Raw genomic sequence first — 48,439 nt, forward strand, 5'->3', positions numbered from 1 at the left:
CCTGCGGGCGCGACCGGCAGCGACTGGTGGCGGGCCGACGATCCGGCGATGTGGGACTGGTCGGCCGATGCCCGTCAGCGCTGGTGGCTGGACGCGATCCGCGACCGCGTCCGCCAGCCGATCTTCGAAGCCTTCTCCAACTCGCCGCCATGGTTCATGACGGTCAGCGGGCGCGTATCGGGCGCGACCAAGGGCACCGACGACAATTTGCTGCCCGGGGCCGAACCGGAGTTCGCGACCTATCTGGCGCGGGTGGTCGACGAACTGCAACGCCGCCACCGCATCACCTTTCGCACGCTGTCGCCGGTGAACGAACCGAACACCGATTACTGGTTCGCGGCCAATACGCAGGAAGGCGCGCATTGGAGCCCGGCGCGGCAGGGCATGATGATCGATGCCGCCGACGCCGCGCTGAAGGCACGCGGGCTGAAGACGGTGATCGCCGCCCCCGACGAAACCAATTCGACCCTGTTCGTTCAGGATTGGGCCGGCTGGCCGGCGTCAACGCGCGCACGGGTCGGCCAGTTGAACGTCCACAGCTATGGCAATCTCCACCAGACCGCCGTCCGCGACATCGCGCGTGCCGCCGATATCCGCCTGTGGATGAGCGAGCACGACATGAGCGCCGACAAGGACGTCGAAAACTTCGAGAGCATGACGACGCCGCTGGCGTTTGCCGAGCATCTGGTCGGCGATTTCCGGCGGCTGGAACCCGCCGCCTGGGTATTCTGGCAGGCGGTCGAGACGCTGAGCGGGCGCAACGGCAAGCCCGGATCGAACTGGGGGCTCATCAAGATGGACCTGACCGCGCCCGCACCGGGTCCGCAGTCGATCCACATCACCCGCAAATATTGGGCGATGGCCAATTTCAGCCGCTATGTCCGGCCCGGATACCGGCTGGTCCCGGTCGACGATATCGACAGCATCGCCGCGCTGTCACCCGATGGCGCAACGCTGGTCGTGGTGCATGTGAATGCGGGGCCGGTCCGTCGCGACCTGTCGCTGACCGGTATCGGCTATCGCCTGGCCGACACCGTAGTGACCGACGCGACGCACAATGCCGCGCCGGTCGCGGGGCGCACGATGGTCGCGCAGCCCCGATCGATCACGACCTTCGTCCTTCGCCGGTAATCGCCGGCGGTGGCGACGATCAGAACGGCACGTCGTCGTCGAGATCGTCGCCGAAGCCGCCGCCGAAATTACCGCCCTTGTTACCGCCCGAATTGAAGCCGCCGCCGCGCGATCCGCCCGAGCCGCCGCCCTGACCGCCGCCGAAATCGTCCCCGCCGCCGAAATCGCTGCCACCGCTGCGACCACCGCCGCCGCCGCCCTGCGCGCCGCCGGGACCGTCGAGCATCGTCAGCACGCTATTGAAGCCCTGCAACACGATTTCGGTGCTGTACTTGTCCTGCCCGTTCTGGTCCTGCCACTTCCGGGTCTGCAACTGGCCTTCGATATAGACCTTCGACCCCTTGCGCAGGAACCGTTCGGCGACGTTGGCGAGCCCTTCGTTGAAGATCGCGACCGAATGCCACTCGGTCTTTTCCTTCTTCTCGCCCGAATTGCGATCCTTCCACGATTCCGACGTGGCAATGCGCAGGTTCACCACCTTGCCGCCATTCTGGAACGAGCGCGACTCCGGGTCGCGGCCCAGATTGCCCACCAGAATTACCTTGTTCACGCTGCCAGCCATGGCAAAATTCCTCGTTCGAAACCTGATCGTCGCTGTTATGCGACTGCGGTCCTCAATGCCAGTGGATAGGTCAGTCGTCGCAGCTGAAGCGGAAGCGGTTGTCGAGCTCGACCGGCAGCACCAACGTGCGCAGCCCCTGCGCCCGCGACGCTGCGCACAACGCATCGCGCGCGCGACCGCTGTTGGTGTGATACGCCGATTTATATTCCGCCACGAATACCGGCTTGCCGGCGGTCAGGAACGAGGTCAGCCGGTCGCATTCGGCATATTCATGGCATTGTTCGTTGACCGCAAAATCGAACGCGGGAGCGAGCACCGCCACCTGATCGAGATCGTTCTTCAACCCGACCGCCAGCCCGCGCTGATGCGCTTCGGCGGAGAGAAACCGGTTATAGTCGAGCTGCTGATCGGCGGTGATGCCCAGACCGTTGCGATTGGCGTAGCCGTCGACATTGTCCGGCTCGACCGCGTCGCAGCCCTTCGCCTTCGCCAGATCGAGGCGGAGCGCCATCACCCGGCGGACGTTGGTCGAGGTGACCGACAGCCAGCGCTCCCCCGCCCAGCCGTCGAGGGTCGCGCCGCGATCGGCGGCGGTGAATTCGCCATCGTCGCTGCGCCAGTTTTCGGACGATCCGGCGGAGAAATAACAGATGACCCGCCGACCGGCGGCATGGAGCGAGGCGATGGTCGCGGTCGGAGCGTCGAACAGGTCGATGTCATAGGCGTCGACGGCGTAGCGGGTGTCGATCGTCCCGCTCAACTGCCACTGCCACGTCGTCGCCGTCGTCGGTCGCCACCAGCCGGCGGCCGTGGTCGGAGCGGGCGTCGGTGTCGGCGAAGCTACCGGCGTGGGCGTTGGGGTGGGGGCGACGACGATGCCGCCCTCCGCCTCACCGCCGCCGCCACAGGCGGTCGCCGATAGCGCCAGCGCCAGCGCCCATGTCCTGCCCGTTCCCGTCCGATACCGCATATGGCCCCTGTTCCGTCGTCCCGCCCGCTACGCCGGTCGGGCCATGGCCGCAAATGCGTTTCGGACTGGTCAATCGCGCGGTGCCACGGCAGATCTCGTCGCAGGAGGAGCAGCCATGGGCGACGTCATCAACCTCAACCGTTTCCGCAAGGCCCGCACCAGGGCGGACCAGGCACAGGAAGCCGATGCCAATCGCGCGAAATTCGGCCGGACCGCTGCCGAAAAGGCGCGCGACGAAGCCGATGCCGCACGACGCAAGGCGTTGCTCGATGGCGCGAAGCGGGAGGAGTAGGGGGCAGCGTATTCGTCCTTCCCGCGAAGGCGGGAATCCATTGCCGCTGACGGTCCTGATAGAGGTACTATCGTTGCGTGTATGGGCTCCCGCCTTCGCGGGAGTGACGATGCGACGAAGCGCCTATCCCAGCCCGAAGGCCACCGCCGTCCAATAGGTCGCACCCGCCGCGATATACGCCAGTGCGAACAGGTAGACGATCATCACCAACGGCCATTTCCAGCCATTGGTCTCGCGCCGCGCCACCGCGATCGTCGACAGGCATTGCGGCGCGAACACGAACCACGCAAGGAAGGCGAGCGCGGTGGCGAGGCTCCAGCGCCCGGCCAGTCGCCCGCCCAGTTCCTGCGCACCCTGTTCCTCATCTGCGGCGTCGATCGCATAGACGGTCTGCAGCGCCGACACCGCGACCTCGCGCGCCGCCATCGCCGGGATCACCGCCAGCGACATTTCGTGATTGAAGCCGATCGGCCGCAACACGACCTCCAGCCCCGATGCGATCCGGCCCGCGATCGAATATTCCGACTGTTTCACGCCCGCCGGCGCGACCGGATAGGAGGTCAGCAACCATAGCGCGACCGTCACCTGCAGGATGATCGTGCCGGCGCGACGCAGGAAGACATAGGCACGCTGCCACAGGCCGATCGCGATGTCGCGGATCGACGGCAGCTGATAGCGCGGCATTTCCATCAGGAATCCGCCACCCACCCCCTTGGTCGCGGTCCGGCGCAGCACGAACGCGGCGATCACCGCGCCGAAGATGCCGGTCAGGTACAGCACCAGCAGCACCAGCCCCTGCAACCCCACGCCCGGCAGCACCTGTCGCGCCGGAATGAACGCGCCGATGACGACCGCATAGACCGGCAGGCGCGCCGAACAGGTCATCAGCGGTGCGATCAGGATTGTGGTCAACCGCTCCTTGGGATCATCGATCGATCGCGTCGCCATGATTCCGGGAATCGCGCAGGCGAACGACGACAGCAGCGGGATGAAGGCCCGCCCCGACAGGCCAACGCCGCTCATCAGCCGGTCCATCAGGAACGCGGCGCGGACCATGTAGCCCGATGCTTCGAGCAGCAGGATGAACACAAACAGGATCAGGATCTGCGGCAGGAACACCACGACCGATCCGACGCCGTTGATGACCCCTTCGACCAGCAGGCTGCGCAGGAAACCGGCGGGCAGGTTCGCCATGGCGGTATCGGCCAGCCAGCCCTGTCCCCCCTCGATCCAGCCGATCGGCGCTTCGGACCAGCTGAACACCGCCTGGAACATGATGAACAGGATGGCGAACAGCAGGATCGGGCCGGCGACCGGGTGTAGCGCGATGCGATCGACGCTGCGGGTGACGGCGCGCGACCGGGGTTGTTCGACCACGGCGGTGCGCGCGATGCGGCGCGCCTCGCGCTGGAAATGGCGAATATCGGCCTCGACCCGGTCGATCGCCGCCGAACGGGGCGCGCGCGACAGCGCATCGGCCAGTGCCGCGCGCAATTCGTCGAGACCGCGTTTGCGCACCGCGACCGTCGCCACCACCGGCAGGTCCAGCTCCGCGGACAGCACGGCCAGATCGATCTTCAGCCCGTCGCGCGCCGCCATGTCGATCATGTTGAGCGCCAGCACCATCGGCCGCCCCAGCGACTTCAGCTGCAGGACGAAGCGCAGGTGATTGTCGAGATTGGTCGCGTCGGCGACGACGATCATCGCATCGGGCACCCGCTCGCCCGCCTGCCGCCCGAGGACCACGTCGCGGGTGACCGCTTCGTCGGGGCTGGACGGGTCGAGGCTGTAGGTGCCGGGCAGGTCGACCAGTTCGATCGGACGCCCGTCGTCGAGCGCGAGGCGACCCGAATGCCGTTCGACGGTGACGCCGGGATAGTTGCCGACCTTTTGCCGGGCACCGGTGAGCGCGTTGAACAGCGCGGTCTTGCCGGCATTGGGATTGCCGACAAGTGCTACCAGAGGTGCGGGGTTCACGTCGGGTCCGGTCGATCAGCCCGCCAGCGGCGCGACACGGATCGCGCCCGCGACATGCGCGCGTAACGCCACGGTCATCCGCCCGATCCGACAGGCCAGCGGCCCACCGGCCAGCATCGCGCGGTGAAGCAGTTCGATATCGACACCCTCATCCAGCCCGAATTCGCGCAGGCGCCGTGCCTCGGTCGGCGACATCCGTTCCCATTCGATCGACGCGACCGTGGCCTGCTGGGTCCGCGGCAACTGGGCGAGATTCAGGTTGGGAGCGAGCATTGCGACTAATTAGCAATAAGCCCGCGCCAATGAAAGCGGATTCTTTGGGGGTTCAGACCGCGGGATATCGTAATCGCCCGATGAAGCGCGACAGACTTAACCGCCGTTCGGGATCGCGCGATGCCAGCATCCGCCCCTTGAACTTTTCGAAGCGCATGATGCCATCGATCCGCCGCGCGAGGAACGCGCGGGTATCGGCATGGCCGCCGCTTTCGTCGTCGAGGAACACGGTGATGGTCGCCGCATAGACCGCGCCGAGCATCGTCCGCTTGGTATAGTGGTTGTAATCGGTCGCGGTATCGCCGGCCAGCCGCCACATCAGGTCGACCGTGCGCCAGCCAAGCTTTGCCGCGCGCGCGACGTTCCGTGGCATGGCGAGGATCGCCAGCGCGCGGCGCAACGCCTCGCGCTCGCCCGCCACCGCCGCCAGCCGCGCCTCGACCAACGCGGTGATGCGCTCGCGGATCTTCATCGCGGACAAGCGATCGGCGGGCAGCGCCTCGATCATCCGCCGGTCGATCTCACCGAACCACGCGTCGATCATGTCGACCGCACCGCCTGCAAAAGCCAGCCGGGCGACATCGCCATCGGCACCGAAGGTCTGCGCCGCGGCTGCCACCGCCTTGTCGTTCCAGCCGTCGAACGCGGCATTGGCCGCGACCAGCGGCGCAAGCGCCGCGCGCAGTTCGTCGAGCGTCAGGTCGGCAGGTGCCAGCGGGGCCATCGCATCCTCCATCATCTGTCCTAGCTAGGAGTTGGCGGCGTAAACGGCAACGGCGGAACCGGCGCATCGTCCGGGCGCTGTGGCGGTGACCGACTATAGCAAAAGGAATGCATCATGGCCGACACGATGAACGCCACTCTCTATCGCATGGTCCTGCCCGACCACACCTGTCCGTTCGGCGTCCATGCCAAGCAGTTGCTGCAATCCGCCGGCTATACCGTTGACGACCACATCCTGCGGTCGCGCGAAGAAGTCGACGCATACAAGGCCGAACAGGGCGTCGACACCACGCCGCAAGTATTCATCGACGGCGAGCGCATCGGCGGCAGCGACGATCTCGAACGCTTTCTGGCCGGGCACCGCGACGAATAGGGCATCGTCCAAAAGCGGTACGCGTTTTTCCTGCCTTCGCCGCATCGATCGGCCTATAGGCGCGGACATTACCGCCAATTCGGGGATGTTCATGCCGTTTCGTTCGCTGGTCGCCCAGCCCGCCGACTCCTTGCTGCGCCTGATCGGTGCGTTCCGGGCCGATCCGCGTGCGCACAAGATCGATCTGGGCGTCGGCGTGTTTCGCGACGATCATGGCCATACCCCGGTGATGCAGGCGGTGAAGCAGGCCGAGATGCGGCTGATCGCGACGCAGGACAGCAAGGCGTATCTGGGGCCGGAAGGCGACAAGGGCTTTGTCGCGCTGCTCGAACCGCTGGTGTTCGGCACGGCCCCCGCCGCCGATCGTCGCTGCGGGTTGCAGACGCCGGGCGGCACCGGTGCGCTTCGGCTGGGCGCGGAACTGCTGGCGAAGGCGGGGGTGCGCCGCATCCTGATCGGGCAGCCTAGCTGGGCCAACCATGCGCCGGTCTTTGCCGCCGCCGGGATCGTCGTCGTGCCGCATGCCATGTTCGACATGACCGCGCAGACCATCGACCTGCCCGCGATCCGCGCCGCGATCGGTCAGGCGGAGGCGGGCGACGCGATCCTGCTGCACGGCTGCTGCCACAATCCGACCGGTATCGATCCGACCGCCGATGATTGGCAGGTGATCGCCGCCGCCATCGCCGACAGCCGGATCGTGCCGTTCATCGACCTCGCCTATCAGGGGCTGGGCGACGACATGACCACCGACGCGGCAGGAACCCGCGCGGTGCTGGACGCGGTGCCGTTCGCGCTGGTCGCCTATTCCTGCGACAAGAATTTCGGGCTGTACCGCGAACGCACCGGTGCGCTGTGGGCGACCGCACCCGACGCGGAAGTACGCGACATCGTCCTGTCGAACCTGCTGGCGCTGGCCCGTGCCAACTGGTCGATGCCGCCCGATCATGGCGCGGCGGCGGTGCGGATCGTGCTGGAGGACGAACATCTCGCCGCCGACTGGCGTCGCGAGCTCGACGCGTTGCGCACCCGGTTGCAGGCGCTGCGCAGCGAACTGGCGGCGATCGGGCAAGCGGGTTCGGTCGATCTCGCCCCGCTGGCACGCGGCAAGGGCATGTTCGCCACGCTGCCGCTGTCGCCGACCCAGATCGAATGGCTGCGCGCGACGCACGGCATCTACATGGCTGGATCGGGCCGGATCAACATCGCCGGTTTCGCGCCGGGCGACATTGCCCGTTTCGGCGAGGCGCTGGTCGATCTGGGCCGGGCGGGGGTTTAAGCGCGCGCCGCTGGCCGCTGCGCGCTGACCACTGCCAGCGCGACGGCGACCAGCACCGCGCCGACCGCGTCGAGCATGGTCAGGCGCTCGCCATAGGCCGCCCAGCCGATCGTCGCGCCGACCAGCGGCTGGACCAGCAGCGCGAGGCCGACGACCAGCGGGCTGAGATGGCCCAGCGCATAGATCATCAGCCCCTGCCCCGCGATCTGGCTGACCAGCGCCAGTGCCAGCAGCGGCCCCCAGTGGGTCGGCAGGATCGTTTCCCCCAATGCCGTCGCCAGCAACAGCAGCGGCAGGACGCTGGCGATGCTCGACAGCGCGAGCGCCGGCACGGGTGCCATCGTCTGGCGCACCCGCCGCATCGCGATGAAATACCCCGCATACAGGATGCCGGCGAGCACACAGAACAGGTCACCGGCCAGATGGCGCGACGACAATTCGGCCGAGCGCCCGAGCAGCAGCACCCCACCGACCGCCGCCAGCAGCAGCGCGGCCCCCTGCCCCCGCGTCGGCCAGCGGCGGATCGCGAAGAAGCCGTAGATCGGGAAGATGAGCACCGCGCAGTTGCCGAACAGCGTCGCATTGGCGAGCGTCGTGCGCAGGATACCGATATGCCACGCGCCCAGATCGACGGCAAAGGCGACGCCTGCGATCAGCAGCGGCACCAGCATCGCCCCTGCCCGCCCGAACGCACGGCGATCGGTCCATAGCGCGGCGATCAGCAGCACCGGCAACGCCAGCGCGATCCGCCAGAACGCGGCCGCGACCGGTCCGGTATCGGCCAGCCGCACGAACCATGGCCCGAACGCCAACGCGACGTTCGCGACGATGACCGCGACCACTGCCCGACGGGGTGTTCTATGGGGCGGCATAATTTTTGTTTCAGGCGGTACCGGCTGCATGGCGCCCCCTACCGCCCTATCTCCGCATCGTCGCCTGAATTACAATATCCCGGAGTTTATTGCATGCCGACCCTGTTCGATCCGATCACGCTGGGCGATATCGAAGCCCCCAACCGGGTGCTGATGGCACCGCTGACCCGCGGTCGCGCGACGCGCGAACACGTCCCCACCGCGATCATGGCCGACTATTATGCGCAGCGTGCGTCGGCGGGACTGTTGATTTCCGAAGGCACCGGGATCAGCCGCGAAGGGCTGGGCTGGCCGTTCGCGCCGGGGCTGTGGACCGACGAACAGGTCGAAGCGTGGAAGCCCGTCACCGCCGCCGTCCATGCCGCCGGCGGCCGGATCGTGACCCAGCTCTGGCATATGGGCCGGGTAGTGCATCCCGATTTTCTGGGCGGTGCCGCGCCGCTGTCGTCGTCGGACACGACCGCGCCGGGACAGGCGCACACCTATGACGGCAAGAAGCCCTATGGCGCCGCGCGCGCCGCGACGCTGGACGATATCGCCCGCGTGCTCGACGATTATTCGCGTGCCGCGCGCAATGCGAAGACCGCCGGGTTCGACGGGGTGCAGCTGCACGCGGCCAATGGTTATCTGATCGACCAGTTCCTGCGCGACGGGGCCAATCACCGCGACGACGCCTATGGCGGTTCGCCCGAAAACCGCATCCGGCTGCTCGGTGAGGTCGTCGACCGGCTGATCGCGGAGGTCGGTGCCAGGCGGACGTCGGTGCGCTTCTCGCCCAATGGCGATACGCAGGGGGTGATCGACAGCGACCCGGCATCGGTGTTCGTGCCAGCCGCGAAGCTGCTGTCGGACAAGCGCATCGCGTTCCTCGAACTGCGCGAACCCGGCCCCGACGGCACCTTCGGCAGCGCGACCCAACCGCGCGTATCGCCCGAGATCCGCAAAGTCTTCGCCGGTCCGCTGGTGCTGAACCAGGATTATCGCGGCGACACTGCGCAGGCCGAACTCGACGCGGGCATCGCCGACGCTATCGCCTTCGGTCGGCCGTTCCTCGCCAATCCGGACCTGCCGCAGCGGTTGCAGGCCGGTGCCGCGCTCAATGCCGACGATATGGCGACATGGTATTCGCGTGGAGCCGAGGGTTATACCGATTATCCGGTGCTGACGCGCGAAACGGCGTGATCTAGCCGCAGCGGATCGTCGCCGTGCCATGGATGCGGCATGGTGACGATCCCACACTGTTCATCACGCCTGTACCGGTCGCGGTCCCATCGGCAGGTTGGCGCTGCCGATCCGGTCAGCCGCAGTCGGCGGTTCCGGTGCCGACCCGGTTCACCACGCAACGCGCGTCTTGGCCCAGCGTCGCCGATCCGGACCCGACCAGCGATACCTCGACCGGGCCATGGATGTCGGCGCTGACATCGCCGGTGCCGGCGATCGAGACGCGCGCCTCGCTCGCCTTGACCTGTCGGGCATCGATATCGCCGGTGCCGGCCACCGATAGCGTCAGGTGCCGCACGGCACCCGCCGCCGCGATCGTGCCGGTGCCGGCAACGGTCAGCGCCGCGCGATCGCCGCGCAACTGGCCGATCGTCATGTCGCCCGACCCGCTCAGCGTCGCGGAAAAGTCTTCGCCGGTCCGATCGATGCTGATATCGCCCGCCCCGGCCAGCACTGCGGTGGCGATCGTCGGCATGGTGATGCGGATGCGCGCGCCGTCGTTACCCCTGCCCCAGAAATTGCCCTGCTTGCGACCGATCTTCAGCATGTCGCCATCGCGGTGGATGTTGAGACCGTCCTGCGCGGCCTTGTCGCCTTCGACCCGCACCGCAAAGGTCGGTCCCTGAACGATCTCGACCCGGTCGTCGCTTGCCAGCGCGACGCCGGTAAAGTCGCGCAGTTCAGCGTCGTTGCCGGGGACGGCAACGGTCTTGTCGACATCGCTTGCACCACACCCCGCCAGACCCAACGTCCATGCCAACATCCACCGCATCTGCGCCTCCCCTGTATTGCTGATACGATACACCAAGGCGCTTCGGAACGCCAGCACGCCGAATGACGAAGGGGCGACCGTTTCCGGCCGCCCCCTCGTTCGATTCGACTGCTGGCTCCGGTCAGGCGGCGGTCTTTTCCTTGTTATAAATCGCAGCGGCCTCGCGCAGGATCTCGATGATCCGCTCGAGCGCCTTCGGCTCGTCGACCTGTTCCATCGCCGCCAGTTCGCGCGCGAGACGGCTGGCCGCCGCTTCGAAGATCTGACGTTCGGAATAGCTCTGCTCGGGCTGATCGTCGGCACGGAACAGGTCGCGGACCACTTCGGCGATCGACACGAGGTCACCCGAGTTGATCTTCGCTTCATATTCTTGCGCGCGGCGCGACCACATGGTCCGCTTGACCTTGGGCTTGCCCTTCAGCGTTTCCATCGCCTCGCGCATCGTCTTGTCCGACGACAGCTTGCGCATACCGACGCTTTCCGCCTTGTTGGTCGGAACGCGCAGAGTCATCCGCTCCTTTTCGAAGCGCAGCACATAGAGTTCGAGTTGCATGCCAGCGATTTCACTACGCTGGAGTTCAATCACACGGCCGACGCCGTGTTTCGGGTAAACGACATAGTCGCCGACATCGAAGGACAATGCCTTGGCAGCCATTGGTAACCTTTCCGTGGTCGTCGTTCCGATACCATCGTCCTCCGCCAATCGCTGTTCGAACGGCGGCTGGCGAGGTGGTCAGGGAACGTTGCTAAGGTGATCTCCGGGCGGGGAGCTAGGTAAATAGCCTCCGTCGCCGCAGCCTATAACATCTTGGTAAGAAAATTACCAGTGCAAAGCCCGACCACCCGGCCGCCCTGCCCGAGCGGCCGTGGTTCCACGTGAAACGATTTGGGACAGCCCCAGCTCGGCCGGGGCACGCCGATCAGTCGCCGGCGCCCGGTTCGGCCGAGAAATGCTCCATCTTGTTCTCGACGCCCTTCCACTTGTCGGCATCGGGTGGGGTCTGGTTGGCGTTGCGCGTGACGTTAGGCCACTGGGCCGAATAGGTATTGTTCAGCTCCAGCCACTGCTCCAACCCGCTTTCGGTGTCGGGCAGGATCGCCTCTGCCGGACACTCCGGTTCGCATACGCCGCAATCGATGCATTCACTGGGGTTGATGACGAGCATGTTCTCGCCTTCATAGAAGCAGTCGACCGGGCACACTTCGACGCAGTCCATGTATTTGCAGCGGATGCAGGCGTCGGTGACGACGTAGGTCATGGGTCGAACAAGCTCCGGGAAAATCGAATCGTACCCGCGTTATGCCGGGTCTCCGCCTCCGTCAACGGGGGCGGCACCCGTCGGTTCCAGCCTGGTATAGTGTGTCATCGCTTCGGCAGGCGGCCCGCGTCGGTGCGGCAGGGCATCGACCCGCAAGATCTGGACGCGTCCGTCGTTCGGAAAGGCGATGACCATGCCGACCCGGACCGGGCAATGGGCACGTTCGATCCGTCGTCCGTCGATGCGCAGCAGCCCGCGGACGGCGATCGCCTGCGCCGCACTGCGCGTTTTCGCCAAGCGCACATACCAGAGGAACAGGTCGATCCGCATCTGCGGGAGCAGTTCGGGCGCACACGCCGCCATCAGCGGCGAAGCGCCAGTTCGGCGAGTGCGGCAAAGGCGTTGCCGGGACGCGGCAGCAGGGGCGCAGGCGTCGGCGGCGGGCCATGGCGGCGCGGCGGCTGCCAGCGCCATTGCGGTGCCTCACCCGCGCCGGTGATCGGTCGAAAACCAAGCTGCGCCATCATCCGCGCGATCGTCTCGACCTTCAGACCGATCGAGGTGGCCAGTGCCGGGTCGGGCGCGAACGGGGCGTTGCCCTGTCGCGCATCATGCGCCGCACGGGCGAGTCGCTCGACCAGATCGACACGTACCGCCTGCGGGCCGAACCGGCGATAGCCCCACGCCCCCTGCCCCGCCGGCAACACCGTCGCAGCGTTGGGGGCCAGCGGTTCGACCGGATGGCCGTCGCGCGCCGCCAGCAGCGCTGCCCGCCACCGCGCCGCTGCCGGCTTGAACAGCCGCGCATCGAACAGGTCGAGCGTACCGATCGCGACCCCCGCCTTGCGCAACCGCCGCCGATCGTCACCGCTCAGCGGCAGCAGCATTGCCTCGAACCCGTCGCGCGGCGCGATGCCGCCGACCTCGGTCAATGCCGCCGCCACCGCCCGCAACGCACCGCCCGCCGCCGGGTCCCGCGCCAGCGCCGCCAGCGCGCCGAGTGTCGGCGCTCGCTTCGTCATCTCGCCCTGCAGCCATGCCGTCAGCCGCTCGCGCACCTGCCCCTGCGCCGCCCGGTCGAGCACGTGCAGGCTGCGGTCGAGCGTCACCACCGGCCGGTCGAGCGTCGTCCCGCCGGTCAGCGTCGCAACCGGTAGCCCGTTCCATGTCAGCGTCGGCACGCTACCCGGATCGGCGACCAGCGCCAGTTCGGCGTCTCCGGCGACCGCCAGTTCGGCCCCCCGCTTGCGCAGTTCGCCCGCCAGTCCCTTTTCGGCGGCGGCGATCAACAGGCGTTTGTCGGCAACCCGCGTGTCGGGTGACACGTCGAACCGGAAACCGGTCAGCCGCCCCAGTGCATGGCCATCGACGCTGACCGCGCCATCGCTGGCGACATCGACCGGCAGGTCCGCCGCGCCTGCCCCGATCCGACGCAGCAACAGCGTCGTCCGCTGATCGACGAAGCGTTGCCGCAACCGGTCGTGCAGCGCGTCGGACAGCTTCTCCTCGACGCCGCGAGTCCGTGCGGCCCAATGTTCGGGATCGAGCAACCAGTCGCTGCGGTGCGCGATATAGGCCCAACTCCGCGCCGCCGCGATCCGGCCGGCGATCGTCTCGACATCGCCGCTCATCTGATCGAGCCGCTGCAATTCGTCGGCGAACCACTGGTGCGGAATATGCCCCGCCCCCTCGCTCAGATAGCTGAAGATCCGCCCGACGAAGCGGCTGTGCGGATCGGGGCCAAGCTTGCGGAAATCGGGCACGCCGCACGCCGCCCACAACCGCCGAACCATCATCGGCGAACGGGTCCGCGCCCGCACCCAATCCTCTTCGGCCAGTCGCTTGAGCACGATCAGGTCGATCGCCTCCGGTGCCGCGGTCAGCACCGGGTCGGTCGGCCGTTCCGACAGGCTGTCGATCAGCGCATCGATGCTGGAGAAATCGGGTTCGCCGCGCCGCCAGTATAGCCGTTCGAGCGTGGGGACATGATGCCCCTCGATCGCCAGCACTTCTTCCGGGGTAAAGGCGTTCGGCCCTTCCTCGACCAGCGCGCCGAACGTCCCGTCACGGTGGTGCCGCCCTGCCCGCCCGGCAATCTGCGCCATTTCCGCGACGGTCAGCCGTCGTTGCCGTCGCCCGTCGAACTTGCGCAGGCTGGCAAAGGCAACATGGGCGACGTCGAGGTTGAGGCCCATGCCAATCGCATCGGTCGCGACCAGATAATCGACCTCGCCCGACTGGAACATCTCGACCTGCGCGTTGCGCGTGCGTGGCGACAGCGCGCCCATGACCACCGCCGCGCCGCCGCGCATCCGGCGGATCGCCTCCGCCACGGCGTAGACCTCTTCGGACGAGAAGGCGACGATCGCCGAGCGGCGCGGCAACCGCGACAATTTGCGCGCGCCGGCATAGCTGAGCGTCGAGAAGCGCGGGCGCGAGATGATCTCGGCATCCTTCACCAACGCCCGCACCATCGGCCGCAGCGAATCGGAGCCGAGGATCATCGTCTCCTCCCGCCCGCGCGCGCGCAGCAACCGGTCGGTGAACACATGGCCGCGTTCGGGATCGGCCCCCAATTGCGCCTCGTCCAGCGCGACGAATGCCGTCTCCCGTTCGAGCGGCATCGATTCGGCAGTACATAGGAACCAGCGCGCCTTGGGCGGGACGATGCGTTCCTCACCGGTGACCAGCGCGACATTCTCGACGCCTTTCAGCGCGACGACCCGGTCGTAATTCTCGCGCGCCAGCAGCCGTAGCGGAAAGCCGATCATCCCCGACGCGTGGCCGCACATCCGCTCGATCGCGAGATAGGTCTTGCCGGTATTGGTCGGTCCCAGCACAGCGGTGACCGGGCTACGCGCGAACTGGCTCATCCTCCACAACATCGGTGCTGTCGGCGCGCGGCGCAACGGCTTTCGGCGGTTCCACGCGCAGCTTTCGTCCCGCCGCTTTCACCCCACGCCCCGGCGCAGCTTCGCCGGCAATATCAGATGGTTCATTTGACTTTAAAACCTTCGCTTCACAGGGGGAGAGAACCGGGCCGGATCGATCGGCCGAAACTGGGGGTTGGGCGTGTTCCTGCGCACCGATGAAGGACTGGAACTGGCCGGCGGCACCAGCGCGCTGCGCTTCGGTCGCGCGCCGATCACTGCCGCTCCCACCGCCGCCGCGTGGCGCGGCCGGATCGAATCCTTCGACTGGACCCCCGACCTGGGTGCCGACATCGGGTCGCGCACCTGGTGGCGCGGCCTCGCCACCTGCACCGCGATGTGCGGCGCGGTGTGGATGCTGTCGCCCGGCTTCGATCGTCCGATCTACAGCGCCGTCCCCGCCGCGCTCGACGGTACCGCCCTTGATGAGGCGCGCAGCCTGTCGTTCGGGGCCAGTGCCCTTGGCGGCACCAGCGGGATGCGCCTTGCCGCGACGTCGCGCGTCCGCCCGCTGGCCAACACCCCCGAACGACCCGTCGTCGAGGCGACGGCGACGCTCGGCAGCGGCGTGGCCGGTGCCCTGCAGCGGACCGGCGTCGGTGCCGACGAAGCGCAGCAGGTCGCGGCGATGATCGCCGGCCGGGTCGATCCGGCCGACCTGACGCCCGGCACCCGGCTCGACATCACGCTCGGCCGGCGCGACGCGCCGACCCGGCCGCGCCCGCTCGAACGCCTCGCCTTCCGCGCTAAATTCGATCTCGCCCTCGAAGTCGTGCGCGAAGGGGGCACGCTGCGCCTCGACGCGCGACCGATCGCGATCGACCATACGCCCTTGCGGATTCGCGGCCGCGTCGGGGCCAGCCTGTACCGCGCCGCGCGCGCCGCCGGTGCCCCGGCCAAGGCGGTCGAATCCTATATCCGCACCGTCTCCGGCCTCGTCCCGATGGGACAGGTCGGGCAGGACGATCGCTTCGACATCATCGTCGAACAGGCCCGCGCCGCCACTGGCGAGGTACAACTCGGCCAGTTGCTGTATGCCGGTCTGGCGGGACGGCGCGACGTCCGCCTCGTGCGGTGGCAGGATGGCAGCCGCACCGAATGGCTCGATCCGGCCGGCGTGGGCGAGCGCAAGGGATCGATGATCTGGCCGGTCGCCGCGCGCATCTCGTCCAATTTCGGCTGGCGCGTGCATCCGGTGCTCGGCTTCCGCCGCTTGCACAAGGGCATGGATTTCGCCGCCGCCTATGGCAGCCCGATCCGGGCGACGACCGATGGTCGCGTCGCGATCGCCGGACGGCATGGCGGCTATGGCAATTTCGTAAAGCTCGATCACGGCGGCGGTCTCGCCACCGGCTATGGCCATATGAGCCGGATTGTCGTCGCGCCCGGTACCCGCGTTTCGCGCGGTCAGGTCATCGGCTATGTCGGGTCGACCGGCCTGTCGACCGGGCCGCACCTCCATTACGAACTGTGGAAGAACGGCGTACCGGTCAATCCGCGCTCTGTCGCCTTTGCGACGGTGCAGCGGTTGCAGGGTCAGGAACTGGGCCGGTTCCGGTCGCTGGTCGGCCGGTTGATGGGCGTTACCGCGCGCTGATCAGCGTCCCAATCGCCAGCGGCGAATGGTCTGCTCGACCAGCGCATCCGCGCCGCCCGGCTCCTGCCACAGCGACGTGAATGACGGCGATCCCGAAGCCGGGCATCGTTCGGGTTCGAGCGGATCGAATGCGACGCGGATTGGCGTCGTCACCCCTTCGCCGACGATGATGCATTCGCGATTGCGCAGCGCCGGGATCGAATCGAGAAATCCGCGCGCATCCTCCGGCATGGCCGCGCGCACGAACGCCTGATCGCGTTCATTGTTGAGCCGCATGGTCAGGATCGTACCGCACTGCGACAGCACCCCTTCGGCAAGGTCCGATGGCCGCTGCGTAATCAGTCCCAGCGACACGCCATATTTGCGGCCCTCCTTGGCGATCCGCCCGAGGATATTCGCCGCCGACGAATTGGCCCCCGACCGCTCGTTCGGAACATAGCGATGCGCCTCTTCGCATACGAGCAGCACCGGCCGCGACGTGCCGCCGCGTGACCATAGCGCGAAGTCGAACACCAGCCGGCTGAGAACCGCGACCACTACTGACGTAATTTCCGACGGCACGCCCGATACGTCGATGATCGAGATCGGCTTGCCCTCCGCCGGCAGGCGGAACACGCGTTTGATGAACGCCGCCATCGTATCGGCGACCAGCATGCCCGAAAACATGAAGCTGTAGCGCGGATCGCTGCGCAATTCCTCGATCCGTGCCTTCAATCGCAGGAACGGGGTATTGTCGTTAGCACGATCGAGCCGGGCCATTTCCGACTGCACGATATTCGACAGGTCGGTCAGCAGATAGGGGATCGGCGTATCGACGGTCAGCCGCGCGACGTCCTGCGCCATGCGGCTTTTCCCCTTGGCGGCAAGCAGGCACCGGGCGAGGATATCCGCTTCCACCTGTCGCGCCGCGCCGCCCGGCGACAACAGGATGTCGCAATGCTCCTGAAAATTCAGCAGCCAGTAGGGTAGCTGGAGGTTCGTCACGTCGAGCAATTCACCGGTGTCGACGAAAGCCGCGCCATATTCGCCGTGCGGATCGATCACGACGATATGTCCGTGCGGACTGGCTTCGCAAATCCGGTGCAGGATCAATGCGGCGCTGGTCGACTTGCCGGTACCGGTCGATCCGACCAGCGCGAAATGCTTGCCGAGCAGCGCGTCGACATACAGGGCCGCCCGCATATCGGGTGCCATATGCACCCGACCGACCGTGATATGCGGTCGATCCTGCTTGGCGTAAATCTGTCGCAGGGCATCGCGCGATACCGGATACACCGGGCTGCCGGGTAACGGATAGCGTGTCACCCCGCGCCGGAACCCCCGCAGTCCCTGCGACGGTTCGGGCTGATACGCTTCCCCCATCAGATCGACATCGGCGACCAGATTGATGCCATCATCGGCAAGCCGGATCGACCGGATGGCCGCGACGATCCACATCCGCCCGACCTGCATCGTCACCAGCGATCCGACCTGCCCCACCTGTCCGGCCGGGTCGTCGGGATCGGTTGTCAATGCCTGCAACGACGGCAGGTCGAGCAACAGCCGGCTCGACGCCCCGGCGATATCCAGAAGAACCCCGATCGGTGCCGCCACATCGTGCGAGGCTGCCGTTTCCGGAACGGGCAGTGGCGGGTGTGTATGAAACGTCATGCCCGCTAACCTACGGGCGACGCGTAAATTTTGGGTGTCAGATCCGCTCGCCGCTCAGCCTTTGGCAGACCATGTCGAGCTGACCGAGCGTAGAATAGCCGATGGTGATCGTTCCGCCCTTTTCGCTGAAGACGATGTCGACGTTCAGTCCCAGCACATCGCCCAGTTGCCGTTCGAGCGCGCGCAGATCGGCATCGCCGGCACCATCGCCCCCTGCGTCGTTCGACGACGGGCGCGGCGCCCGCGCTGGCTTGCCGTTGCGCGGTTCGCGGGCGTTGCGCGCCAGTCGTTCGGCATCGCGCACCGACAGCCCCTTGGCGACGACCTTCTCGGCGATCGTTTCGGCGCCCGGCACGTTGATGAGCGCGCGGGCATGTCCCATGCTCAACCGCTGGTCACCGACCATGTCCTGGATCGGCTTGGGCAGGTCGAGCAGCCGCAACAAATTGGTGACGTGGCTGCGCGACTTCGCGACCAGATGCGCCAGCGCCTCCTGCGTGTGACCGAATTCGTCGATCAGCCGGCGATAGCCTTCCGCCTCCTCAATTGCGGTCAGGTCGCGCCGCTGGATATTTTCGACCAGCGCGATTTCCATCGTCTCGGCATCGGTGAAGTCGCGGACGACCACCGGCACCTCATGCAGATGCGCCCGCTGCGCCGCACGCCAGCGACGCTCACCGGCAACGATCTGAAAGCCCTTGCCATGCGGACGGACGACGATCGGCTGGATGACGCCGCGCGCCGAGATCGATTCCGCCAGCTCGTCGAGCGCCGATTCATCGAAGAAGCGACGCGGCTGTCCGGGCAATGGCGACAGGGCGGTCACCGGCATCTGCCGTACTCCGCTCGGCGGCCCGGCATGACGCGGGGTCGAACTCTCGCCATCGGGTTCACCCAATAGCGAGCTGAGCCCCCGGCCCAGTGCGCCCGACCGTGGGCGGCGCGGAGCTGCCTGTTCGCTCATGCCGCCTCCGCCAGACCGGGCAGCCGGGCAATTACTTCGCGGGCAAGCGCGATATACGCTTCCGACCCGGCGCAACGATAGTCGTAGATGAGCGCCGGCATGCCGTGGCTAGGTGCCTCGGACAGACGGACGTTGCGCGGGATCACCGTATCGAACACTACTTTCCCCAACACCGCGCGCACATCGTCCGATACCTGATCGGTCAGCCGGTTGCGGCGGTCATACATTGTCAGCACCACGCCGAGGATCGCCAGCCCCGGATTGAACCGGCCGCGGATCCGCTCGACGGTCGTCAGCAACTGGCTAAGCCCCTCCAGCGCGAAGAACTCACACTGCAGCGGCACCAGCAGCGCATGGCTCGCCACCATGGCGTTGATCGTCAGCAGGCCCAGCGACGGTGGGCAGTCGATCAGGATCACGTCCCACTTGCCGCCGCTCGCCTCGACCACCCGATCGAGCCGGTGCGTCCGCGCCTCGAACTCGATCAGCTCGATTTCGGCACCTGACAGATCAACCGTCGCCGGGACGATCGACAGGCGCGGTACCCGCGTCGGGATTGCTGCTTCGTGCAGCATCATGTCGCCGACCAGCAGGTCATAGGTCGAATATTCACGATCGTTGCGGCCGATGCCCAACCCGGTCGAGGCATTGCCCTGCGGATCGAGGTCGAGGATCAGCACATCCAACCCGGTCGCGGCCAGCGCCGTACCGACGTTGATCGCCGTGGTGGTCTTGCCGACGCCCCCCTTCTGGTTCGCGATGGCAATGCAAATCATGCTTGGTGCACTCCCCTGGCGACCACGATCGACGATGTCGGATCGGTAATACTGTGTTCCACGTGAAACGTCCCGCGCCACGCGGCGCGCGCTTCGACCAGTTCCTCGGTCGCCGAACGTCCCTTGGGCAACACCCATATCGTATCGCCGTCGCTATGCCGATGGCCGATTGCGAATAAGGCGGCGAGTTTTGCGACGGCGCGCGCACTGATGATCGCCGCCGGACGGGTGGTCGGCAGCTTCTCGATCCTCGCCTGATGAACGACGATATTGGCCAGATCGAGATCGTCGGCGATCGCCGCCAACAACGCGGCGCGTCGTGCGCGCGGTTCGACCAGTACAACCTGCCGATCGGTCAGAATCGCTGCGACAATCCCGGGAAAGCCGGCCCCCGATCCGATATCGATCCAGTCGCCGGCATTTGCCGTTTTCGCCAACGGGATCAGCTGCGCCGAATCCAGCACATGCCGTTGCCAGATACGATCGACCGTCGATGCCGCAATGAGGTTCTGGTTCTCGGTCTCCGCAACAATCCGATCGGCAAAGCGCGCCAGCATGGCCGTCCGCTCCGCCCCGAACCGTTCGTCGATCCACGCCCGCGCTTCGGCTTCGGTCATGCCGCCAGCTTGCCCGAACGATGGTGCAGCAGGATCGCGACCAGTGCCGCCGGGGTCACGCCCTGAATGCGCCCGGCCGCCGCCAACGTATCGGGTGCCGCCGACGTCAGACGCTCCACCATTTCATTGGAAAGGCCGGGCACCGCCCGATAGGCGAAGTCGTCCGGCAGCTGCACATGATCGCCCTTCGCCGCCGCCAGTTCCGCTGCCTGTCGTTCGAGATACGGGGCATAGCGCGCGTCTTCGATCAATTCACCCAACACGTCATCCTGTCCGTCGATCCCGAGATGCTCCGGCCGAACCCCCGACACCAGCAGCCATTCACCGCCGCTGCGGGTATCGGTCCCTGCGACCGGCGCACCGTTGGTGGCCAGCGCGGTTGCCGAATGCCGGGCCGACAGCTGCTCCAGCAACACCGAACGCCGTTCGCTCCGCTTGGCCTGTTGCGTGATCCGCCCGGCCGACAACAGACCCGCAGCAGCACCGATCACGCCAAGCCGGGTCGCCGCATTGTCCGACCGGAGATGCAGCCGATACTCCGCACGCGCGGTCATCATCCGGTACGGCTCCGACACCCCCTGCAACACCAGATCGTCGATCATGACGCCGATATAGCTACTCTCGCGCGACAGGATCAGCGGCTCGAATCCCAGCGCCTCGCCGGCGGCGTTCGCGCCGGCGATCAGCCCCTGCCCGCCCGCCTCTTCATAGCCGGTCGTGCCGTTGATCTGTCCCGCGAAATACAGCCCGCCCAGCGCCCGCAACGCAAGCGTGGCCCCGAGCGCGCGCGGATCGATATAGTCATACTCGACCGCATAACCCGGCGTGACGATGTCGACGCGTTCCAGCCCGGCGACACTGCGCAGCATTGCCAGCTGCACATCGGTCGGCAGCGAGGTCGAGACGCCGTTGGGATAGACCAGATGCGTATCCAGCCCCTCGGGTTCGAGGAAGATCTGATGCCCGTCACGGTCGCCGAACCGATGCACCTTGTCCTCGATCGACGGGCAATAGCGGGGACCACGCCCCTCGATCGAACCGCTGAATAGCGGCGACCGGTCAAGCCCGGCGCGGATGATGTCATGCGTCTCGGCCGTCGTCCGGGCGATCGCGCAGGCAAGTTGCGGCAGTCGCTTCGCCGGATCGGACCGCGGCGACATCGTCCATATATCCGCATCGGACGGCTGTTCAGGAAGTGCCGCCCAATCGATCGTCCGGCCATCCAGCCGCGGCGGTGTCCCCGTCTTCAACCGGGCGATCGGCAACGACAAGTCGCGCAGCTGCCGACCCAGTCGGGTCGCCGCCCGCTCGCCGACCCGGCCCCCGATCGATCGCTCCTCGCCCCGAAACATCGTACCGGCAAGGAACGTACCCGTCGCAAGAACGACTGTCGGCGCTGCGATCCGGGTACCGTCGGCCAGTTCGACCCCGGTGACCCGGCCCGCGTTGGTCGTCAGCGCGGTGATATCGCCCGCCAGGATCGTGAGCTTGGGGTGCGCCAGCAATCCCCGCACCGCCTGCGCATAGCGGACCCGATCGGCCTGGACCCGGGGCCCCTGCACCGCCGATCCCTTCGACCGGTTGAGCATACGGTGATGGATCGCCGCAGCATCGGCGGCGCGTCCCATCAGCCCGTCGAGCGCATCGATCTCGCGAACGATATGCCCCTTGCCCAACCCGCCGATCGCCGGGTTGCACGACATCGCCCCGATCCGCGTCGGATCGAAATCGATCAACAGCGTCGTTGCGCCGCGTCGCGCCGCTGCCGACGCTGCTTCGGTACCGGCATGGCCGCCACCGACGATGATTACATCAAAGGTCATGTACTGGGTTCCACGTGGAACATCATTTGCCGATACAGAAGCGTCCGAACAGATCGTCAAGAACCGCTTCGGTCGCGCGCATTCCGGTCAGCGCCGCGAATGCCTGAACGCCATAGCGCAATTCTTCGGCCAGCAACAGCGGGTCGAGCTGCGTTGCAGCACGTCGCAGCGCCGCCGCCGCTGTCCGGGCGTGGCTTGACTGCCGCTGGTTCAGTGCCAGATCATCGACCTTCGGCAGCATTGTCGACGCTCGCTCCGTCAGCGCCTGCCAAAGTTCGGACAGCCCCTCCCCCGTTTCGGCGGACACCGCGACACGATCCGCCGGAACAGCTTCGCCACGGACGTCGCTGCGTGGATGTAAGGCAAGAACCGATGCGGCTTGCGGCGGCGCGTCGTCGCCCAACCACAGCACGATATCCGCAGTCGCGATCGAGTCCGTCGCACGATCGATTCCGATCCGTTCGACCGGATCGATGGCTTCGTTCCGCAACCCGGCCGTGTCGAGGAACAGCCATGCGATCCCCCCGCGCGTCACCGGAATCTCGATCACATCGCGCGTCGTTCCCGCGAGCGGCGACACGATCGCTGCCTTGCGACCGACCAATGCATTGAGCAACGTCGACTTGCCAGCATTGGGCGGTCCGGCCAGCACGACGCGGATGCCATCGCGCAGACGTTCGACCGGTGGCACTGCCAGCACTGCATCGATCGTATCGGCCAGTGTCGCCGCCTCGCGCCGGACGCCAGCCAGCACGTCGTCGCCGGCATCAACATCATCCTCATCGGCATGGTCGAGCACCGCCTCGACCATCGCCGACAGCCGCGTCGCAATGGCCGTCCAGTCCGCCACCGCGCGCCGCAATCGTCCGTCGCTATTGGCCAAGGCCATCCGCCGCTGCGCATCGGTTTCGGCCGACAATAGATCGCCAAGCCCTTCGGCTTCGGTCAGGTCGATGCGACCATGCGTCAGGGCACGCCGGGTGAACTCGCCGGGCTCGGCCACCCGCAGCCCGTCCATGCCGGACAGCGCCCGCTCGACACCGGCAACGACCGCCCGCCCGCCATGCAGATGCAGTTCGACCAGATCTTCGCCGGTCGCGGTCATTGGTCCCTGGAAGACCAGCACCAGCGCACGATCGAGCAACTGGTTATCCGCAGGGTCGCGTAGCGCACGGACGCCGGCATGCCGTGGTCGCGGGACGTTACCCGCCAACCGGGTGGCCGCACCGATTGCACCGGCACCGGAAATGCGCAGTACGGCGATCGCGGCGGGCGGACGTCCGCTCGACACCGCAAAAATCGTGTCAGCCGCCACGGCCCGCCGTTTCGAACATCTTGCGCCAGAACGTCATACCCGCCTCGCCCATCGGCGCCCAGCTCTGCATCAGCTGGTTCAGCAATTCGGGGCTGGCCCCCTTTTCCATCGTTTCGCCCAGCATGGCGACATAACGTTCGTGGATAGGCGTGAAGTCCGGCAAGCCCATCGCGCGCCGGGCTTCCTCCGGGGTGCACTCGACTTCGACGTTGATCTTCATGGCAGCCCTTCGCGTGGGAGTGATTGCACCACGATAGGCGGAAATTGCCCGGAATGCGACAACGCCCGCATTTCCGGGTGGGAAAGCGGGCGTTGGGTCTGGGGCGGACGCGGGCGTGGCCCGCGTCGTCGGTCGGGGCGTTGCCCCGCCGGCCGGATCGGCGCGTCTTCTGCGACAGCATGTCGCAGGGCGCGCTCGATCACTGATTCATGCTGTCGAAGAAATCTTCGTTGGTCTTCGAATTCTTCATCTTGTCGAGCAGGAACTCCATCGCGTCGATCGTGCCCATCTGCATCAGGATGCGGCGCAGGACCCACATCTTCGACAGCTTGGTCTTGTCGACCAACAGCTCTTCCTTGCGGGTGCCCGACTTGCCAACGTCGAGTGCCGGGAAAATGCGCTTGTCCGCGACCTTGCGGTCGAGGACGATTTCCGAATTGCCGGTGCCCTTGAACTCTTCGAAAATCACTTCGTCCATGCGGCTGCCAGTATCGATCAGCGCGGTGGCGATGATCGACAGCGACCCGCCTTCCTCGATATTGCGCGCCGCACCGAAGAAACGCTTCGGCCGCTGCAGGGCGTTCGCATCGACACCGCCGGTCAGCACCTTGCCCGACGACGGCACGACCGTGTTGTAGGCACGGCCGAGACGCGTGATGCTGTCGAGCAGGATCACGACGTCCTTCTTGTGCTCGACCAGCCGCTTGGCCTTCTCGATCACCATTTCGGCGACCTGGACGTGGCGTTGCGCGGGTTCGTCGAAGGTCGAGGACACCACCTCGCCCTTTACGCTGCGCTGCATGTCGGTGACTTCTTCCGGGCGTTCGTCGATCAGCAGGACGATCAGGAACACTTCGGGATGGTTGTCGGTGATCGCCTTCGCCATGTTCTGCAACATGACGGTCTTGCCGACGCGCGGCGGCGCGACGATCAGCGTGCGCTGGCCCTTGCCCTGTGGCGACACGATGTCGATCACCCGCGCCGACTTGTCCTTGACCGTCGGGTCGAGCTGATCGAGCGTCAGCTTGCTCTCGGGATACAGCGGTGTGAGGTTGTCGAAGTTGACGCGGTGACGGACCGCATCGGGATCGTCGAAATTGACCGACACCAGCTTGCTCAGCGCGAAATAGCGCTCGCCATCCTTCGGCGCGCGAACCTCGCCCTCGACGGTATCGCCGGTGCGCAGGCCATGCTTGCGCACCTGGTTCGGCGAGACATAGATATCGTCCGGCCCGGCCAGATAATTGGCCTCTGGACTGCGCAGAAAGCCGAAGCCGTCCTGCAACACTTCGATCGTGCCGACGCCCATGATTTGCTCGCCATTCTCGGCGCGCGCCTTCAGGATCGCGAACATCAGGTCCTGCTTGCGCATCGTCGACGCGCCTTCGACCCCGAGTTCCTCGGCCATCGAGACCAGTTCGGCGGGGGCGTGTTTCTTTAAATCTTTGAGATGCATCGGGGGGTGGTCCAGATCAGCGATGAGGAGGCAAGGTCGGCAAAGACAAGCGGACGCAAGCGGCTGGGACGGGCGCACCGAGGACCGGGCACCACTGCCGGATGGACTAGGTCGCGGCTCGCTTCAAGTCAAGCGTATCGCCCTGCTAAAACGGCTTCACCACCGCCAGCACCACCGCCGCGATCGCCGCCAGCGCCGGCAGTTCGTTCGCGAGCCGCAACTGCCTAGGCGTCAGCGTCGGCCGCCCCGCCGCCAGCTTGCGCGCATAGCCGACCGCCCAGCCATGATAGGCGCTGAGCAGCACCACTACGAGCAACTTGGCATGGAGCCACCCCAGCCCGGCCCCGCCGTCGAACAGGCCAACGTTGGCGGCGAGCAGCAGCCCGAGCACCCAGACGATCACCATCGCCGGCGTCAGGATCATCCGCCGGAGCAACGCCTCACGCCGGATCCAGCGCGGCGGCTCGGCCGGGTCGGCAAGCCCTTCCTGATGATGCACCAGATAGCGCGGCAGCATGAACAGCCCCGCCATCCAGAAAATGACGAACACGATATGCGCCGCCTTCACCCAGAGATACGCGCTGCCCAGAAACCCGCTCATGCCCGGCGCACCCGCGCCACCAGTCGCTCGACATGCGCGATCGGTGTGTCCTGCTGGATGCCGTGGCCAAGGTTGAAGACATGCGGCCGGTCGGTGAATGCCGCCAGCACCCGGTCGACCCCGGCATCGAGCGCCTCGCCCCCGGCGATCAGCAACAACGGATCGAGATTGCCTTGCACCGGCAGGCCCGCCGGCAATGCCGCGTTCGCCCAGACCGGATCGACGGTCTCGTCGAGGCCAATCGCATCGACCCCCGTCTCGCGCGCATAGGCGGCGAGCTTGCCACCCGCGCCCTTGGGGAAACCGATGATCGGCACGGTACACCGTGCCCGCAGTCCCTCGACGATCGCCACCGTCGGCGCGATCACCCAGCGTTCGAACTCGGCCGGCGCAAGACTGCCCGACCAGCTGTCGAACAGCTGTACCACCTCGACCCCGGCCGCGACCTGCCCCGCCAGATAGTCGATGGTCATCGAGACGATCCGGTCGATCAGCGTCTGCACCGCTGCCGGATCGCCATAGGCCATACGCCGGGCCTCGGCCTGTTCCCGGCTACCCTTGCCTGCGATCATGTACGTGGCGACCGTCCACGGCGATCCTGCGAAGCCGAGGAAGGTCGTCGTCGCTGGCAGGGAAGTCGCCACACCGCGAACCGTCGCATAGACCGGGTCTAGGATCGTCGTATCGGGCACCAGCGCGTCGATCCCCGCCCGCGTCCGCAATTCGGGCGCCAGTCGCGGCCCCTCGCCCGCCTCGAACCACAGCTTTTGCCCCAGCGCGTTCGGCACCATCAGAATGTCACTGAACAGGATCGCCCCGTCGAACGCGAAGCGGCGCAGCGGCTGCAACGTCACTTCGGTCGCGGCGGCCGGGTCGTTCACCAGATCGAGGAAGCCGCCCTTCTCGGCACGGAGCGCGCGATATTCGGGCAGATACCGCCCCGCCTGCCGCATGAGCCACAGCGGCGGCACGGACGGCTTTTCCCCGGCCAGCACCTGGAGAAGCGGTTTCGGGGATGCAGGACCGGTCAGCGTCGTCGCTCCTCTACCAAGAAGTAGAATCTAATAGGGTTGTTGGAAGTAGTTGGGCGGTGGGTAACGGGGCTTATGGTGGATTACCCGAAATGCCAACAGATTGACGGGACGAAACCCACGCGAGTCCGCCGATTCCCCGAATGTCATCCCCGTTATCCACAGGCTGTGGATAAAATTGCGGCCTGTGTCGGGATTGTGGATAACTCGGGATCGATATCGGGCTTTTCCACAGCTTGGCGGCGGGGGCGAGTTACGCTAGCCCCTGCCCCCGAGTTATCCACAGCCTTGTGCAGAAAGGCCCCGTATGCGGCTGCACCTCCACCTTCTGTCCGACTCCACCGGCGAGACGCTGGAGAATATCGCCAAGGCGGCGCTGGCGCAGTTCGACGATGTCGATACGATGCGCCATTTCTGGCCGATGGTGCGATCCGAAGCGCATCTCGAACGCATTCTGACCGAAATCGCGGTCAATCCCGGACTGGTCCTCTACACGCTGGTCAATCCGGCGATCCGGCGGATGCTGGAGGCACGCTGCGCCGCGCTGGGCCTGCCGATCGTCGCGCCGATGGACGCGGTCAGCCATGCGCTGTCGAGCCTGCTGGGGCAGGAGGCGAAGGCGCGTCCGGGGCGGCAGCACAGCCTCGACGCCGCCTATTTCGCGCGGGTCGATGCGATCCAGTGGACCATCGCCCATGACGACGGCATCGCGTCGGAGGATTGGGAAGAGGCGGACATCGTCCTCGCCGGCGTCTCGCGGTCCTCCAAGACGCCGACGTCGATCTATCTCGCCAATCGCGGGTACAAGACCGCCAATATCCCGATCGTCGTCGAAAGCCCGCCGCCGCCGATCCTGTTCCGGCTGAACAGCCCGCTGGTCGTCGGGCTGACGACCAGCGCCGACCGGCTGATCGCGATCCGCCGCAACCGGCTGTTGTCGCTCAACCAGATGCCCGACACCGATTATGTCGAACAGGATGCGGTGGTGCGCGAGCTGTCGTTCGCGCGGCGGATGTTCGCCGACAATGGCTGGCCGGTGATCGACGTCACCCGCCGCTCGATCGAGGAAACGGCGGCGGCGATCATCACCCTGTGCAACGAACGCCGTATCGAGCCGCGCGCATGAGCTTCGTCCTCGCCTCGATGAGTGCGACCCGCCGCGCCATGCTCGATGCCGCCGGCATCCCGCACGACGCGATCCCCAGCGGCCTCGACGAAGAGGCGGCGAAGGCGGCGCTGGCCGGCGAACATCTAAAACCTCGCGACCTTGCCGACGCACTCGCCGAAATGAAGGCGATGCGCGCCGCGACCCGCGTCGGCGGGGCGATGGTGCTCGGCGGAGATTCGGTGGTGGCGCTGGCCGACGGTACCGTCCTCGACAAGCCGGTCGACCGCGCCGATGCCGCCGCGCATCTGCGCGCGCTGTCCGGTGGACGCCACGACCTGTTCAGCGCGGCGGTGTTCGTCGAGGGTGGTCGTCCGGTCTGGCGGCATATCGGCCATGCCAGACTGACCGTCCGGCCGCTGTCCGACGCCTTTATCGAAACCTATCTCGACGCCGAATGGCCGGCGATTGCCGGCTGCGTCGGCTGTTTCCGGATCGAGGGGCCGGGCGTGCAGTTGTTCGACCGGATCGACGGCGATCACTGGACGATCCTCGGCATGCCCTTGCTCGAAATCGCGCGCTATCTGCGCCAACGGGGAATGTTGCCCGCATGAAGCCCTATGCCGAAGTGATCGGCGATCCGATCGCCCAATCCAAATCGCCGCTGATCCACGGCTTCTGGCTCGACCAGCTCGGCATCGATGCCGAGTATAAAAGGTTCCACGTGAAACCGGCGGCGTTGGCCGACTATTTCGCCGCGCGGCGGACCGATCCGAACTGGCGCGGCTGCAACGTCACCGTCCCGCACAAGCTGACCGCACTCGACCATGTCGCCGATCCGGGCGATGTGCGCGGATCGATCGGTGCGATCAACACCGTGTTCCGCGGCGAAGGCGGCGACTGGATCGGGACCAACACCGACGCGGCAGGTTTCCACGCTCCGATCGCCGGCCTCGACCTGATCAGACAACCGGTCGCGGTGATCGGTGCCGGTGGTGCCGCTCGCGCGATCCTGTTCGCGCTGTCGAAACTGGGCGTCGGCCGGGTAACCGTCCTCAACCGCAATCCGCTCAAGGCCGCCGCGCTGCTCGCAACCTTCGGGTTGAAGGGCGACGCGCTGCCGCTGACCGCGCCGCTGCCGTCGGTCAGGCTGCTGGTGAATGCCAGCACACTCGGCATGACCGGCCAGCCCCCGCTCGCCATTGATCTCGCGCCGCTGCCGCAGGATGCGGTGGTCTATGACGCGGTCTATGCGCCGATCGAAACGCCGCTACTGGCGCAGGCGCATGATCGCGGGCTCGACACGGTCGACGGCCTCGAAATGCTGGTTGGGCAGGCGGCGCTGGCGTTCGAACTGTTCTTCGGTGCCGCCCCGCCCCGCGATCGCGACGACGAACTGCGCGAACGACTGGTGGCGTGACCCATATCCTCGGCCTCACCGGCTCGATCGGGATGGGCAAGTCGACGGTTGCCGGAATGTTTCGTGATCTCGGCGTGCCGGTGTTCGATGCCGATGCGACCGTACACAGGCTGCAAGGACCGGACGGTGCGCTGCTCCCGGCGATCGAAGCGGCTTTCCCCGGCACGACCGGACCCGACGGCCTGCACCGCACAATCCTGCGCGACCGGATCTTCGACGACCCGGCGGCGCGCAATCGGCTCGAAGCGATTGTCCATCCCGCCGTCGCGGCCGAGCGGCAACGCTTCCTAGACGGCCATGCCAACGCACCGTTGGTCGTGCTCGACGTCCCGTTGCTGTTCGAAACCGGCGGCGATGCGCGATGCGACTCGGTCGCCGTCGTCACTGCCGCGCCCGATGTCCAGCGCGCGCGCGTTATGGCGCGCCCGACCATGACCGAGTCGGCCTTTGCCGCGATCCTCGCCTCGCAACTGCCCGACGCCGAAAAACGGCAGCGCGCGACGCATCTTATCCACACCGACACGACACTCGCCGCGACCAGGGCGCAAGTCGCCGCGCTCGTCGCTTGCATGGGGGGCGGCGAAGGCGGATAAGGTCGCAATGCGCGAGATCGTGTTCGATACCGAAACCACCGGCTTCAAATTTGCGGAAGGCGACCGGCTGGTCGAAATCGGCTGCGTCGAACTGGTCAACCGGGTCGAGACCGGCAATGTCTATCATGCCTATTTCAACCCCGGTCGATCGATGCCCAAGGAAGCGGAGGCGGTCCACGGCCTGTCCGATGCGTTCCTCGCCGACAAACCCGCCTTCCATACCGCGATCGACGATCTGTTGGCGTTCATCGGCGACAGCCCGCTAATCGCGCATAATGCGACGTTCGATTTCAGCTTTCTGAACGGCGAACTGGGTGCATGCGGGCGCGATCCGGTCTGTCTTACCCGCATGGTCGATACGCTGGCGATGGCGCGCAGCCGCCATCCCGGGGCCAAGCACACCCTCGACGCCCTGTGCGTCCGCTTCGGCATCGATCGCAGCCGCCGCGTGCTGCACGGCGCACTGCTCGACGCGCAGTTGCTGGCACAGGTCTATGTCGAACTGATGGGCGGTCGCCAGATCGGCTTCGGGCTCGACACCTCACCGACGATCATCGTCGAAACGGTCGGGATCGCTACGCCGGCAGCAGCACGTCCGGCGCGATATTTTGCGCCGAGTGCCGACGAACTTGCGGTCCACGCCGCCTTCGTCGCGACTTTGAAGGACCCGTTATGGGGCCAGTCTGCGACGTGAGGCGTTGACACCACCCGCTTTCAGCGGCTCACACGATTTCACAATGACGGAGGATTACATGGACATCCGGGTTTCGGGGCACCAGGTCGACACTGGGGACGCACTGAAGGAGATGGTCCAGGAGCGTCTCCAGGGCATCGCCGACAAATATTTCCAGCGCGCGATTTCGGCGAACGCGACCTTCAGCAAGGGGCCGCACGATAACGGCTTCGTATGCGACATCGTCTGCCACGTGACGCAGGGCCTCGTCCTGAAGGGGCATAATAGCGGACAGGAGGCGCAGGGCGCGTTCGTCGGTGCCGCCGACAAGATCGAAAAGCAGCTGCGCCGCTACACCCGCCGCCTGAAGGATCGCAACGCCGCACAGGTCGTCGCGATGAACGAGGCGGGTGGCTATGACAACGGCTTCGACAATGCCGGCTACACCGTCTTCGGCGGTGAGCAGGAGGAAGAGGAGGTTCCCGACGCCCCCCTCATCATTGCCGAAACCCGGGTCGACGTGCCCGATGCCAGCGTGTCCGACGCGGTGATGATGCTCGACTTGCGCAATACCAACGCTTTGCTGTTCAAGAACAGCGGCACCGGATCGTTCAATATGGTCTATCGCCGCCACGACGGCACGATCGGCTGGGTCGAGCCCAATCGCGCAGCCTGACTTGTACGATTTCCAGGATCTTTTGACGCCCGAAACGGTGCTGGCGAATAGCTCCGCCGGCACCCGCAAGGCGTTGTTTACCCACATCGCCTCCGTCGCCGCACCGGCGACGGAGGTCGATGCGAAGCTGCTTGCCGATCGCATGGCCGATCGGGAAAAACTGGGCACGACCGCATTCGGCGGTGGCATAGCCATCCCGCATGTCCGGTTCGACCCGCCCGGCGCGGTGCGCGGCGTCTTCTTGCGGCTGGCGCGTCCGATCGATTTCAGCGCGGTCGACGAATTGCCGGTCGATCTGATCTTCGCCCTGTTCTCCCCGGCCGATGCCGGCGGCGACCATCTGAAGGCGCTGGCCCGGGTTTCGCGCGCGCTGCGTGATGCGACGTTCCGGGCAAAACTGCGCGGGGCCGGTTCGGCCGACGCACTCTATGCATTGCTGTCGGGTGTCGAGGCGCGTGACGCTGCCTGACACGCCCGCCGGCGAAGCGGCGCATTTCCGGGCGTTGGAAGCACTCTATGCCGTCGCGCCGATCAACCGCATGTTCGATTCCCGGCTGGAAATCGTCGAGCCCGGCGTGGCGCGCATTCATTTCACCATCGATGAGCGCCATTTCCATGCCGCCGGCGCGGCGCATGGTACGACCTATTTCAAGATGCTCGACGATGCCGCCTTCTATGCCGCCAACAGTCTGGTGACCGACCGCTTTCTGCTGACCACTGCGTTCAACCTGCTGCTGCAACGACCGCTCGGTCCCGGACGGATCATTGCCGAAGGGCGCTGGGTCAGCGGCAAGCGACGCGTGTTCATCGCCGACGCGCATCTAATCGACGGCGATGGCGAGGAAGCGGCGCGCGGTACCGGCACCTTCATGAAAAGCCGCATCCCGCTCGCCACCCTGCCTGGCTACGCACAGGCATGAGCGACTGGCCGACGGCGTTGCGCGTCAACGCCTTTGTGCGCGCGGTGGAGAATGCCGGCGGCAGCGCGATGGTGCTCGCCCGGGGCGACCGGGATTCCGGTATCGTACTGCTGCTCGCCATCGATCGCGACGGGACCGTCCGCCTGTTCGAGCGCGAGCGCGATCTCGACGGACGATCGCGGATCGTCCAGCGCAAACCGGAGTTGGTAGGCGAAGCGGCGCTGACCGACTATTGGCGGGCACGTCGCACGCGTGACCCGGATATATGGGTGGTCGAGGCGATCGTCGCAGCAGTCGAACCGTTGGCCGCTGAAACGCTGTGGGCGAATTGACCTGTTAACCTTTGGGACCGTACCCGCTTTCCAACGAAGACAAGCGCTGGTCCGGTCAGGATTTCGATCGGTGGCGCAGTCGGGGGGCAGGCGCACGGGTTCCACGTGGAACGGGTTTGGCGTGCCGGTTCACCGCATAACAGTGACGACGGATGAAGCTGCGCTTCCCCATGGCGGTTGTTACCGCCATGACCTTTTTCGCCGGAACGGGCGCACCACTATCTGCCGAGGAAACCGCCTCGCCCGGACACGTTACCAACCTGTCCACCCCGGCAAAGGTTCCGGTGCAATTCGCCGCTCCTGCTGAAATCGTTCAGGATATTGCTGCCGCTAAGCCCGCCGTTGCGATCGACCCAGACAGCGATTTCGCCACGCTCGACGCCGCCGTCGCCGCCCAGACTGCGACGATCGACGACGCGGAACTCAACTGTCTCGCGATCGGCGTCTATTATGAATCGAAGGGTGAACCGCTTGCCGGGCAGCTCGCCGTCGCCGATGTCATCCTGAACCGCACCACATCGGGCCGTTTCCCGGCCTCGGTCTGCGGCGTCCTGACCCAGCGCGGCCAGTTTTCGTTCGTAAAAGGCGGCCGCCTGCCCGATGTCGATACCAGCCGTGCTGCATGGAAGACCGCCGTCGCCATTGCCCGCATCGCCACGCAGGATCTGTGGGACAGCCCGGCCGAAGGTGCCCTGTTCTTCCACGCCCGTCGGGTCAGCCCGAAATGGAGCCGCACCCGCGTCGCATCGCTCGGCAACCACATCTTTTATCGCTGAATTGCACCGACGGTCGCCGGAAGGCGCTTCCATCGTTCGCATAATGTTCTTATGATCGGCCGATGGCCAGTCTTGCCCTCGGCGTTCTGCCGCCCGCACCCGATCCCTATCCGCTGACCGCTGCCGAGGTTGCGCGCGGCGTCACCCGCATGTTGCTGGCCCATGATCTCACCGCGATGGCCGAAGTCCCGCTCGATGGCGGACGTCGCGCCGACCTCATGGCGATCGATGCCCGCGGACAGATCGTCATCGTCGAGATCAAGGTTTCGCGCGCCGACCTGCTCGGCGACGGCAAATGGACCGACTATCTCGGCTCCTGCGACCGCTATTTCTGGGCGGTCCCGGCCGGTTTCGATGTCGCACCGCTGCGCGGTGAGGCGTTCCTGCCCGATCGCACCGGCATCATCGTCGCCGACCGCTACGAAGCGACGATCCTGCGCGAGGCAGCGACGACCCCCCTGCCCGCCCATGTCCGCAAACGCTGCACCCTTGCCTTTGCCCGCCGCGCCGCCCGCCGGCTGATCGGTGCGATCGACCCGGACGCGATCCAGGGCTTCTGAGGCGGCGGTCGTCGTTTCGCGTCAAAACCGCCGCCACAGCGCTCCCGCTGCCCAGCCGAACCCGACCGACAGCAGCACCGCCGCCAGCCCGTACAGCACCGACGCATCCTGCGCCGCCATCGCCACGAACCGCTCGAATCCCGATTTGCGGATATCGATCTCGCGCACGGCGGCGGCCAGCACGCGGCCGTCGCGGATCAGGAACGTCTCGGCTGTGAACGTCCCGACCGGAACCCGCGCCGGAATGGTGATGTTGGCGCGGTATAGCACGTCGTCGGTAATCTCGACCGCGTTCGGTGCCTCGACATACAGTCCGGCACGCTGCCGCACCGTGACGAACCCCTTGGCAAAGCGCGCCTGATCTTCGGCGGACGTGCCCGCGCTGGGCGATAATTGCAGGCTGTCGAGCCCCAGTTCGTAGATCGCCCGCGTCCGTTCGTCGACGATCCGCTCGATCGGCCGCGCCGATGCGATCGCGTAGAAGGACGGAGCGGAGCGGTAGCGCATCTGGTCGGCGTTAACCCAGATTCCGGCAACCTTTTCCTTCTCGCGCACCACGATCGATTCGGGTGGCCCCTTGACGACCACCACGACCTCCGCCGGGGTATCGCCCTGCGGCACCCGCCCGCCGGGATAGAGGATTGCGCCGAACAGCAGCAGTTCGGCACCGGTAAAGCTGTACGCGATTCGCACGTCGCGGGTCGATACGTCGGGGACCAGCACCGGTGCCGCCGCCGCCATCGTCAGCGGGGCCAGCAGCGCGAGGATCAGCGCCCGCTTCATACCGGTTGCACCGTAAAGATATCGTCGGGCCGCCATCCTAGCCCGAGCGCCATGCGGAACGCCACCGCCAGCACGATGATCGCCAGCGCGAGCCGCAGATATTCGGGCTTGGCCCGTTGCGCGAACCGCGCCCCGATCTGTGCCCCGGTCACCGATCCGATCAGCAACAGCACCGCCAGCACGATATCGACCGCCTTGGTCGTCAGCGCATGGATCATCGTCGCCGCCGCGGTGACGAACAGGATCTGGAACAGCGACGTGCCGACCACCACCCGCGTCCCCATGCCGAGCAGATACAGCATCGCCGGCACCAGGATGAACCCGCCACCGACCCCCAGCAGCACGGTCAGGATGCCGGTCGCGAACCCCAGCAACAACGGCGCGAACGGCGAGATATACAGCCCCGACGCATAGAATCGCCACCGCAGCGGCAGCGCCGCGACCAGCGGATGGTGGCGTCGCCGCGCCGGTCGGGGCGGAATCGCGCCACGCAACACCCGCACGGCGACGATCGCCTCCTTGAGCATCAGCGCGCCGATCGACCCGAGCATCACCACGTACAGGATGGCGATGACGGTATCGATCTGCCCGCTCGATTGCAGCAGCCGGAAGATGCCCGCGCCCGCGATCGATCCCAGCACGCCGCCGGCGACCAGCACCCATCCCATACGGAAATCGACGCCGTCTCGCCGCAGATGCGCGAACACGCCCGACACGCTGGCCCCGGTCACCTGGCTGGCGGCCGACGCGGCGGCGACGGTCGGCGGAATGCCATAGAAGATCAGCAGCGGCGTGGTCAGAAACCCGCCGCCGACGCCGAACATCCCCGACAGGAACCCCACCCCGCCGCCCAGCAGGACGATGACCAGCGCATTGACCGACAGGTTGGCGATGGGAAGGTAGAGATCCATGGTCGCCCCGGTTACCGCGTTCGTGGCGCTTCGGCCAGCCAGACGCCTTAGACCCTGTCTGAAAACGCGCGGATGCGCGTTTTGCGGTACCGGTACCGCCTTGAAACTCGCTCTACCGCGCGTTTCCAAACGCGCCCTTAAAAGTCGCTGCCCAGCGTCAGGGCCAGCCCCGATCCCGGTGCGGCGCGTCCCGCCACGCGTTGCCGCCAGTCGAGCGACAGCCGCACCGCCTGCTTCGCCACCGGCAGCACCACGACCGCCGATGGCCCGATATCGACGCGCGCGCCCTCACGCTGCGCCACGCCCCAGCTGCCGACACCGATCCGCAACCGGCCCGATCCGACGCGGTACAGCGCCCGCACCGCGCCATCGGCATAGGGTTGCGCTTCCGCGCGCAGGACGACACCTGCCTGACCATAGCCTTCGACGACGATCCGCTCGCCGATCATGCGGTCGAGTCCGGCGATCACCCCCAGCCCGGTGCCGTTCGCGCCGCGATCGAGCGCGATCCGCCGTTCGGCGACGATCGCCACCGGCCCCCCGCCCGGTCGCCATTCGACTCCGACGGCCGCCTCGCTCCCCTGCCCCGCCAGCGGTGCGGCGACGCGCCCGACGACCGCAAGCCGATCGTTCGCGGCAACCGGCAGTCGCAGCCGCACCCCGGCCTGTCCGCCCCCGAGTTGCACCGGTCCGCCCGTCGCCGACCCGCCACGCACCGCCATCCACGCGCTGCCGGTCAGCCCCGGCCGGGCGACCGTCGGCGGCAGATCGGGTCGCGGCAGGACGGGCGTTTCCGCAACCGCGTTGTCGGGCAACGCGACCGCTGTCGCGACCGGCGCGACCAACGCAAAGTCCACCCGGTCAAGCGGCACGGCGCCAACCACGGAACGATTCTTCTGTGGATAAGACGGTGGAAAAGGGACAGTAGAACCCTGTGGATAACTCGTGCGTAACCCGTGCGCAGTCGCCACCGGTGCCGCCACGACCCGCGGCATCCCCAGCCCCGCCGCACCCCGTGTCACCACCTCCACCGCATCGGGCAGCAACAGCACCACCCGCATACCGATCCAACCGGCGGTGACGACCGCCAGAAATCGCACCGGTCGCCCCCGCCCCGGTGTCATCGGGCGGCCAGATCGGTTGGAAAATGATGCGCGGTCTTGTCCCAGCGGACCGGCTGCCCGCGCAGCAGCGCGGCATAGCGGATTATCGCCCGCCGCGCCGCGAACAGCGCGACGAAATTGCCGACGAAGACGCGCGGAATCGACCGCAGCGCCTCGCCCCGGCCATAGGCGCGCCGCACCATTTCGAACCGGACCGCCATCCGCCACCCGAACAGCGCGACATTGGCGAACAACACCCACAACATGCCCGTTTCGACCGACGCTGGTTCGCTGCCGCGCCACCAATGCAGCGCTTTGTCGATGCCCCATGTCACCAGCGCGATATAGGCGATCGCCAATACCGGGATCGCGAGGATGGTGCGCCGGTCGCGCATCCGCATCCAGTGATCGCGCCATCCGCGATGCCAGCCGGTACGGTCCCATCCTGCCAGCGCGATCCCGGTCATCCAGCGCGCCTTCTGCCGGATCGCGGTGCCGAGGGTCGCCGGAAAATAGGCCCGCACCGCGACCGGTGGCCCGTCCGGCGTTTCGAGCGCGCGGACGAACACCCCCCGCCCGCCCAACGCGCGGACGGTCAGGCCCAGCTCGTAATCCTCGGTCAGGCTGGCATCGTCGAACGGCAAACCGCCACGCGACTCGGCGATCCGCGCCAGCATCGAGGTCGATATCGCGCAGCCGACCCCGGCGAACGGCAACCCCGCGCCCAGCGCATCGCGCACCGGCAATTGCCGCCCATGCGATTCGGCGAATTCATCGATATAATGGCCCGATACCCAGCGCGACGCCGGATCGGGCAGCGGCAGCACCGGGATCTGCACCGCATCGGCGCGGCGCAGCAGATGATCGTACAGCCGCAGCTCGCCGGGATGCACCACATCCTCCGCATCGTGCAGGACGATCGCGGTGAACGCCCTGCCCTCCGCCGCGCCATCGGCCAGCACCGCCCGCCACAGCGCGTTGAGGCAATCGGCCTTAGTGGTCGGGCCGGGATGCGGGTTCAGGACCAGCCGGACGCGCGCGTCCTGTGCCGCCACCGCCGTGATCGCATCGATCGTCGCCCGGTCGTTGGGATAGGCACCGGCATAGAGCCGCCAGTCGGGATGATCGAACCGGCCCAGCGTCGCGCGCAGCATCGCGCCGATGACCGCCGCCTCGTCCCATGCCGGCACCAGCACCGCGATCCGCCCGCAACAGGTCGCGACCGGGAAATCGGCCATGACCGGCACCCCCGATCGACGCCACCGCATCCGGATCGCCCGCACGATATAGGCGAGGTCGACCGCCAGATCGTCGATCCCGCCGATCAGAAATCCGATCGCGGCAAACAACATGGTTTCGCGCGCGATCCCGTCGATCCACGCGATCGCCGCGTCCATGACAGCCCCCGATATGCCCCGGCCGCGACGCTAGTCGGCGGCGCGGCGGATCGGCAAGCGGGCTCAGACTAAGGCATGAGTGGGATGGTCAACTATTTGTGCACTGCAATTGAACCCTTGCGAGTCCCGGACGTTCGCAAAAACGGTCCTAAATCCCCTTTCGGGACTGGTGCCCCTGCGCACCGGCCGCGCCGAGCGTACCGACGGCGCGGCCGAACCGCGGGCCGGGCATAAGGCCCAGCCCGTTGTTTTTACCGATAGAAATTACGGACTACGTCGATTACCCGCCCACGCCGGGCATCGACCAGCACGACGTCGTCATAGTGACGGACCCAGCGCTGATACCCGCGCGCGGGCGGCAGGCGATAACGGCCGGGATCGTTCACCCAATAACGCTGTCCATAAAAGGGACGCCCGATCGCCGCGCCGGGGCGAAATGCCTGATAGCGGAACGGCGCGTTCCAGTTGCCGCGCGCATATGGCCGGCGATGTGCGCCGTGCCCCGCGTCGCCCCGCCACTGCCGCTCGCGCAATGTCTGGCGATAATCGGCACGGGCGCGTTCCAGATCGCGGCGCTCGTCGCGGATGTCGCGGCGATCGCCATGGCGCAGCGCCTGTCGATATTCGTGCCGGGCATCCTGATACTCGGCCCGGTCGCGCCGCAATTCGCGCGTCGATTGTGCGGCGGCCGGTGCCGCCATGGTCGGTACGGCGACCGTCGCGGCCAGCACGGCTAGAATGATCTTACGCATATACGCTCTCCCGTCATCGGTTGATGAGGACGGAATGGGCGATTCGCGCTGAACGATCGGCGAATGCGGTTGTCAGCTTTTTGAAAGGGTTCAACGGAAGCGTTCGTCCACGCCTTAACCCGTCATCCCCGCACGCGCGGGGATACATCGCCGTGACGCCGTTGATGAAACGTCGGCGTCGATCCCGACCAGCGCGGGAAGGACGTTCGCCCTCCAGCCCTTACTGCTGGCCCGGCCCCGGCCCACCCGTGCCCGGCGCACCGACGGTGCCGATATTGCCGAACAGGTCGCTGAAGAAGTTCGATTCGCGGCCCAGCGTCGGCGTTTTCTTGTCCGACGGGCTGATCCCGACGACCTGATCGACGCCGGTCCGGTCGATCTTGGTCACGTTGCCGGCCTGATCGAAGGTGATCTTCAGCGTCGTCTGGTCGACGGCGCGCGGGCGGTTGAACGCCAGATTGCGGCTGTCGCGCGACAGATAGAACCATTCGCGGTCCGAAAACTGCCCGACGAAGGTCGGCGTGCCCAGCGTTTGCAACACCGACTGGCGGGTATCGACGCCCGGCTGCACCGCGTTGACCAGATCGGGATCGATCACATAGCCCTGATGGCTGCGCAGCTTCGTGCAGCCTCCCAGGCCCGCCGCGGCACAGGCGATCATCAGCGCCACTGCGCCACGGGTGGGGAAGCGAACCATAAAATCTCCGTCCAGCGAACGCGCGACCGGGCCACACCCGATTGCATCGCGCGGCCACGCGTTCAATATGACGGACCCGCGCCATCCACAAGCGCGCCCTTGCCTGCCGGAGAACCATGCGTCTGCCTCGCCTGTTCCGTCGTGCGCCGCCCCCACGGGTCGCCGCCACCCTGTACGACGCGGTCGTCGCGCGCGGGCGGCAAACTGCATGGTATCTCGACGGACAGGTGCCCGACACGCTCGACGGGCGGTTCGACATGATCGCCGCCATCCTGTCGATGGTCATGCTCCGGCTGGAGGGCGAGGGGGCAGGGGCCGCGCCCGCCGCGTCGCTCGCCGAATGTTTCGTCGACGACATGGACGGACAGCTTCGCCAGATCGGCTTTGGCGACATGGTCGTCGGCAAGCATATCGGGCGGATGATGGCGATGCTCGGCGGGCGGATCGGCGCGTATCGCGACGGGCTGGCCGACGGTTCGTTCGAATCGGCGCTGGTCCGCAACCTGTATCGCGGCGTCGAACCCGATGCCCATGCGCTCGTGTACGTCGCGGCGCATCTGCGCCGGCTGCGCGCCGCGCTCGACGCCGTGTCGGTCGATGATCTTCTTGCCGGAAAGCTGCCCGAATGATCCCCGAATTCCACCGCCCCGTCCGCATCGACCAGATCGGGGAGGGCGAAACCCGCCAGCATATCGCCGCCGATGCCGACGAACGCCGCCGGCTGATGGGGCGGTTCGGCCTGCTTGCGCTCGATTCGCTGGAGGCGGACTATAGCCTGCACCGCGACGCCGGCGGCATCATCGCCACCGGCCGTCTGAAGGCCGAGGTCGCGCAGCCCTGCGTCGCCAGCGGCGAACCGGTGCCCGAATCGGTCGACGAACCCTTCACCCTGCGCTTCCTGCCCGAAGGCAGCGTCGATGGCGGCGAGTTCGAGCTCGACGACGAAGCGATGGACACGATGTTCTATGCCGGTGGGTCGATCGATCTGGGCGAGGCAGCGGCCGAAACGCTGGCGCTGACGCTCGATCCCTATCCACGCAGCCCCCGTGCCGAGGAGGTGCTGCGCACCGCCGGCGTGCTGAAGGAGGAAGAGGCGGGGCCGTTGTCGGCGCTGGGTGCGCTGAAGGATCTGCTGAAGAAGTAACGCTCAGGCGAGGCCACGCGCCAGCAGCACGGCGACCGCATCGGCCACCGCCTCCGGCGTCCGATCCTCGTCCCACACGCCGTAGCGCAGCCCCAGAAACACGTTCATGCCCATGATCGCCCAGGCATGGACCTCCGACACGTCGGCCGACACCTCGCCGCGATCCGCCGCCGCGCGCAGCCGGGCGGCGATCCGGTCTGCCGTCGTCGAATAATGAAGCCGAAAGCTGGCCGGATCGACGAATTCGGCTTCGTCGATGATGCGGTAGATTTCCTTGTGCGCCCGCACGAAGCGGATGAACTCCAGCAGTCCGGCGCGCTCCGCCGCGATCTGCCCATCGGCTTGCGCGATCGCCGGGGCGACATGATCGCGCACCTGTGCCGACATATCGGCGACCAGTGCGCGGAACACCGCGTCCTTCGAGTCGAAATAGGTGTAGAAACTGCCCAGCGCCACGCCGGCCCGCCGCGTGATCGCGCTGATCGATCCTTCGTGAAATCCGTTTTCCCCGAATTCGGCGGCGGCGGCGTCAAGGATCGCGCGACGGGTGCGGCGGCCGCGTTCGGTGCGCGGCGTCTTGTCGTCGTCGGTGCTGCTCGCGCCCGTTTCGGCCATAAAACATACTCTCCCGGTCCGGGCATAAGTTGAAACCCGGTTCAGCTTTCAGTATAGCCAAGCACAACGACGTACAACCCGGCCAACGGGTGGCGTCCATGACAGGGAGAGGTCGATGCGTCGCACGTTCGGAATCCGCGCGGGTTTGTTGCTGGGGGCGGCGCTGGTCGCATCGCCCGTACTGGCGCAAACCACCGAAACACCACCCGAAACTCCCGCCGAATCGGCGTCGGTGGTCGAGGATCAGGGCGACGGCGACATCGTCGTCACCGCCCGCCGCCGCGCCGAAAGCGTCATCGACGTGCCCATCGCCATGTCGGTGGTGACCGGCGACCAACTGACCCGTAGCGGCGCGGTCGACATCACCGCGTTGCAGGACAAGACGCCCAACCTGACGCTGCAGATCGCGCGCGGTTCGAACTCCACGCTGATCGCGTTCAGTCGCGGCGTCGGGCAGCAGGACCCGCTATGGGGCTTCGAACCGGGCGTCGGCCTCTATCTCGACGACGTCTATGTCGCCCGGCCGCAGGGCGCGGTGCTCGACATCTTCGACGTGGAGCGGGTCGAGGTGCTGCGCGGGCCGCAGGGCACGCTCTATGGCCGCAACACCATCGGCGGCGCGATCAAATATGTGACCCGGCGGCTGGGCCACGACTTCGCCGGCACCGCCCGCGCCTCCTATGGCGCGTACAATCAGCTCGACCTGATCGGGCAGGTGACGGTGCCGATCGGCGATACGCTGTCGATCGGCGGCGCGGTCGCGCGGTACAAGCGCGACGGGTATGGCCGGAACCTGACCACCGGTGCCGACCAGTATGACAAGGACGTGCTGGCCGCGCGCGTCTCGGCTGAATGGACGCCGAGCGACAGCATCTTCGTGCGCGTCGCCGGCGACCGGACGCTCGACCGGTCGAACCCGCGCCACGGCACCCGGCTGCTGGGGAACGGCACCGATCCGCGCTATGCGCCGACCGCCAGCGTGTACGACACCCGCGCCGGGGTCGGCGATCGCAACCGGGTGGTGGCGCAGGGGCTGTCGCTGACCGGCGAGTTCCGGCTGTCCGACCTGCTCACCTTCAAATCGATCAGCGCCTACCGCGAAGGGGCGACCAACACCGTCATCGATTTCGACAATACCGCATTGCCGACGCTCGACGTGCCCGCCGAATATGACGACTGGCAATTCACCCAGGAACTGCAACTGTTGATCGAGGGGGAGCGGGTGCAGGGCGTCGTCGGCCTCTATTACCTCAACGCCGACGCGTCGGGCGCGTTCGACACGGTACTGGGCGGCCTCAACCTGACCACGCTGACCGCGGGACAGGTGCGGACCAAAAGCTATGCCGCGTTCGGCGACGTCAGCTATGACCTGACCGACCGGCTGAAGATCTCGGCGGGCCTGCGCTATACCAGGGACGACAAGACCGGCACGGTATTCCGCCGCAACTATACCGGCATCCGCAGCCCGGCGTTCGGCAATGCCGCTGCGGTGCCCGGCCTGATCCGCACCGATTACACCAACGACCGCAGTTTCGACCAGTTCACCCCGCGCGTCTCGATCGCGTATGAACCGCGGCAGGATCTGAACCTGTATGCGTCATGGGGCAGGGGGTTCAAATCGGGCGGGTTCGACATGCGCGGCGACGCGGTGTTCACCCCGACGACAGTGGGCGGCTATGATCCCGAAAAGATCACCAGCTATGAAATCGGCATGAAGGGCGCGTTCCTCGACCGTACCCTGTTCCTGAACATGGCCGGCTATTATTCGCGCTACACCGATCAACAGGTCACGATTCAGGTACCCAATGTGAATGGCGGCATCGCCAGCTTCGTCGACAATGCCGGCAAGGCGGACATTTACGGGCTGGAGATCGAGGGGCGGATGGTCCCGTCGCGCAATTTCTCGGCGCAACTGTCGTTCGGCTATACCAATGCCGAGTATAAGCAATTCCTGACCTTTATCGGCGGCGGCACCACGCCGGTCGATGTATCGGACCAGCGCGTGTTTCAGAATACGCCCGAATTCACCGCCGCCGCATCGTTCACCGCCTCGACCGATCTTGCCGGTGGTTCGTTGTCGGTCACGCCCGAAGTCACGCTGCGCAGCGATTATGCGCTGTTCGAAATCCCGACCCCTGCGCTCGATCAGGACGGCTACGCGCTGGTCAACGCCTCGGCCAACTGGCTTTCGGGGAGCGGCCGCTACCGCCTCGGCGTCGCGCTGCGCAACCTGACCGACCAACGCTATCGGGTAGGGGGCTATAACTTCCCCGGCGCGCTCTTCGGCAATTCGATCATCGGCTATTACGGCCCGCCGCGCACCGCGACCGCAACGTTCGAGGTCCGGTTCTAACTCCTCCCCGGTACGGGGAGGGGGACCGCCGCGAAGCGGTGGTGGAGGGGGGTGGCCACCTCCACCATGGTTGCGTACGCGGCGANCCTCCACCAGCTACGCTGGTCCCCCTCCCCGTGAACGGGGAGGATTTCTGAGGAAGTGCATGAAAAACCCCCGCATCACCCTCGCCATGTTGCTGCTGGTCTACAGCTTCAACTTCCTCGACCGGCAAATTCTCGCGATCCTCGCCCAACCGGTCCAGCGCGACCTCGGCCTCGACGACGGGCAGATGGGGATGCTGGGCGGCCTTGCCTTCGCCGTGCTCTATTCGACGCTAGCGATCCCCTTGGCGCTGATCGCCGACCGCACCAGCCGCACCTGGGTCATCACCATCAGCCTTGCCGTATGGAGTGCCTTCACCGCGCTATGCGGTACCGCGCAGAACTTTGCCCAGATGTTCCTGTACCGGTTGGGCGTAGGGGTAGGGGAGGCGGGCGGCGTCGCCCCCTCCTATGCGCTGATCGCCGATACCTTTCCCCCCGAACGGCGCGCCCGCGCGCTCGCCATCTATTCGCTTGGTATTCCCCTGGGCGCGGCGGGCGGCGTCCTGCTCGGCGGCTATATCGCGCAGGCGGTCGAATGGCGCACCGCCTTCTACGCGGTCGGGCTGGCGGGCATCGTCATCGCGCCGTTCTTCCGCCTGTTGGTGAAAGACCCGCCGCGTGCCGCCGTCGCCGCCGATCGTATCCCGGTCGGCCGCGTCTTCGGCATTCTCTCGCGCAAACCCAGTTTCTGGCTGCTCGCCTTCGGCGCGGCGGCGGGGTCGATGTGCGGCTATGGCGTCGGTTTCTGGATGCCCAGCCTGATGATGCGCAGCTTCGGCCTCGACCTGATCCAGACCGGCCAGTTCTTCGGTGCGCTGCTACTGACCGGCGGGGTGGCCGGCATCCTGCTCGGCGGTTCGCTCGGCGACCGGCTGGGCGCCCGTAACAAGCGCTGGTACGCCCTGCTGCCCGCGCTCTGCTATGTGCTCGGCACGCCGTTGTTCATTGCCGGGACGTTGTCGAACGGCTGGCTCGCGGCGTTCGCCCTGTTCGTGGTGCCGCAGGCGCTGGTCTATGTCTGGCTCGGCCCGGTGCTGACCGCCGTCCAGCATCTGGTACCGGCGCATATGCGCGCCACCGCCTCGGCCTGTTTTCTGCTCATCAACAACCTGATCGGGCTGGGGCTGGGGAGCTGGGTGGTCGGCCAACTGTCGAAGGGCCTTGCTCCAACCTATGGCAGCGAATCGCTCCGCTACGCGATCGCAGCGGCGCTGTGCCTGTATCTGGTCGCCGGTGCCCTGATGGCGCTTGCCAGCCGCCGGTTGGAGCGTGACTGGGTCGCGTGATGGGGTTCACGCGAAGGCGCGAAGAACGCGAAGAAGGGTAGATTTCACGCAGAGACTCAGAGACGCGGAGGGCCTTCCCCACCCGTCACCCCGGGCTCGACCCGGAGTCCCGCTTCTCCTTCTACGCCCGGCCAAAAGAAGAAGCGGGACCCCGGATCAAGTCCGGGGCGACGCGTGGGCGGGGTATGGCGACTTCATCATATGCCGCACCAGCGGCTCTCATCTGGCGCTCGGCTGCGCAGGGCACCGGCTCGCACGACCGCAACCCTCCGCATCTCGGCGCGAACTTCTACCCTTCGTGCCTTCGTGCCTTCGCGTGAACCCTACCGCTCGCGCGTCGCCGCGAACGTCACCTTGGAATACCGGTCGGCAATATACCCGACCTCCCACGCGCTCTTCGCCAGGAACACCGGGTTCCCGTCGCGATCCTTGGCCATTGCGGACCGATGCAGATCGGTGAACGCCTTCAGGTCGGTCGGATCGCCCGCCGAAATCCAGCGCGCGGTTTCGAACGGTGCCATTTCCAGCCCCGCCGCGACCTTGTATTCGACCTCCAGCCGGCTCAGCAGCACTTCGAGCTGCAACTGCCCGACCACGCCGATCACCCAGTTCGACCCGATATCGGGATAGAAGACCTGCGTGACGCCTTCCTCGGCCATGTCGTCGAGCGCCTTGCGCAACTGCTTGGTCTTGGTCGGGTCCTTCAGCACCACGCGGCGCAGGATTTCCGGCGCGAAGTTCGGCAGGCCGGTGAAGCGGACATCGGCCCGTTCCGACAGCGTATCGCCCACCCGCAGCGTGCCATGGTTGGGGATACCGATGATGTCGCCCGGATAGGCTTCGTCGGCCAGTTCGCGTTCGCGCGCGAAGAACAGGATCGGCGAATGGATCGCGATCGGCTTGCCATGCCCGGTCGGCGTCAGCTTCATGCCGCGTTTGAAGACCCCCGAACACAGCCGCATGAACGCGATCCGGTCGCGGTGATTGGGGTCCATGTTCGCCTGCACCTTGAACACGAACCCCGTCACGCGGTCGTCGGTCGGGTCGACCGGGGCCGGCTCGGCGGGCTGCGGGCGGGGCGGGGGGGCGTGGCGCGCGATCGCGTCGATCAGAGAATCGACGCCGAATTCTTTCAATGCCGATCCGAAATAGACCGGGGTCAGGTCGCCCGCGCGATACGCCCCGACGTCGAAGCCGGCATAGCCGCCGGTCGCCAGCTCGGCCTCTTCGCGCAGCCGCTCTGCCCCCTCCGGCGACAGCACCGAATCGATGCGATCGTCGTCCAGCCCGGTGAACTGTTCGACCTTGCCCTGAAAATCCTTGGTTCCGGCCTCGGGCTGCAACAGCCGGTTGTCGACCAGATCGTAAATCCCCTCAAACTGGCCGCCCATCCCCGCCGGCCACGTCATCGGGCACACGTCGAGTTGCAGCATGTCGGCGACTTCATCGAGCAGCGCGAACGGATCGCGCCCTTCGCGATCGACCTTGTTGACGAAGGTGATGATCGGCACGCTGCGCAACCGGCATACTTCGAACAGTTTGCGAGTCTGCGGCTCGATGCCTTTCGCCGCGTCGATCACCATCACCGCCGAATCGACCGCGGTCAGCGTGCGATAGGTGTCTTCGCTGAAATCCTCGTGGCCCGGCGTGTCGAGCAGGTTGAAGATGAGGCCGTTGCGCTCGAACGTCATCACCGACGACGTGACCGAAATCCCGCGCTGCTGCTCGATCTTCATCCAGTCCGACCGCGCGCGCCGGGCGGCACCGCGAGCCTTGACCTCGCCCGCCAGATGGATCGCGCCGCCGAACAGCAGCAGCTTTTCGGTCAGCGTGGTCTTGCCGGCGTCGGGATGGGAAATGATCGCAAAGGTGCGGCGATCGGAAATATGGTCCATCGCCGGCCTTTAGTGTGGGGCGGGGGAGGCGGCAAGTTTGGCTTCGTGCCACCGGGCAACGAAGAAGGCGGGTTCACGCGAAGGCGCGATGGCGCGGAGAGAAGAAGGAAGTGGTTCGCGCAGAGACGCCGAGACGCGGAGGAGTTGCGTGAGCGGTGAACCTCCGCCGGGAAAGCGGCCTTGTCGCTCATGCCAGCGAGCGGTGCGGTCTCCCGAACGCGCCCGGTAGCAGCAATCGCAACCCCTCCGCGCCTCTGCGCCTCTGCGCGAAATCCAGCCTGATTTCTTCTCTTCGCGTCTCCGCGCCTTCGCGTGAAAATCAATCCTCCAGCGTCACCGACATCGCCGCCCGATGCGACTGTCCCGGCGCGACCCGGTTGATCCCCGGCTTGTCGAAGATATCGCCGGCAAACCCCTCCGGGTCGGCAATCCCGTCCCACGGCTCGATACACACGAAGCTGGCACCCGGCTTGGTCCAGATGCCCAGCTTCGGCATCCCCGGAAAATCGACCCGCAACTGCGGACCGTCTTCCGCCCCATACCGCACCCAGGTGCTTCGCACCGGATCGAAAACCAGCGCATCGCGCGCGAACAGATCGTCGGTCAGCGTCAACACTCGGTCCACCACCGGATCGGGCCGCCGCTCGGGCGCGATCGTCCCGTTGTCGGCAATCGCGGCGACGGTGCCAACTTCGGCATCCGAAAATACCATCCGATGGTCCGCCCGGTCGTGCCCGTACGGCAGCGGCCACGCGAATGCCGGATGAAAGCCGATGCTCGCCGGCAGGTCGCGGTCGCCCTTATTGGTCACCGTCACCTCGGTATGGAGCGTCGCCCCCTCCAGCCGATGTTCCACGTGGAGCATAAATGCGAACGGATAGACGGCACGCGTCTCTTCATCGTCGGTCAGTTCGAACCGTACGAATGTGTCGCTATGTGCAACCTTCGTAAACTTCCGCCGCCGCGCGAAGCCGTGCTTGGCCATTGGATAGGTCGTGCCGTCGACGCGATATTTATCGCCCTGCACCGCGCCGATGATCGGGAACAGGATCGGCGCATGGCCGGTCCAATAGGCCGGATCGGCATCGGTCATCAGCTCACGGCCGGCCGCATCCTTGATCGAATGCAGTTCGGCCCCCAGCGGTTCGATCGCCACGGTCAGCGTGCCGTTGGTCAGGGTCACGGTCATGCGCGCAGGCTCCCGCCGATCTTGGTCGCCGCAGCGACGATCTTGTCCGAAATTGTCTTCAACTCGGCATCGGTGAAGCTCTTCGCCCCCGGCTGCAACGTCACCTCGATCGCGAGGCTCTTGTGCCCCGGCTCGACGCCTTGCCCTGCGAACACGTCGAACAGCCGCGCATCGACGATCGCCGCCTTGTCCGCGCCGCGCACCGCCCGCACCAGCTGGTCGCTGGTCACGCTGTCGGCCACGACGAACGCGAAGTCGCGCGTCACCGCCTGCAACGCCGGCGGCGCATAGGCTCCGCGCATCGCGCCGCCACCGCGCTTGGCCGGCAGCGCATCGAGATACAGTTCGGCCGCAACGGTGCCCGCCGGCAGGTCGAACGCCTTGGCGATGGTCGGATGCAGCACGCCGAAGCTCGCCAGCACCGTCTTCGGCCCCAGCCGCAACGTCGCCGACTGGCCCGGATGATAGACGTCGCCCGGTGCCTCCATC

The 48,439-nt window shown here is 66.6% G+C and carries 51 protein-coding genes and 1 pseudogene; 21 read left to right on the forward strand and 31 right to left on the reverse strand.

What is annotated here, in order from left to right; genetic code table 11:
* Positions 1 to 1,131: glycoside hydrolase (locus tag ASE91_RS01470; protein WP_235530243.1), on the forward strand; the 1,131-nt coding region annotated here is incomplete at its 5' end.
* A gap of 19 nt (positions 1,132 to 1,150) precedes the next feature.
* Here the strand turns inward: ASE91_RS01470 and ssb are convergent.
* Together ssb and ASE91_RS01480 are read right to left on the reverse strand one after the other, a co-directional pair.
* Entirely contained in the window at positions 1,151 to 1,693 is a 543-nt protein-coding gene (gene ssb, locus ASE91_RS01475) for a single-stranded DNA-binding protein (RefSeq protein WP_056622016.1), read from the reverse strand.
* 70 nt (positions 1,694 to 1,763) lie between these two features.
* Positions 1,764 to 2,663, reverse strand: a complete 900-nt coding sequence (locus ASE91_RS01480; protein ID WP_056622018.1) for an endo alpha-1,4 polygalactosaminidase — start codon at positions 2,661 to 2,663, stop codon at positions 1,764 to 1,766.
* A 115-nt stretch (positions 2,664 to 2,778) separates the two neighbouring features.
* On the opposite strand from ASE91_RS01480, the gene ASE91_RS18545 reads away from it, so the two are divergent.
* Positions 2,779 to 2,955 carry a DUF4169 family protein gene (locus ASE91_RS18545; RefSeq protein ID WP_082453749.1) on the forward strand — a complete coding sequence of 59 codons (177 nt, stop codon included), beginning with the start codon at positions 2,779 to 2,781 and terminating at the stop codon, positions 2,953 to 2,955.
* A gap of 123 nt (positions 2,956 to 3,078) precedes the next feature.
* Here the strand turns inward: ASE91_RS18545 and feoB are convergent, their stop codons facing one another.
* The 3 genes from feoB to ASE91_RS01495 are packed head-to-tail and all read right to left on the reverse strand — an operon-like array spanning position 3,079 to position 5,944.
* Positions 3,079 to 4,932 carry a ferrous iron transporter B gene (feoB, locus tag ASE91_RS01485; protein ID WP_056622020.1) on the reverse strand — a complete coding sequence of 618 codons (1,854 nt, stop codon included), beginning with the start codon at positions 4,930 to 4,932 and terminating at the stop codon, positions 3,079 to 3,081.
* A gap of 15 nt (positions 4,933 to 4,947) precedes the next feature.
* Entirely contained in the window at positions 4,948 to 5,205 is a 258-nt protein-coding gene (locus ASE91_RS01490; protein WP_055998842.1) for a FeoA family protein, read from the reverse strand.
* Positions 5,206 to 5,257: 52 nt separating this feature from the next.
* Positions 5,258 to 5,944, reverse strand: a complete 687-nt coding sequence (locus ASE91_RS01495; protein WP_056622022.1) for a COQ9 family protein — start codon at positions 5,942 to 5,944, stop codon at positions 5,258 to 5,260.
* 99 nt (positions 5,945 to 6,043) lie between these two features.
* Here ASE91_RS01495 and ASE91_RS01500 point away from each other — a divergent pair, with 99 nt between their 5' ends.
* Together ASE91_RS01500 and ASE91_RS01505 are read left to right on the forward strand one after the other, a co-directional pair.
* On the forward strand, positions 6,044 to 6,301 hold the full coding sequence (locus ASE91_RS01500; protein WP_056622024.1) for a glutaredoxin domain-containing protein: 258 nt from the start codon (positions 6,044 to 6,046) through the stop codon (positions 6,299 to 6,301).
* A gap of 91 nt (positions 6,302 to 6,392) precedes the next feature.
* Positions 6,393 to 7,580, forward strand: a complete 1,188-nt coding sequence (locus tag ASE91_RS01505) for an aromatic amino acid transaminase (protein ID WP_056622285.1) — start codon at positions 6,393 to 6,395, stop codon at positions 7,578 to 7,580.
* Here the strand turns inward: ASE91_RS01505 and ASE91_RS01510 are convergent.
* Positions 7,577 to 8,482, reverse strand: coding sequence for a DMT family transporter (locus ASE91_RS01510; RefSeq protein WP_156357602.1), 906 nt, complete (start codon positions 8,480 to 8,482; stop codon positions 7,577 to 7,579). The two genes, ASE91_RS01505 and ASE91_RS01510, sit on opposite strands and share 4 nt — an antisense overlap.
* Before the next feature lie 63 nt (positions 8,483 to 8,545).
* Between ASE91_RS01510 and ASE91_RS01515 the strand changes: the two genes are divergently transcribed.
* A complete protein-coding gene (locus ASE91_RS01515; protein WP_056622028.1) occupies positions 8,546 to 9,634 on the forward strand; it encodes an alkene reductase in 1,089 nt (362 codons plus the stop codon).
* A gap of 115 nt (positions 9,635 to 9,749) precedes the next feature.
* Here ASE91_RS01515 and ASE91_RS01520 read toward each other — a convergent pair whose 3' ends face one another.
* The 5 genes from ASE91_RS01520 to ASE91_RS01540 all read right to left on the reverse strand — a co-directional run bounded on the left by ASE91_RS01520 (position 9,750) and on the right by ASE91_RS01540 (position 14,577).
* Positions 9,750 to 10,445 carry a head GIN domain-containing protein gene (locus ASE91_RS01520; protein ID WP_056622030.1) on the reverse strand — a complete coding sequence of 232 codons (696 nt, stop codon included), beginning with the start codon at positions 10,443 to 10,445 and terminating at the stop codon, positions 9,750 to 9,752.
* 121 nt (positions 10,446 to 10,566) lie between these two features.
* Positions 10,567 to 11,100, reverse strand: a complete 534-nt coding sequence (locus ASE91_RS01525) for a CarD family transcriptional regulator (RefSeq protein WP_055998829.1) — start codon at positions 11,098 to 11,100, stop codon at positions 10,567 to 10,569.
* A gap of 265 nt (positions 11,101 to 11,365) precedes the next feature.
* Positions 11,366 to 11,704, reverse strand: a complete 339-nt coding sequence (fdxA, locus tag ASE91_RS01530; protein ID WP_055998827.1) for a ferredoxin FdxA — start codon at positions 11,702 to 11,704, stop codon at positions 11,366 to 11,368.
* A gap of 39 nt (positions 11,705 to 11,743) precedes the next feature.
* Positions 11,744 to 12,067 (reverse strand): S4 domain-containing protein, encoded by a 324-nt coding sequence (locus ASE91_RS01535; RefSeq protein ID WP_235530245.1) that lies wholly within the window; start codon positions 12,065 to 12,067, stop codon positions 11,744 to 11,746.
* The gene (locus ASE91_RS01540) at positions 12,067 to 14,577 is read right to left on the reverse strand and encodes a helicase-related protein (protein WP_056622033.1); all 2,511 of its coding nucleotides are present in this window, start codon (positions 14,575 to 14,577) and stop codon (positions 12,067 to 12,069) included. Before ASE91_RS01540 ends, ASE91_RS01535 begins: the two co-directional genes overlap by 1 nt.
* Before the next feature lie 199 nt (positions 14,578 to 14,776).
* Between ASE91_RS01540 and ASE91_RS01545 the strand changes: the two genes are divergently transcribed.
* Positions 14,777 to 16,231 carry a M23 family metallopeptidase gene (locus ASE91_RS01545; RefSeq protein WP_056622287.1) on the forward strand — a complete coding sequence of 485 codons (1,455 nt, stop codon included), beginning with the start codon at positions 14,777 to 14,779 and terminating at the stop codon, positions 16,229 to 16,231.
* On the opposite strand, the gene ASE91_RS01550 is transcribed toward ASE91_RS01545, so the two are convergent.
* The 10 genes from ASE91_RS01550 to hemE all read right to left on the reverse strand — a co-directional run bounded on the left by ASE91_RS01550 (position 16,232) and on the right by hemE (position 26,684).
* Complete coding sequence (locus ASE91_RS01550; protein WP_082453750.1) at positions 16,232 to 17,881, reverse strand: ATP-binding protein; 1,650 nt, start codon at positions 17,879 to 17,881, stop codon at positions 16,232 to 16,234. It lies immediately after the preceding gene.
* Between the two features lie 37 nt (positions 17,882 to 17,918).
* Entirely contained in the window at positions 17,919 to 18,845 is a 927-nt protein-coding gene (locus tag ASE91_RS01555; protein WP_056622036.1) for a ParB/RepB/Spo0J family partition protein, read from the reverse strand.
* Positions 18,842 to 19,621 carry a ParA family protein gene (locus ASE91_RS01560; protein WP_055998819.1) on the reverse strand — a complete coding sequence of 260 codons (780 nt, stop codon included), beginning with the start codon at positions 19,619 to 19,621 and terminating at the stop codon, positions 18,842 to 18,844. Before ASE91_RS01560 ends, ASE91_RS01555 begins: the two co-directional genes overlap by 4 nt.
* Positions 19,618 to 20,238, reverse strand: a complete 621-nt coding sequence (gene rsmG, locus ASE91_RS01565; protein ID WP_055998817.1) for a 16S rRNA (guanine(527)-N(7))-methyltransferase RsmG — start codon at positions 20,236 to 20,238, stop codon at positions 19,618 to 19,620. The genes ASE91_RS01560 and rsmG overlap by 4 nt, the downstream gene beginning before the upstream one ends.
* Positions 20,235 to 22,061 carry a tRNA uridine-5-carboxymethylaminomethyl(34) synthesis enzyme MnmG gene (mnmG, locus tag ASE91_RS01570; RefSeq protein ID WP_056622038.1) on the reverse strand — a complete coding sequence of 609 codons (1,827 nt, stop codon included), beginning with the start codon at positions 22,059 to 22,061 and terminating at the stop codon, positions 20,235 to 20,237. The genes rsmG and mnmG overlap by 4 nt, the downstream gene beginning before the upstream one ends.
* A 22-nt stretch (positions 22,062 to 22,083) precedes the next feature.
* Positions 22,084 to 23,376 (reverse strand): tRNA uridine-5-carboxymethylaminomethyl(34) synthesis GTPase MnmE, encoded by a 1,293-nt coding sequence (mnmE, locus tag ASE91_RS01575; protein WP_056622040.1) that lies wholly within the window; start codon positions 23,374 to 23,376, stop codon positions 22,084 to 22,086.
* Positions 23,366 to 23,596 (reverse strand): DUF6489 family protein, encoded by a 231-nt coding sequence (locus tag ASE91_RS01580; protein WP_055998811.1) that lies wholly within the window; start codon positions 23,594 to 23,596, stop codon positions 23,366 to 23,368. The genes mnmE and ASE91_RS01580 overlap by 11 nt, the downstream gene beginning before the upstream one ends.
* A gap of 199 nt (positions 23,597 to 23,795) precedes the next feature.
* Positions 23,796 to 25,052 carry a transcription termination factor Rho gene (rho, locus tag ASE91_RS01585; protein WP_055786574.1) on the reverse strand — a complete coding sequence of 419 codons (1,257 nt, stop codon included), beginning with the start codon at positions 25,050 to 25,052 and terminating at the stop codon, positions 23,796 to 23,798.
* Positions 25,053 to 25,197: 145 nt separating this feature from the next.
* The gene (locus ASE91_RS01590; RefSeq protein WP_056622042.1) at positions 25,198 to 25,653 is read right to left on the reverse strand and encodes a CopD family protein; all 456 of its coding nucleotides are present in this window, start codon (positions 25,651 to 25,653) and stop codon (positions 25,198 to 25,200) included.
* The gene (hemE, locus tag ASE91_RS01595) at positions 25,650 to 26,684 is read right to left on the reverse strand and encodes a uroporphyrinogen decarboxylase (RefSeq protein WP_056622043.1); all 1,035 of its coding nucleotides are present in this window, start codon (positions 26,682 to 26,684) and stop codon (positions 25,650 to 25,652) included. The genes ASE91_RS01590 and hemE overlap by 4 nt, the downstream gene beginning before the upstream one ends.
* A 307-nt stretch (positions 26,685 to 26,991) precedes the next feature.
* Here hemE and ASE91_RS01600 point away from each other — a divergent pair, with 307 nt between their 5' ends.
* The 11 genes from ASE91_RS01600 to ASE91_RS01650 all read left to right on the forward strand — a co-directional run bounded on the left by ASE91_RS01600 (position 26,992) and on the right by ASE91_RS01650 (position 33,739).
* A complete protein-coding gene (locus ASE91_RS01600) occupies positions 26,992 to 27,810 on the forward strand; it encodes a pyruvate, water dikinase regulatory protein (protein WP_055998804.1) in 819 nt (272 codons plus the stop codon).
* On the forward strand, positions 27,807 to 28,403 hold the full coding sequence (locus tag ASE91_RS01605) for a Maf family protein (RefSeq protein ID WP_082453751.1): 597 nt from the start codon (positions 27,807 to 27,809) through the stop codon (positions 28,401 to 28,403). The genes ASE91_RS01600 and ASE91_RS01605 overlap by 4 nt, the downstream gene beginning before the upstream one ends.
* Positions 28,400 to 29,209, forward strand: a complete 810-nt coding sequence (locus tag ASE91_RS01610; protein WP_055998802.1) for a shikimate dehydrogenase family protein — start codon at positions 28,400 to 28,402, stop codon at positions 29,207 to 29,209. The genes ASE91_RS01605 and ASE91_RS01610 overlap by 4 nt, the downstream gene beginning before the upstream one ends.
* The gene (gene coaE, locus ASE91_RS01615) at positions 29,206 to 29,802 is read left to right on the forward strand and encodes a dephospho-CoA kinase (protein ID WP_082453752.1); all 597 of its coding nucleotides are present in this window, start codon (positions 29,206 to 29,208) and stop codon (positions 29,800 to 29,802) included. The genes ASE91_RS01610 and coaE overlap by 4 nt, the downstream gene beginning before the upstream one ends.
* Before the next feature lie 7 nt (positions 29,803 to 29,809).
* Entirely contained in the window at positions 29,810 to 30,496 is a 687-nt protein-coding gene (dnaQ, locus tag ASE91_RS01620; RefSeq protein ID WP_056622045.1) for a DNA polymerase III subunit epsilon, read from the forward strand.
* 58 nt (positions 30,497 to 30,554) lie between these two features.
* On the forward strand, positions 30,555 to 31,151 hold the full coding sequence (gene hpf, locus ASE91_RS01625) for a ribosome hibernation-promoting factor, HPF/YfiA family (protein ID WP_055998798.1): 597 nt from the start codon (positions 30,555 to 30,557) through the stop codon (positions 31,149 to 31,151).
* Position 31,152: 1 nt separating this feature from the next.
* Positions 31,153 to 31,620 (forward strand): PTS sugar transporter subunit IIA, encoded by a 468-nt coding sequence (locus tag ASE91_RS01630; protein ID WP_056622048.1) that lies wholly within the window; start codon positions 31,153 to 31,155, stop codon positions 31,618 to 31,620.
* Positions 31,580 to 32,071 carry a PaaI family thioesterase gene (locus tag ASE91_RS01635; protein ID WP_056622050.1) on the forward strand — a complete coding sequence of 164 codons (492 nt, stop codon included), beginning with the start codon at positions 31,580 to 31,582 and terminating at the stop codon, positions 32,069 to 32,071. Before ASE91_RS01630 ends, ASE91_RS01635 begins: the two co-directional genes overlap by 41 nt.
* Positions 32,068 to 32,403 carry a DUF1491 family protein gene (locus ASE91_RS01640; protein ID WP_056622051.1) on the forward strand — a complete coding sequence of 112 codons (336 nt, stop codon included), beginning with the start codon at positions 32,068 to 32,070 and terminating at the stop codon, positions 32,401 to 32,403. Before ASE91_RS01635 ends, ASE91_RS01640 begins: the two co-directional genes overlap by 4 nt.
* Before the next feature lie 188 nt (positions 32,404 to 32,591).
* Positions 32,592 to 33,179, forward strand: a complete 588-nt coding sequence (locus ASE91_RS01645; RefSeq protein ID WP_235530246.1) for a cell wall hydrolase — start codon at positions 32,592 to 32,594, stop codon at positions 33,177 to 33,179.
* Positions 33,180 to 33,241: 62 nt separating this feature from the next.
* Positions 33,242 to 33,739 (forward strand): MmcB family DNA repair protein, encoded by a 498-nt coding sequence (locus tag ASE91_RS01650; protein WP_056622055.1) that lies wholly within the window; start codon positions 33,242 to 33,244, stop codon positions 33,737 to 33,739.
* A gap of 21 nt (positions 33,740 to 33,760) precedes the next feature.
* Here the strand turns inward: ASE91_RS01650 and ASE91_RS01655 are convergent, their stop codons facing one another.
* The 6 genes from ASE91_RS01655 to ASE91_RS01680 form a co-directional block, all read right to left on the reverse strand.
* Complete coding sequence (locus tag ASE91_RS01655) at positions 33,761 to 34,522, reverse strand: TIGR02186 family protein (protein ID WP_056622057.1); 762 nt, start codon at positions 34,520 to 34,522, stop codon at positions 33,761 to 33,763.
* On the reverse strand, positions 34,519 to 35,433 hold the full coding sequence (locus tag ASE91_RS01660; protein WP_055998785.1) for a sulfite exporter TauE/SafE family protein: 915 nt from the start codon (positions 35,431 to 35,433) through the stop codon (positions 34,519 to 34,521). The genes ASE91_RS01655 and ASE91_RS01660 overlap by 4 nt, the downstream gene beginning before the upstream one ends.
* A gap of 137 nt (positions 35,434 to 35,570) precedes the next feature.
* The gene (locus ASE91_RS01665; protein ID WP_056622058.1) at positions 35,571 to 36,290 is read right to left on the reverse strand and encodes a hypothetical protein; all 720 of its coding nucleotides are present in this window, start codon (positions 36,288 to 36,290) and stop codon (positions 35,571 to 35,573) included.
* Positions 36,291 to 36,553: 263 nt separating this feature from the next.
* Positions 36,554 to 37,933: a glycosyl transferase family protein gene (locus tag ASE91_RS01670; RefSeq protein ID WP_056622060.1), complete on the reverse strand. Its 1,380-nt coding sequence runs from the start codon at positions 37,931 to 37,933 to the stop codon at positions 36,554 to 36,556.
* 251 nt (positions 37,934 to 38,184) lie between these two features.
* Positions 38,185 to 38,685: an RcnB family protein gene (locus ASE91_RS01675; RefSeq protein ID WP_056622062.1), complete on the reverse strand. Its 501-nt coding sequence runs from the start codon at positions 38,683 to 38,685 to the stop codon at positions 38,185 to 38,187.
* Positions 38,686 to 38,905: 220 nt separating this feature from the next.
* Complete coding sequence (locus tag ASE91_RS01680) at positions 38,906 to 39,382, reverse strand: outer membrane protein assembly factor BamE (RefSeq protein WP_055999205.1); 477 nt, start codon at positions 39,380 to 39,382, stop codon at positions 38,906 to 38,908.
* 116 nt (positions 39,383 to 39,498) lie between these two features.
* On the opposite strand from ASE91_RS01680, the gene ASE91_RS01685 reads away from it, so the two are divergent.
* Both ASE91_RS01685 and ASE91_RS01690 read left to right on the forward strand, forming a co-directional pair.
* The gene (locus tag ASE91_RS01685; RefSeq protein WP_056622064.1) at positions 39,499 to 40,011 is read left to right on the forward strand and encodes a ubiquinol-cytochrome C chaperone family protein; all 513 of its coding nucleotides are present in this window, start codon (positions 39,499 to 39,501) and stop codon (positions 40,009 to 40,011) included.
* The gene (locus tag ASE91_RS01690) at positions 40,008 to 40,526 is read left to right on the forward strand and encodes a YceD family protein (RefSeq protein WP_056622066.1); all 519 of its coding nucleotides are present in this window, start codon (positions 40,008 to 40,010) and stop codon (positions 40,524 to 40,526) included. Before ASE91_RS01685 ends, ASE91_RS01690 begins: the two co-directional genes overlap by 4 nt.
* 3 nt (positions 40,527 to 40,529) lie before the next feature.
* Here ASE91_RS01690 and ASE91_RS01695 read toward each other — a convergent pair whose 3' ends face one another.
* Positions 40,530 to 41,141: a TetR/AcrR family transcriptional regulator gene (locus tag ASE91_RS01695; protein WP_056622067.1), complete on the reverse strand. Its 612-nt coding sequence runs from the start codon at positions 41,139 to 41,141 to the stop codon at positions 40,530 to 40,532.
* A gap of 115 nt (positions 41,142 to 41,256) precedes the next feature.
* On the opposite strand from ASE91_RS01695, the gene ASE91_RS01700 reads away from it, so the two are divergent.
* Both ASE91_RS01700 and ASE91_RS01705 read left to right on the forward strand, forming a co-directional pair.
* Positions 41,257 to 43,494 carry a TonB-dependent receptor gene (locus ASE91_RS01700; RefSeq protein WP_056622071.1) on the forward strand — a complete coding sequence of 746 codons (2,238 nt, stop codon included), beginning with the start codon at positions 41,257 to 41,259 and terminating at the stop codon, positions 43,492 to 43,494.
* A 145-nt stretch (positions 43,495 to 43,639) separates the two neighbouring features.
* Positions 43,640 to 44,866: a spinster family MFS transporter gene (locus ASE91_RS01705; RefSeq protein ID WP_056622073.1), complete on the forward strand. Its 1,227-nt coding sequence runs from the start codon at positions 43,640 to 43,642 to the stop codon at positions 44,864 to 44,866.
* A 323-nt stretch (positions 44,867 to 45,189) separates the two neighbouring features.
* Here ASE91_RS01705 and ASE91_RS01710 read toward each other — a convergent pair whose 3' ends face one another.
* The 3 genes and pseudogenes from ASE91_RS01710 to ASE91_RS20335 all read right to left on the reverse strand — a co-directional run.
* Positions 45,190 to 46,761, reverse strand: coding sequence for a peptide chain release factor 3 (locus ASE91_RS01710; protein WP_056622075.1), 1,572 nt, complete (start codon positions 46,759 to 46,761; stop codon positions 45,190 to 45,192).
* Between the two features lie 319 nt (positions 46,762 to 47,080).
* Positions 47,081 to 47,950 carry an aldose 1-epimerase family protein gene (locus ASE91_RS01715; protein ID WP_056622077.1) on the reverse strand — a complete coding sequence of 290 codons (870 nt, stop codon included), beginning with the start codon at positions 47,948 to 47,950 and terminating at the stop codon, positions 47,081 to 47,083.
* Positions 47,947 to 48,439, reverse strand: a pseudogene (locus tag ASE91_RS20335) (phenylalanine--tRNA ligase subunit beta); the annotation flags it as partial. The gene ASE91_RS01715 and the pseudogene ASE91_RS20335, both read right to left, overlap by 4 nt.

Source organism: Sphingomonas sp. Leaf62, assembly GCF_001421915.1.
Lineage (GTDB): Bacteria > Pseudomonadota > Alphaproteobacteria > Sphingomonadales > Sphingomonadaceae > Sphingomonas.

What these genes read in the sequence shown, in the direction of transcription:
- ssb (WP_056622016.1), bottom strand. Translation starts at nt 1,693, where the DNA reads ATGGCTGGCAGCGTGAACAAGGTAATTCTGGTGGGCAATCTGGGCCGC.
- ASE91_RS01480 (WP_056622018.1), bottom strand. Translation starts at nt 2,663, where the DNA reads ATGCGGTATCGGACGGGAACGGGCAGGACATGGGCGCTGGCGCTGGCG.
- ASE91_RS18545 (WP_082453749.1), top strand. Translation starts at nt 2,779, where the DNA reads ATGGGCGACGTCATCAACCTCAACCGTTTCCGCAAGGCCCGCACCAGG.
- ASE91_RS01490 (WP_055998842.1), bottom strand. Translation starts at nt 5,205, where the DNA reads ATGCTCGCTCCCAACCTGAATCTCGCCCAGTTGCCGCGGACCCAGCAG.
- ASE91_RS01495 (WP_056622022.1), bottom strand. Translation starts at nt 5,944, where the DNA reads ATGATGGAGGATGCGATGGCCCCGCTGGCACCTGCCGACCTGACGCTC.
- ASE91_RS01500 (WP_056622024.1), top strand. Translation starts at nt 6,044, where the DNA reads ATGGCCGACACGATGAACGCCACTCTCTATCGCATGGTCCTGCCCGAC.
- ASE91_RS01505 (WP_056622285.1), top strand. Translation starts at nt 6,393, where the DNA reads ATGCCGTTTCGTTCGCTGGTCGCCCAGCCCGCCGACTCCTTGCTGCGC.
- ASE91_RS01510 (WP_156357602.1), bottom strand. Translation starts at nt 8,482, where the DNA reads ATGCAGCCGGTACCGCCTGAAACAAAAATTATGCCGCCCCATAGAACA.
- ASE91_RS01515 (WP_056622028.1), top strand. Translation starts at nt 8,546, where the DNA reads ATGCCGACCCTGTTCGATCCGATCACGCTGGGCGATATCGAAGCCCCC.
- ASE91_RS01520 (WP_056622030.1), bottom strand. Translation starts at nt 10,445, where the DNA reads ATGCGGTGGATGTTGGCATGGACGTTGGGTCTGGCGGGGTGTGGTGCA.
- ASE91_RS01525 (WP_055998829.1), bottom strand. Translation starts at nt 11,100, where the DNA reads ATGGCTGCCAAGGCATTGTCCTTCGATGTCGGCGACTATGTCGTTTAC.
- fdxA (WP_055998827.1), bottom strand. Translation starts at nt 11,704, where the DNA reads ATGACCTACGTCGTCACCGACGCCTGCATCCGCTGCAAATACATGGAC.
- ASE91_RS01535 (WP_235530245.1), bottom strand. Translation starts at nt 12,067, where the DNA reads ATGGCGGCGTGTGCGCCCGAACTGCTCCCGCAGATGCGGATCGACCTG.
- ASE91_RS01540 (WP_056622033.1), bottom strand. Translation starts at nt 14,577, where the DNA reads ATGAGCCAGTTCGCGCGTAGCCCGGTCACCGCTGTGCTGGGACCGACC.
- ASE91_RS01550 (WP_082453750.1), bottom strand. Translation starts at nt 17,881, where the DNA reads ATGACGTTTCATACACACCCGCCACTGCCCGTTCCGGAAACGGCAGCC.
- ASE91_RS01555 (WP_056622036.1), bottom strand. Translation starts at nt 18,845, where the DNA reads ATGAGCGAACAGGCAGCTCCGCGCCGCCCACGGTCGGGCGCACTGGGC.
- ASE91_RS01560 (WP_055998819.1), bottom strand. Translation starts at nt 19,621, where the DNA reads ATGATTTGCATTGCCATCGCGAACCAGAAGGGGGGCGTCGGCAAGACC.
- rsmG (WP_055998817.1), bottom strand. Translation starts at nt 20,238, where the DNA reads ATGACCGAAGCCGAAGCGCGGGCGTGGATCGACGAACGGTTCGGGGCG.
- mnmG (WP_056622038.1), bottom strand. Translation starts at nt 22,061, where the DNA reads ATGACCTTTGATGTAATCATCGTCGGTGGCGGCCATGCCGGTACCGAA.
- ASE91_RS01580 (WP_055998811.1), bottom strand. Translation starts at nt 23,596, where the DNA reads ATGAAGATCAACGTCGAAGTCGAGTGCACCCCGGAGGAAGCCCGGCGC.
- rho (WP_055786574.1), bottom strand. Translation starts at nt 25,052, where the DNA reads ATGCATCTCAAAGATTTAAAGAAACACGCCCCCGCCGAACTGGTCTCG.
- ASE91_RS01590 (WP_056622042.1), bottom strand. Translation starts at nt 25,653, where the DNA reads ATGAGCGGGTTTCTGGGCAGCGCGTATCTCTGGGTGAAGGCGGCGCAT.
- ASE91_RS01600 (WP_055998804.1), top strand. Translation starts at nt 26,992, where the DNA reads ATGCGGCTGCACCTCCACCTTCTGTCCGACTCCACCGGCGAGACGCTG.
- ASE91_RS01605 (WP_082453751.1), top strand. Translation starts at nt 27,807, where the DNA reads ATGAGCTTCGTCCTCGCCTCGATGAGTGCGACCCGCCGCGCCATGCTC.
- ASE91_RS01610 (WP_055998802.1), top strand. Translation starts at nt 28,400, where the DNA reads ATGAAGCCCTATGCCGAAGTGATCGGCGATCCGATCGCCCAATCCAAA.
- dnaQ (WP_056622045.1), top strand. Translation starts at nt 29,810, where the DNA reads ATGCGCGAGATCGTGTTCGATACCGAAACCACCGGCTTCAAATTTGCG.
- hpf (WP_055998798.1), top strand. Translation starts at nt 30,555, where the DNA reads ATGGACATCCGGGTTTCGGGGCACCAGGTCGACACTGGGGACGCACTG.
- ASE91_RS01635 (WP_056622050.1), top strand. Translation starts at nt 31,580, where the DNA reads ATGCATTGCTGTCGGGTGTCGAGGCGCGTGACGCTGCCTGACACGCCC.
- ASE91_RS01640 (WP_056622051.1), top strand. Translation starts at nt 32,068, where the DNA reads ATGAGCGACTGGCCGACGGCGTTGCGCGTCAACGCCTTTGTGCGCGCG.
- ASE91_RS01645 (WP_235530246.1), top strand. Translation starts at nt 32,592, where the DNA reads ATGACCTTTTTCGCCGGAACGGGCGCACCACTATCTGCCGAGGAAACC.
- ASE91_RS01650 (WP_056622055.1), top strand. Translation starts at nt 33,242, where the DNA reads ATGGCCAGTCTTGCCCTCGGCGTTCTGCCGCCCGCACCCGATCCCTAT.
- ASE91_RS01655 (WP_056622057.1), bottom strand. Translation starts at nt 34,522, where the DNA reads ATGAAGCGGGCGCTGATCCTCGCGCTGCTGGCCCCGCTGACGATGGCG.
- ASE91_RS01660 (WP_055998785.1), bottom strand. Translation starts at nt 35,433, where the DNA reads ATGGATCTCTACCTTCCCATCGCCAACCTGTCGGTCAATGCGCTGGTC.
- ASE91_RS01670 (WP_056622060.1), bottom strand. Translation starts at nt 37,933, where the DNA reads ATGGACGCGGCGATCGCGTGGATCGACGGGATCGCGCGCGAAACCATG.
- ASE91_RS01675 (WP_056622062.1), bottom strand. Translation starts at nt 38,685, where the DNA reads ATGCGTAAGATCATTCTAGCCGTGCTGGCCGCGACGGTCGCCGTACCG.
- ASE91_RS01680 (WP_055999205.1), bottom strand. Translation starts at nt 39,382, where the DNA reads ATGGTTCGCTTCCCCACCCGTGGCGCAGTGGCGCTGATGATCGCCTGT.
- ASE91_RS01685 (WP_056622064.1), top strand. Translation starts at nt 39,499, where the DNA reads ATGCGTCTGCCTCGCCTGTTCCGTCGTGCGCCGCCCCCACGGGTCGCC.
- ASE91_RS01690 (WP_056622066.1), top strand. Translation starts at nt 40,008, where the DNA reads ATGATCCCCGAATTCCACCGCCCCGTCCGCATCGACCAGATCGGGGAG.
- ASE91_RS01695 (WP_056622067.1), bottom strand. Translation starts at nt 41,141, where the DNA reads ATGGCCGAAACGGGCGCGAGCAGCACCGACGACGACAAGACGCCGCGC.
- ASE91_RS01700 (WP_056622071.1), top strand. Translation starts at nt 41,257, where the DNA reads ATGCGTCGCACGTTCGGAATCCGCGCGGGTTTGTTGCTGGGGGCGGCG.
- ASE91_RS01705 (WP_056622073.1), top strand. Translation starts at nt 43,640, where the DNA reads ATGAAAAACCCCCGCATCACCCTCGCCATGTTGCTGCTGGTCTACAGC.
- ASE91_RS01710 (WP_056622075.1), bottom strand. Translation starts at nt 46,761, where the DNA reads ATGGACCATATTTCCGATCGCCGCACCTTTGCGATCATTTCCCATCCC.
- ASE91_RS01715 (WP_056622077.1), bottom strand. Translation starts at nt 47,950, where the DNA reads ATGACCGTGACCCTGACCAACGGCACGCTGACCGTGGCGATCGAACCG.